Origin of the sequence: Blautia sp. TM10-2 (genome assembly GCF_003480845.1) — a bacterium.
Classification (GTDB): Bacteria; Bacillota; Clostridia; order Lachnospirales; family Lachnospiraceae; genus Fusicatenibacter; species Fusicatenibacter saccharivorans.
On sequence record NZ_QUJZ01000003.1, the window covers coordinates 5,539 to 63,209 of the forward strand.

Consider the following 57,671-nt stretch of genomic DNA (forward strand, 5'->3'; position numbering starts at 1 on the left):
TGGTTGGAGGCTCCTGTGTGAACAGGAGTCTTTTTTTCGTTTTCCTGGCGGATGATTTCTTTTTCTGGTTGGGTATAGTATAATGAGCAGAGAACATAGGAAAAACAGAGTTTTTGCTGCAGAAAGGGGATAGTTTTTGTGAAGTTGTTTCATTTATCGGATCTTCACATTGGAAAACGCGTGCATGAGTTTTCCATGATCGAGGACCAGAAATATATGTTGACACAGATCCTGCAGGCGGTTATGCGGGAAAAACCGGATGGAGTTCTGATTTCCGGAGATGTATATGACCGGACGATTCCAACGGCGGAGGCAGTGCAGGTGTTGGATGCCTTTTTAACCAGCCTTTCGGAGCAGGAAGTTCCGGTTTTTATCATCAGCGGCAATCATGACTCGGCGGAGCGGCTGGCATTTGGGTCGAATCTGATGGGGAAGAGCGGAATCTATTTGTCGAAGGTATATGATGGAAGAATAGAAAAGTTCGCGTTACAGGATGCATATGGAACGGTGTGGATTCATCTTCTTCCGTTTCTGCGCCCGTCAACCGTACGCCATGCCCTGCCGGAACGCGCGGAGGAGATTCAGTCCACGGCAGATGGCGTGAGGGCGGCACTGGAGCAGACCCAAATAGATCCAGGAGAGCGGAATATCCTTTTAGCGCATCAGTTTGTGACAGGCGCGCTGCGGTGCGAGGCAGAGGAACTGCAGGTAGGTGATGTGGATCAGATTCCGGTGGAGCTTTTTGATGCGTTTGATTACGTGGCGCTCGGCCATATCCATAGTCCGCAGAAGGTTGGCCGCGAGACCGTGCGCTACTGTGGTTCACCACTCAAATATTCGTTTTCCGAGGCTGGACAGGAGAAGTCGATTACCATTGTAGAGCTGAAAGAAAAAGGAACTGTCGAACTTCGCACGATTCCATTGAAACCGCTCCACGATCTTCGAAAAATCCGTGGAACGTATCTGGAAGTGACAGCAAAAACGTTCTATGAAAACAGCGACCGTACGGATTATCTGATGGTAACCCTGACGGATGAGGAGGATGTTCCGGACGGCATGGCGAAGCTTCGGACGATTTATCCCAATTTGATGCGTTTGGAATATGACAATAAAAGAACGCGTTCCAATGCGGAGGTAACGGCGGCGGAACGTATCGAGGAAAAATCGGAACTGGAGCTGTTTCAGGAATTTTATGAACTGCAGAATAACCAGAGCATGACGGAACAGCAGAAAGCATTTGTGAAAGCATTGCTTAGGGGGATAAAAAGATGAAGCCAAAGAAATTGATTATCAGTGCATTCGGACCATATGCGGACCGGACAGAACTGGATTTTACAAAACTGGGCAGCGGCGGCCTGTATCTGATTACAGGTGATACCGGTGCAGGAAAAACAACAATTTTTGATGCGATTACCTTTGCGCTCTACGGCGAGGCAAGCGGTGAAATCCGGACGGGGGAGATGTTCCGCAGCAAGTATGCCGCGCCGGAAGTGCGCACTTTTGTGGAGCTTACCTTTGCGCATCAGGGAAAAGATTATATGGTAAAGCGGAATCCGGAGTATGATCGGCCGAAGGAGCGCGGTCAGGGAATGACGAGAGAAAGAGCAAATGCAGAACTGATTTTTCCGGATGGGAGACAGCCGGTGACGAAAAGTACGGAAGTGACAAAAACTGTAACGGAACTTCTCGGACTGGATCAGAAGCAGTTTCGACAGATTGCCATGATCGCGCAGGGGGATTTCCAGAAACTTCTCCTGGCAGAAACGGCAGATCGAAGTGAAATTTTCCGGAAAATGTTTCATACGGAAATTTATCAGGAGCTGCAGAATCGTCTGCGGGATGCCGCGAAAGAGCGAAGCAATACGTATAGTGAAAAGCGGAGGAGTATTCTCCAGTATCTCGACAATATCGTCTGCCCGGAGGATGCGGTGTTCAAAGAGGAATTTGCGCAGTTGAAAAAGGCAAATTTCGACGGTCAGGTGATGCGGGGGATGGAACTGCTGGCACGTTGCATCGAGATGGATCAGAAAAGACTTTCGGATCTTGAGCAGGAGCGGAAAGCGGTGGAAACAGAGATGGAGCAGAAAACCCAGCTGCTCGGCAAGGTAAAAGAGAGCCAGAAGCGGCGGGAGGAAAAAGCACAGAAGGAAAAGAAACTGGCGGGACTGGTTCCAGAGGAAGCGGAAAAACAGCAGAAAAGCGAACGGGCAGAACGGGAGGCTTCCATCTGCAAAGAACTGGAGGAGCAGATCCGCGCAGAACAGGAAAGCCTGGAACTGCTGAAGAAGATGAAGCAGGAACAGGCAGAGCTTTTGGAAAAGCAGAAAGAACTGCAGACGGCAGCGGAAGAGAAGGACAGACTGAAAGCAGAGCAGGAACAGGCAAAAGCGCAGCTGCTTGAGAAAAGAAAACGGGAAGAAGATCTTTCCGGCGTGGATGCGGTTTTGGCGAGGGTACAGCAGAACGAAACGCGGGCGCAGGAGCAGATCATGGCAATCCGGGGATGCCGCGAAAAAGTTCAGGAGTCCGAGAAGAAGACGGGGCTTCTGGCAGCAGAACTGGAAGGCCTGACACAGCAGGACACCGAGCTGGCATCCCGGATGGAAGCAACGACGGTATTTCTGAAAGAAAGACAGGATGCTGCATTTGCGGAGGAAGAATATCGCCGGGCGCGGACCGAATTTTCGCAGCTGCTGCGAAAATGGACGGCAGCGCAGAAGGAATGGAAAGAAAAGCAGGAAGCGTATCGAAAAAGTCTGGAAATCAGAAATGATGTGCGGGAAACGTGTCAGGAACTGGAACAGCTGTTTCTGGATGCGCAGGCGGGAATCCTGGCAGAAAATCTGACAGAGGGAATCCCATGTCCGGTCTGCGGATCCGTGCATCATCCAGTGCTGGCGAGAAAGGCGGAACATGTGCCGGATAAAGAAACACTGGATCAGCAAAAAGAAAAACTGCAGAAGCAGAACGAAGTGACTGCGGCATTAAGCGAAGCGGCAGGAAACTGTAAAAGACAGGCTGAAACGGCAAGGGAAGAGCTGACGCAGCGGATTGCCCGGGGAACCGCTGCTCCGGCAGAAACAGCAGATCAGGAATGCAAAAAAGAGCAGGAACGTCTGACACAGCTTTCGGAAGAGCAGTTTGCACAGGCTGCGGATGAAACAGAAAAGCAGCTTGCGGCAGAAGAAAAGCGTCAGAAAACACGACGGGAAGAATATGCGGCATATGAGAAACGTCAGCAGCAGGAACAGAAGCAGCGGGAAAAACTGAAACAGGTGATGGCAGAAAAACAGGCAGAGCTTGGACGGCTGGGCGGAGAAAAGCAGACACTTCTGGATCAGCTGAAACAGAAAATGGAAGACGCACAAAAAGCGATCTGTGAGGAAGTGGACATGGAAGAACAGCCAGCTGCTGTGGCAGCAGCTTACTGTGAAAAGCGTCTGGAAGAGAAAAAGAACAGAATCATTCTCTATAAGGAACGAATGCTGGAAAGACAGAGCGAATGGAAAGCTCTGAAACAGATGATTCCAGCAGAAACTGAGCGGGCAGAGCAGCGGGAAAAAGCAATCCATGCGAAGGAACTGCTGGAGGCGAAAGGAAAAGAGGCGGAAAAAGCGCTGCTGGAAAAGATCGGAGAAAAAAAAGAAAAGCTGGAAGGAAAAGACGAAACACAGCTCCGAACAAATATTTCCGTATGGAGTGCAAAAAAAGAGCAGCTGGAACAGGCGCAGAAGAAAGCAAAAGAAGCATATGAAACAGTGAAAGAACGGCTTACCGAAGTGCGCGCGGCACTAGAGACGATCCGCTCTCTGGAAGAAAATGAGGAGACAGATCGGACACTTCCTTCCGAAACAGAGCTGCAGGAAAAAATAGCGGAGCTGACAGAACAGAAACAGCAGCTGGAACAGAAATACAACGAACAGTATCATGCGGCAAATACAAACCGTAAGACGTACGAAAATGTACAGAATCAGCAGAACCAGATGCAGGCATTGGAGGAAGAATACAAATGGGTGCGGGCGCTTTCGGATACGGCGTGCGGCGGCATGAGTCAGAAATTGAAAATCGAACTGGAAACGTACGTTCAAATGACGTATTTCGACCAGATTCTGCGAAAAGCCAACCTGCGTTTCATGACGATGAGTGATGGTCAGTATGAATTGAAGCGTCAGGAAGCCTCAGGAAAAAATCTGAAGGTCAAAACTGGTCTGGATCTGAATGTCATTGATCATTATAATGGAACGGAGCGCAGCGTGCGTACCCTCTCCGGCGGCGAAGCATTTCAGGCCTCCCTCTCTCTGGCCCTTGGCCTTTCCGATGAGATTCAGTCGCACGCAGGCGGAATCCAGCTCGATGCGATGTTTGTGGACGAGGGGTTTGGCTCTCTTGACGAGGAATCCCTGAATCAGGCTGTGAAAGCACTGGAGGGACTGGCCGGTGGAAACTGTATGGTTGGAATTATCTCCCATGTGCCGGAACTGAAAGAGCGAATTGAGAGAAAGATTGTCGTAATGAAAAGCAGAAGCGGCGACCGCGTAGGAAGCATGGCGGTTATTGAATAAGTGAAAATCCAGGAAATGAGTTTTTAAATTTCTTGTCAGAAGGCGGATGCAATGGTATAATAAGGTTCGTTGAGCCCGAAAGAACGGGCGCAGCACAGTATTTTACCTGACATCGGCCTTTTGTGCCGATTTGCAATAGAATGGAGGAAACCAATGAAAACTTCAGATTTTTACTATGATCTGCCAAAAGAACTGATTGCGCAGGATCCGCTCGAAGATCGCAGCGCCTCCCGCCTGATGCATCTGAATAAAGAAACCGGTGAATATGAGCATGGTCATTTCCGCGATATTCTGAAATATTTAAAACCGGGCGACTGCCTTGTGATCAACGATACCAAAGTAATTCCGGCGCGTCTCTACGGTTCGAAAGTCGGCACCGATGCAGCAATCGAAATCCTTCTGTTAAAAAGAAGAGAAAATGATATCTGGGAGACCCTCGTAAAACCGGGCAAAAAATGTAAGGTCGGCACGGTGATCTCCTTCGGCGACGGCATTCTGACCGGAGAGGTTGTAGATATTGTCGATGAGGGAAACCGTCTGATCCAGTTCCATTACGACGGCATTTTCGAGGAGATCCTCGACCAGCTTGGCGAGATGCCGCTGCCGCCGTATATCACACACAAACTGCAGGACAAGAACCGCTACCAGACGGTATACGCGAAACACGAGGGAAGCGCAGCCGCTCCGACCGCAGGACTGCACTTTACAAAAGAGCTTCTGCAGCAGGTACAGGATGCCGGTGTAAAGATCGCCCATGTAACCCTGCATGTCGGCCTTGGCACCTTCCGTCCGGTGAAAGTGGAGGATGTCACCCAGCATCACATGCACTCTGAGTTCTATGTGGTAGAAGAAGATCAGGCAAAACTGATCAACGATACGAAAGCAGCAGGCGGCCGTGTGATCGCAGTCGGAACAACGAGCTGCCGTACTCTGGAGTCGGCAACCGGCGAGGACGGCATTTTAAAAGCCGGAAGCGGCTGGACCGAGATCTTTATCTATCCGGGTTACCGCTTCAAGATGATCGACGGACTGATCACCAATTTCCATCTGCCGGAGTCCACACTGGTGATGCTGGTATCGGCACTGGCTGGAAAAGAGCATATTATGGCAGCTTATGAAGAGGCTGTAAGAGAAAAATACCGCTTTTTCTCCTTCGGCGATGCCATGATGATTGAATAAAAAATTCGTTTATGACAAAAATACGATGCTGAAAGAAAACGACCATATAGGAACACCCGTGAAGCCCTATATGGTCGTTTTTTTCTCTGCGAATCTTCTAAATCTTTCTTTTTCCCTGCCGAAAAACAGAAGATTTTATTAAGGTTTCTGAAAACGAGCGGAACTGGGTTGTGTCAGGGAATGTTTTTGCGTATACTGATACGTGTTTGAGACAAGGGAGGACGGATTTTGAAGAGAGACGAGAGAAGAAAGTTTCCATACTATGGTATCCTGCCGCTAATTCTGACGCTGACAGCGAATTTTATCGCTTATTTTGGAACGCGGCCGTTCACCAGTTCGTGGAAACATTACAATATAGAAACGGTGCTGGATCAGCAGATCCCGGTGATCCCGTGGACGATCGTGATTTATTTTGGCTGTTATCTGGTCTGGATTGTAAATTATCTGATTGCCGCAAGCAGAGAGAAAGAATTTGTCTGGCGGTTCTTTGCAGCAGATGTTCTGGCGCGGCTTGTCTGTATGGCATTTTATCTGCTGCTGCCGACAACGAACGTAAGGCCGTCGATCCCGGAACAGGGATTCTGGAATCAGATGCTTGCCTTGCTCTACCAGATGGATGCGGCGGACAATTTGTTCCCATCGATTCACTGCCTGAACAGCTGGTTCTGCTATATCGCAGTCCGCGGAAGACGGGAGATTCCGCGCTGGTATCAGCGGTTCTCTTTCTGGGCGGCACTTGCCGTGTTTGTCTCTACGCTGACAACAAAGCAGCATGTGATTGCAGATGTGATTGGCGGAGCGCTTCTGGCAGAAGTGACGTGGCAGATCGCGGGACGCACGCATCTTGGTGCATGGTATGGCATGATATTGGAACGAAGGAGGTGGAAACGCCGTGCAGAGTAAGAAAAAAATGATCGTGAATACTGTTTTTCTCGTTGTGATTTTTGCGTTGACGATATACGGTGTTTTCCACGGCGAAGACCTTGGCGCAATGATGGAAGCAATGCGGCGAGCAGATGTGCGGTGGCTGTTGCCGGGACTGTTCTGTGTCGTGTTTTTTATCTGGGGAGAATCGATCATCATCTGGTACATGATGCATTCCTTCCAGATTCCGGTGAAGAGGCGGACATGTTTTCTGTTTTCTTCCGTCGGATTCTTTTTCAGCTGTATCACACCGTCCGCAAGCGGCGGCCAGCCGATGCAGCTCTACTATATGAAAAAGGAGAAAATATCTCTTCCGGTATCAACGGTAATTCTGATGATCGTCACGATCACTTACAAAGCGGTGCTGGTCGTGGTGGGACTTGGGCTTGTTCTGTTCGGACAGGGCTTCCTGCACCGGTATCTGACGGAAATCCTTCCGGTTTTCTATCTGGGAATCGGTCTGAATGTCTTCTGTGTCACAGCCATGCTCATTCTGGTTTTTCATCCGGCGCTTGCGCGGACAATTCTGGTTTTGGGACTGAAAATCGTGGAAAAACTGCATTTGATGAAACGAAAAGAAAGCCGCCTGAAAAAACTGGAAGCTTCCATGGAAGTCTACCAGAATACGGCAGCGTATCTTGGCACCCACAAAATGGTGCTGGTCAATGTCCTTGCGATTACCTTTGCACAGAGGTTTGCTTTGTTTGCAGCAACATGGTTTGTATACCGCGCCTTCCATTTATCAGGCGTTTCCTTTATTGCCATTGTGCTGCTGCAGGCGGTCATTTCCGTATCGGTTGACATGCTGCCGCTTCCGGGAGGAATGGGAATCAGCGAGACACTGTTCCTGAAAATTTTCCCGCCGGTCTTTGGAAGCACGCTGCTTCTTCCGGCAATGGTGCTTTCCAGAGGGCTCGGCTACTACGGGGAACTGCTGGTGAGTGCAGTCTTTACCATCGTCGCACAGCTTACGATCGGGAATACGAAAAGAGAAAAAAGAGGGGGAACTACATATGATAGGGTTCTATGATTATACCGTAATATTAACATATATCAGCTTTGCATCGTCCATCAGCGGCATTTTTCTTGCAACGCGGGGGCACTTTAACTGGGCGATTTTTTGTCTTGCTTTTTCCGGACTGTGCGATATGTTCGATGGAAAAATTGCGCGGACGAAGAAAAACAGGACAGAAGATGAAAAGCGGTTCGGCATTCAGATCGATTCGCTCTGCGATGTGGTCTGTTTCGGTGTCTTTCCGATCGTGCTCTGCTATGAGCTTGGCATGACACATTTTTACAGCATTCCGATTCTTATTTTCTACGGTCTTGCGGGCGTGATCCGTCTGGGATATTTTAACGTAATGGAAGAGAAGCGTCAGAATGAAACTTCGGAGAACCGGAAATATTACCAGGGACTGCCGATTACCTCGATGTCAGTGGCTCTGCCGCTGCTGTTCGTCTTTGCGCCGCTCTGCCGCGGATACTTTCTAATCTGGCTGCATCTGCTGGTGCTGGCGGTCGGTGTTCTGTTTATCACGGATTTCCGCTTCCGCAAGCCGACGAATAAAGAGCTTGCTGTGCTGGTAGCGGTCGTTGGAGTGGCTGTGCTCCGCGGACTTCTGATCTGGAAGGGAGGAAGAACGATTTGAGACTCTGCGCTTATCCTTACCGAAAACAGGGGAAAAATTATCCAAAGCTTGATCTGATCCGCGAGGAAAATGATCTGCAGGACCGTTTTCTACACATGATGTACAGCCATGCCGCCGGAAGAGCCGCGATGCAGCCGCTGGTTCAGTCATTTGTATCTCGTGCGGCAGGCTGCTTTCTGGACAGCCGCTTATCGGTGCCGCTGGTTGCACTGTTTGTAAAGAAAAATCATATTTCACTGAAGGAATGTACCGCAAAGCAGTTTATCTCGTTCAATGATTTCTTTGTGCGGAAGCTGAAAATGGATGCACGTCCGTTTTCCAATGCGCCGCAGGATTTTATCAGCCCGTGTGATGCGCGGCTTACGGTTTATCCGATTCATGAGAACGGGAAGTTTGAGATCAAGAACACAGAATATACGCTGGAACAGCTTCTGCGCGACAGGAAGCTGGCAAAACGGTATGAGGGCGGAACGTTATTTCTGTTTCGGCTTTCCGTGGACGATTATCACCGGTATCTCTTTGTGGATGACGGCGTCTGTTCGACGGAACGGCGGATTGAGGGTGTGCTCCACACGGTCAATCCGGCGGCGAATGATTTTTGCCCGATCTATAAAGAAAATACGAGAACCTACACGCTGCTGCAGTCCGCAAATTTCGGCACACTGCTGCAGATGGAGGTCGGCGCGATGATGGTCGGAAAGATTGTCAATGAAAATGCCGGAGCGGCGAGACGTGTACAGCGCGGCGAAGAGAAAGGCTATTTTGCCTTCGGTGGTTCGACAGTGATCGTTCTGGCACAGAAGGGAAGCGCAGTGCCGGAAAAACGGATCTGGAATTATTCGCGGCTTGGAATCGAAACGCGGGTACGGCAGGGAGAAACGGTTGGAACGGCCGGAAGAACAGGGTAAAAGCAAAAAAATGGATTGTGAGGAAATGATCTTCACAATCCATTTTTGTTTAAACGTTTTTTATGCCTGCAGCCGTGCCAGATCCTGGTAGAATGTCGGATACGAGATATCCACACAGCCGGCGCGCAGGATTTCCGTCGGTGTCTCTGCGGCAAGCGAAGCGATTGCAAACGACATCGCAATGCGGTGGTCGAGGCGGCTGTCGATTTGGGCGCCGTGGAACGGTTTTCCGCCCTCAATGATCATGCCGTCGTCCGTGCCTTCCAGGGAAACACCCATCGCGGTGAGTTCGTTTACCATGATATCAAGACGGTTCGATTCTTTGACTTTCAGCTCCTCCGCATTCCGGATCACGGTTGTACCGTTCGCTGTGGCGGCAAGAACCGCGATGATCGGGATTTCATCGATCAGGGTCGGGATCAGTTCGCCCTCGATGACAGTGCCGGAAAGAGACGGCGTATAGCGCACGAGAAGGTCTGCAACCGGTTCTCCGCCGGAGTTCTGCTCATTCAGAAGTGTGATGTCAGCACCCATGGCGCGGCAGACGCGGAGCATACCGTCGCGGGTCGGGTTGATGCCGACATTTTTCAGGAGCACCTCAGAGCCTGGAACTATCAGCGCGGCGGCGATGAAGTAGGCGGCGGAGGAAATATCTCCCGGCACACGGACGAGATTTCCATGGAGATCCGGGTCCGGCAGAACCGATGCGGTCAGCCCTTCGGAGGCAACGTCGGCGCCGAAGAATTTCAGCATCAGCTCCGTATGGTTTCTGGAAAGAGCCGGTTCGGTAACGCTTGTTTTTCCGTCAGCATACAGTCCGGCAAGCAGGACACACGATTTGACCTGTGCGGATGCGACCGGCGAAAGATAGGAGATGGCGTGGAGCGGATGGCCGTTGATCGCAAGCGGCGCACAGCCGTTTTCCGGAATACTGCGGATGGAAGCGCTCATCTGGGTCAGCGGATTGATGATGCGTCCCATCGGCCGTTTTTGAATAGAGGCGTCACCGGTCAGTGTACTGGAAAAGTTCTGGCCGGCAAGAATGCCGGAGATCAGGCGTGTCGTTGTTCCGCTGTTTCCGCAGTCGAGAACGGCGGACGGAGCCGAAAGCCCGTGCAGACCTTTTCCATGAACGAGGATGCGCTCCGGCGTGTTCTTGATCTCAATGCCCATACTGCGGAAGCAGGAGATGGTGGAGAGACAGTCGGCACCCTGTAAAAAGTTTGTGACTTCTGTGGTTCCCTCTGAAATGGCACCGAACATGACGGCGCGGTGGGAAATGGATTTATCGCCCGGCACGGAGATTTCTCCGCGCAGAGGACGTACTGCTTTCTGGAACTGCATAACGTAACTTCCTCCTGTCAAGATATACGCGCTTTTAATTGCGGATATGAATGGTATAGCCATGGTCTTTTAAGACCTTCCGGGCAAGAATGCCTGCCTGCTCTTCATAAAATTCAATGCGGAGAGCACCCTCTTCGAACTCGCGGTTATGCGTAATGCCGATATTTTTAATACTGATCTGGTTGATGGCAAGAATTGTTGTAACGGCTGCGATTCCGCCGGCTTCATCGAGCAGGTCGCAGTAAACGACGTATTCTTTCTTTGTCGGTCCATAGGAAGAATCTTCCATGGAATTCCGGTATTCGCGGGAACTCTCAAACATATTGTAGAGCTCGTGGCCTTTTTTGTTGTCAACCAGGTATTTTGCCTGGACGAGAAGGCGGATATAGGAATCCAGCACATTCGAGAGCTGCTTCTGGTTTGAGAGACAGATCTGCTGCCATACCTCCGGGGAGGAGGAAGCGATGCGGGTGATGTCCTTGAAGCCGCCTGCAGCAACGGTTTTCATCTGCTCTTCCGGTGTGTCCAGGGATGCGAGTGCATTGACCAGGGTAGCGGCAACGATATGCGGCAGATGACTGACACCTGCGGTGATGTAGTCGTGCTCTTCGTATGTTAAAACCATCGGGATCGCCTTTAAGGACTGGACAAGATCAACGAAAGCGGAAACTGTCGCGATCTCAACATCTGGTCCGGGTGTAATCATATAGTAAGCATTTTCCAGCAGGTAATCGGTGGCGCTGGAATATCCCGTCTTTTCGGAGCCTGCCATCGGATGGCCGCCGATAAACTGGTGCGTCATGCCGAGGGTCTCAACCGCCTGATGGATTTCTCCTTTTACACTTCCGACGTCTGTGATGATACAGCCCGGTTTTGCGATGCCTTTCACGAACGGAAGATAGGAGATGTTGGTGCTGACAGGAGCACATAAGAAGATATAGTCACAGTCGGCAAAGCGGTCGTCCCGTTCTTCCAGCGCGATATCAATCACGCCTTCCTGAATTGCCTCTTCGATCGTCGCTTTGGTGCGGCAGTAGGCCATCAGTTTATACTCCGGGTGAACCTTTCTGAGGGTTTTTGCAATGGAGCCGCCGATGAGGCCAAGGCCGATAAAGCCGATACAGATTTTTTCGGATGTATCACACATAATTCAAGTAGTCCTTTCTGACAATTTTCGTAGGTAAATCGTATAAAAGACATTGTAAAGCATCTGAAATCAAATGTCAAAGATTTCTTGCTTTAAAGCGACAAAGCATTTTTGAAAGGCAGCAATTTTGCTTGTTTTGCAAAATCCGGCAGATTCCACAGAAAAGCCAGACAGAAAAGCGGAAGAAAGACAGAATAACCAGCTAAAATACATATAAAATTTAAAAATTCAGAAATATATTGTGAAATATGAATAATATACTTGCAAAAAAGCAAAAACTTTAGTAGAATAGTGACTATGATAAGAGGAACGGAAGACGTGAATCTTGATAAAAAGCAGAAAGGCGAATAAGAGCGGCCTTGCAATCTGCAAATTTACTTACATGGGAGGTATTACATATGGACGTTTTTAGAACTGACCGAATCAGAAATGTGGTGCTGCTGGGGCACAGCGGCTCCGGAAAGACAAGTCTGACCGAAGCTATGGCTTATCTTTCCGGTATGACAAACCGTCTCGGAAAAGTGACAGACGGAAATACCGTCAGCGATTTTGACAAAGAAGAAATCAAGCGCAAATGCTCTATTTCCACAACGCTTGTCCCGGTCGTATGGGGAAAAAATAAGATCAATGTTCTGGATACTCCTGGAATGTTTGATTTCGTAGGAGAAGCACAGGAAGCCGCTTCCGCAGCAGATGCCGCTGTAATCGTGGTATCCGGAAAGGCCGGCGTGCAGGTCGGAACCCAGAAAGCATGGGAACTCTGCGAGAAATACAATCTTCCGCGTATGATCTTTGTAACGGAAATGGATCAGGACGATGTCAGCTACCGAGAAGTCGTTGAGCAGCTCACCGAACTGTACGGAAAACGAATCGCACCGCTTCATATGCCTCTGCGTGAAAACGGTAAATTTGTAGGATATATCAATATTGTAAAGAACAAAGGCCGCAGATATATCGAAAAAGATAAAAAAGAAGAATGCCCGATTCCGGATTACTCCGTAGAATATCTGGAGAAGTACCGTGAAACCCTGATGGAATCCGTGGCAGAAACAAGTGAAGAGTTTATGGACCGCTACTTTGGCGGAGAAGAGTTCTCGGTAGCAGAGATTTCCGCAGCGCTTGCCATGAACGTAGGAGACGGCACCATCGTTCCGGTATGCATGGGATCTCCGGTGAACCTGCAGGGCGTATCGAACCTTCTGGATGATATCTGCGGATACTTCCCGGATCCGTCCACCCGTCCGTGTGCCGGCATCAATCTCAATACGAACGAAATTTTCGAGGCAAATTACGACTTTGCGAAACCGAAGAGCGCGACCATTTTCAAGACGATCGTGGATCCGTTCCTTGGAAAATATTCAATGATTAAGGTTTGCTCCGGCGTTATTAAAAGCGATGATGTGCTCTATAATGTAGATCAGGAATCCGAAGAAAAACTGAGCAAGCTGTACGTGCTCGAAGGCTCCAAGCCGATCGAAGTACCGGAGCTTCATGCAGGAGATATCGGTGCCATCGCAAAACTCGGCGATGCAAGAACCGGCGATTCCCTTGCGACAAAGAACAATCAGGTCCGCTACGGAAAACCGGATGTTTCGACTCCGTACACCGCAAAACGATATAAACCGAAGAACAAAGCCGATGTAGATAAGATCTCCCAGGCCTTTGCCAAGATGATGCAGGAAGACCTGACTATGAAGGCAGTCAATGATTCTGCAAACCATCAGACATTGCTGTACGGCATGGGCGACCAGCACATCGATATTATCGTCAGCAAGCTGCTGGAGCGCTACAAAGTAGAAGTAGAGCTGTCCCGTCCGAAGGTAGCCTTCCGCGAGACGATCCGCAAAAATTCGGATGTAGAAGCAAAATACAAAAAACAGTCCGGCGGCCACGGCCAGTACGGTCATGTAAAAATGCGCTTCTCCGCTTCCGGAGATCTCGAGAAACCATACGTTTTCGAGCAGGAAGTTGTCGGCGGCGCCGTTCCGAAGAACTACTTCCCGGCTGTTGAAAAAGGTATCCAGGAAGCCGTACAGAAAGGCCCTCTGGCTGCTTATCCGGTAGTCGGCGTCAAAGCCGTTCTGTATGATGGTTCTTATCATCCGGTAGACTCCTCCGAGATGGCATTCAAGACCGCAGCGATCCAGGCGTTCAAGAAAGGCTTTATGGAAGCATCCCCGGTTCTCCTTGAGCCGATCGTTTCGATGAAGATCACGGTAGACGATAAATACACCGGCGATATCATGGGCGATCTCAACAAACGCCGTGGCCGTGTGCTCGGCATGAACCCGGATCACAAGGGCCATACGATTATCGAGGCTGATGTTCCGGAACTTGAGATCTACGGATACGGCACAACACTCCGCTCCATGACAGGCGGAAGCGGTGATTTCTCCTATGAGTTTGCGAGATATGAGCAGGCTCCGTCCGATATCCAGGCAAAAGAGATTGAGGCAAGAGCTTCGAAGGTTGAAAAAGCAGAAGAATAAAGCTTTATAAAATAGTGTGATAAAACAGAGAAAATCCGGTTTCGGGAGCAGAATTCGCCCGGAAACCGGATTTTTCTGCGGTTTTTGAAGAAAAACGGAGGATATAGGAAAAAATAAATTGTAAAAACAGGGAAAGAGTGATAGAATACAGCTATATGTTCAAATGCGCATGCTGTCCTATGCGGCGGTGTGAGAAAAAAGAACTTTGAACTTGAACATGCAGGAGGTTACCTATGAGTAAAAGATATGAGCCACAGGACATTGAAAAAAAGTGGCAGAAGATCTGGCAGGATGAAAAAGCCTTTGCCGCCACAGATGATTATACAAAACCGAAATACTACGCACTCGTTGAGTTTCCGTATCCGTCAGGACAGGGACTTCACGTAGGCCATCCGCGTCCGTACACTGCACTGGACATCGTAGCCAGAAAGCGCAGAATGCAGGGTTACAACGTTCTGTATCCGATGGGCTGGGATGCATTTGGTCTTCCAACGGAGAACTATGCGATCAAAAACCACATTCATCCGAAGATCGTTACCAAAAACAACGTACATCACTTCAAAGACCAGCTTCAGTCTCTTGGATATTCCTTCGACTGGGACAGAGAGATCAACACGACGGATCCGGAATACTATCACTGGACCCAGTGGATTTTCCTGAAACTTTTCAAAGCCGGACTGGCATATAAAAAAGAAATGCCGATCAACTGGTGTACTTCCTGTAAGGTAGGTCTTGCAAACGAGGAAGTTGTAAACGGCGTGTGCGAGCGCTGCGGAAGCCCGGTTGTCCGCAAAGTAAAGAGCGAGTGGATGCTGAAGATCACCGAGTATGCAGACAAGCTGATCGACGGTCTGGACGGCGTTGACTATATTGAGCGTGTCAAAACTTCCCAGAAAAACTGGATCGGACGTTCCCACGGAGCAGAGGTTGATTTCTCCCTGAAAGATAAACCGGAGAAGCTGACTATCTATACCACACGCCCGGATACCCTGTTCGGTGTTACGTACATGGTACTCTCCCCGGAGCATCCGTACATCGACCAGTACAAAGATGAGATCAAGAACTGGGATGAGGTCTGCGCATACCGTGAGATGGCAGCCAGAAAATCCGATTTCGAGCGTTCCGAGCTTGCAAAAGACAAGACCGGTGTCATGATCGACGGACTTTCCGCAGTCAACCCGGTTAATGGAAAAGAGATCCCGATCTGGATTTCCGATTATGTACTGATGAGCTACGGCACCGGCGCCATCATGGCAGTACCGGCACACGATGAGCGTGACTGGGAGTTCGCAAAGAAATTCAACATGCCGATCATCGAGGTTGTTGCAGGCGGCGACGTACAGAACGAAGTTTACACCGACGTTGCAGAGGGAACTCTTGTCAACTCCGGTTTCCTGAACGGACTTTCCGTTGCGGAAGCAAAAAAGAAAATTCTTGAGTGGCTCGAAGAGAACCACGTTGGAAAAGCAAAAACAAACTATAAGCTGCGTGACTGGGTATTCTCCCGTCAGCGTTACTGGGGTGAGCCGATTCCGATCGTACACTGCGACAAATGCGGTTACGTTCCGGTTCCGGAAGAATCCCTTCCGCTGGAGCTGCCGGATGTAGAGAGCTACATGCCGACCGATAACGGCGAGTCTCCGCTGGCTGCCATGACAGACTGGGTCAACACCACCTGCCCGTGCTGCGGAGGACCTGCAAAACGTGAGACCGATACCATGCCGCAGTGGGCTGGTTCTTCCTGGTATTACATCCGCTATACCGATCCGAAGAACAAAGAGGCTCTGGCAAGCAAAGAAGCTATGAAATACTGGCTGCCGGTTGACTGGTACAACGGAGGAATGGAGCACACCACCCTTCACCTTCTGTATTCCCGTTTCTGGCATAAATTCCTGTACGATCAGGGCGTAGTTACCTGCCCGGAACCGTATCAGAAACGTACTTCCCACGGAATGATCCTCGGCGAGAACGGCGAGAAGATGAGTAAATCCCGTGGAAACGTTGTCAACCCGGATGATATCGTAGCTGAGTTCGGTGCAGATACCCTGCGTACGTACGAGATGTTCATCGGTGCCTTCGACTTAAGTGCATCCTGGTCTCAGGAAGGCGTAAAAGGATGCCGTCGTTTCCTCGAGCGTGTATGGAAACTGCAGGACAGCCTGGTAGACGGAGATTCCTACTCCAAAGAGCTGGAGTCCAAAATGCACCAGACCATCAAGAAAGTATCCAGCGACTATGAGTCCCTGAAATACAACACAGCGATCGCAGCCATGATGACCCTGGTCAACGAGTTCTACAAAGCCGGAAAAGTAACGAGAAAAGAGTTCGAAACCCTTCTGATCCTGCTGAATCCGGTTGCACCGCATATGACCGAGGAACTGTGGGCAGACCTTGGATACGAAGGCCGTCTGTATCAGACCGCATGGCCGGAGTTTGACGAGGAGAAGACGGTAGAGGCAGTAGCCGAGATCGCTGTTCAGATCAACGGTAAAATGCGCGGAACGATCAAAATCGCCAAAGATGCAGATAAAGAGACCGCAATCGCCGCTGCAAAAGAGGCAGTTGCAGACAAACTGACCGGAAACATCGTAAAAGAAATTTACGTACCGGGAAGAATTGTGAATATCGTTCAGAAATAATAATTATGTAAGCTGAAGAAAGGAGGCTGATTCTTGGAAAAAGAGTCAGTCTCCTTTTGCATAAATATTGCTGTTTAGCAAGGAGGGATACAAAATGGATCTTAAAACAATCAGACAGGAAGCGCGTGCCGTCGCAGAGGAGCTGATTACGACGGCGCAGATGAAACCGGGACAGACTCTGGTAGTGGGATGTTCTTCGAGTGAAATTCACAACAGTAAGCTTGGAACGGATTCCAGCCAGGAGATCGGGCAGGCGGTGTTTGAGGCGCTGTATGCGTGTACGAAGGAGCATGGGCTGTATCTGGCGGCGCAGTGCTGTGAGCATCTGAACCGCGCGGTTGTTCTGGAGCGTGCGGCGGCAGAAAAATACGGTTACGAGCCGGTCTGCGCGGTACCGTGGCTGCATGGCGGCGGATCGTTTGCGATGGCGGCATACTATGGATTGGAGGACGCTGTCACCGTAGAGCGTGTGCAGGCGCATGCAGGTATTGATATCGGTGATGTGCTGATCGGCATGCAGCTGAAGGCAGTAGCCGTTCCGGTCCGGGTATCGCAGAAAACGATCGGAGATGCGCACGTTGTCTGCGCGCGGACAAGACCGAAATACATCGGCGGCGAGCGGACGCATTACGCGGAAGATCCGGAGATGAGAAAGTAAGAAACTGTGATTTGTAAATCAAAAAATGCCGTACAGGCGGAGGAAAAATTTCCAACGCTGTACGGCATTTTTGATGGTTGGTTTTACGTTTTATTTCGCTTTTCTCGCTTCCCGTTTTCGCAGGAAGAAAATTTTCTGCTTCCGGTAAAAAGAGGAAATGGAATCCACGAGGATGCTCAAATATCGCAGAACCGGCTCTGTTGCGACAGAGAATACGACCAGCAGCATGATACATTTTCTGGACATATCAGAAATGGCGAACAGTTGGTTCAGATAGGTACTGCAGAAAATGAAGGCAATAATCGAGCCGATCAGGATCGTCCAGCGCATCCAGTTGAGCGGCTTGCTGATCCGGTAGAGAATCATAAAACCGACAATGGCGAGCAGTACGGTGGAAGCGGTCGAAATATCTTCCGAGCCGACCGCAAATTCCTGGCCGAAGACGACGAGTGTTGCGACCATCAAAAAGTCGGTCAGCGCCGCAGGCAGGGCCCGTGTCAGAATGTTCGTGATAAAGTGGCCCGCGATCCGGTTTTTGTTCGGCATCAGCGAGAGCAGGAAGCCTGGAATACCGATCGTAAACATACTGATCAGCGAGATCTGGGACGGCTCCAGCGGATACGTCACCATCGAGATCAGTGAGAAGATGGACAGCAGGAACGAGAAAATGTTCTTTACCAGGAACAGCGTTCCCGAGCGCTGCAGGTTGTTGACAACGCGGCGGCCTTCCAGTACGACAGAAGGCATCTTCGAAAAGTCGTTGTCCAGCAGAACGAGCTGTGCAGCCTGTGCGGCAGCGTCACTTCCGGATGCCATCGCAACGGAGCAGTCGGCATCCTTTAATGCGAGCACATCGTTGACACCATCGCCGGTCATCGCAACGGTCTTGCCGTTTTTCTTTAAAGCCTGGACAAACTGGCGTTTTTGGTCTGGTGTGACACGGCCGAACACGGTGTATTTCAGGATTGCTTCTTCGAGCTCTTCCGGTGTCTTTAGAGTGGAAGCATCAATATAATCCTCTGCGTGTGCAATCCCTGCCTGGCGGGCAACCTCAGATACCGTTACCGGAGTATCACCGGAGATGACCTTGACATGGACACCCTGATCTTCGAAGTAGCGGAACGTTTCCGGTGCTTCTTTTCGGATCGGATTGGAGAGAAGCACGTAGCCAAGCGGCGTGACACGGCCGGAGAGTGCTTTTCCATTCGGTACAGTTTCGGATGTGCCGAAGACGAGGAGACGGAATCCCTTTGAGGTATACGCTTCAATTTCACTCTGATAGCGTGCAAAATCATCGCGGAGAACGAACTCCGGGGCACCGAGCACGTAGGAGACATCCGAAAATGTCACACTGGAATACTTGAATTCCGAGGAGAACGAAGTCATCGAAACGGCAGTTTTGCCGTTGCTGTCTTTAAAATATTCTTTCAGTGCCGCCATAGTAATGTTGTCGTTTGACATGGCAGATGCGAAATCACCGACCGCAAGGGAAAGCTCTTCTTTCTGCAGTGCGGGAGCATTTTTGCCGGATTCTGTATCAGGGACTGAACTGGAGCCGACCAGAATCAGATCATGTACTTTCATATTTGTCTCGGTGATGGTTCCCGTCTTATCGACACAGAGCACGTTGACGCGAGCCAGCGTCTCGATACATTTCATATCATGCACGAGAACCTTCTGCGAAGCCAGCCGCATAACGCTGACGGCAAGGGCAACGCTTGCAAGCAGGTAAAGACCTTCTGGGATCATGCCGAGCACGGCGGCCACCATCGAGGTAATGCTCTCACGGAACGTTTCGTGGGAGACGAAAAACTGCTGGCCGAAGAGCAGAAGACCGATCGGAATGATCAGAATGCCGACAACCTTTACCAGCTTGTTGAGGGAGCGGATCATCTCGGACTGTTCGCCCTCTTTCATGGCCTTTGCCTCGAGGGTCAGACGGGAAATGTAGGAATCTTCACCGACCTGGGTCAGACGGCTCTTGCAGCTTCCGGAGACGATAAAACTTCCGGACATCAGCTCGTCGCCCGGGCGCTTGGTAATCTCATCGGATTCACCGGTAAGCAGCGATTCGTTGACCTGTACCTCACCTTCAAGCACGACGGCATCAGCGCAGATCTGTTTTCCTGCGGTAAATACAACAATATCATCGAGTACGAGATCTTCCGCGGCGAGTGTTACCTCAGCCCCGTCACGGATCGCAGTAGCCTTCGGCGCGTTTAAAACAGACAGCTTTTCCAGCGTCTTTTTCGCCTTGATCTCCTGTACAATACCGATCAGCGTGTTCGCGATGATGACCGGCAGAAACGTAAGATCCCGGAACGAACCGGCAAGGATCAGAAAGATGGCAATAATCAGAAAAATCAGGTTGAAATACGTACAGACATTGCTCTTTACGATCTCGGCCGTTGTCTTGGACGGAGGTTCCACCGCACGGTTGGTCCAGCCGTTCTCGCGGTACTCGGCAACCTGCTCGGCGGAAAGGCCTTCGGAAGGGTCTGCCTCATAACGCGTCGTTGGAACACGGCGGTGAATGATTTCGGGAATTGTTTTGTTCATAACAGTTATATTCCTCTCCGGCCGTCCTGATAAAGAAGAGACAGCCTCACTGTGGTTTGTTTGAAAAAGATCACGTCTGGAATCTTTTTCCATACTAAGAAGTATACCATAGAGCATCGAAAAAGAAATGAAGGAAGTATTAAATTTTACGAAAAAAAGACTTTTCGCAAAGAGGAACAGATAGGAATGTGCGAAAAGTCTTTTGTATTCTGAATTTAGTCCTGTACTTCCTGAAGATTGCGGATGTTCGGCTCCGCCATCATGGAGTAATTGGTGTAATAAACAACGAAGCCCGGTTTGCTTCCGTTTGGTTTGCGCAGGTTTTTCTTTAAGGTGTAGTCGATTTCCACCTTCGGTGCCTGTCTGCCTTTCGAGTAATAGGCGGCGAGAGCAGCGGCCTCTTCGTAGACGGAATCCGGCAGCTCTTTACCGTTCGTCTTTACGATGACATGGCTGCCCGGCTGGCCTTTCGCGTGGAACCACCAGTCGTTGCCGGAGGCGAATTTAAACGAAAGTTCCTCGTTCTGGAAGTTGTTCTTGCCGACATAAATGTCAAAGCCCTCGGAAGAGCGGTAGTGGAACGGATGGGAGGTGATTTTCTGCTTTTTCCCTGTCGGTCCCTTGCGGCGGATGTAGCCGTACTCGATCAGCTCTTCTTTTAACTGCACCAGATCCGCCTCATCGAGCGCAATATCAAGCGCCGTGCTGATGGATTCGAGATGGTCGATTTCCTCTTTCGTCTCGACAAGAAGTTCCTCGAGTGCCTCACGGGTCCGCTTCAGCTTTCCGTAGCGGTCGAAGTATTTTTTTGCATTTTCGCCGGCAGAGAGCGTTCCGTCGAGTGGAATCGTGATTTCCTCGCCGTTATAGTAATTGACGGCGTTCAGCGAAGTATCGCCCGGCTGGCAGCTGTAGCCGTACGTATTTAAAAGCTCACCGTAAATCCGGTATTTTTCCCGCTTGTCGGTGTCTTTTAACTGTTTCTGCTGCAGGTCGTATTTTTTGACATTCCGTTCGAGTGCGGTATTGACGACACGGCGCAGATCGGAAGATTTCTGACGGATGCGGGTGATGCGGTTTTTCATGGCATAGTATGTTTCCAGTACACCGGAGATCGAATCGTATGTTTCCTCCCGCAAATCCTGATACTGCGTCAGTTTCAGTGCGGAAAATTCTTTCGGCTCATCGCCCTGGTATACGATGTTCGGCGTAAATGCGCCGTTTTTGATATCCTCAATCAGATAAGAGAAGGTGCGGAACAGATGAAGCTTCGCATTTTCTTCGAGTGCATTGACCGCAAATCCGCCGTCGATGCCGGCGCGGCAGCAGACTTCCTCCGCCATCAGCGGGCTGAAGCCGGTAAGGGAAGTGTAGATTGCCTTTGCGGCAGCCATCGGTTTCGTGCAGACGAAATCGAAAAATTCTTCTTCTGTGATCGTGAGCGGATCTTTCTTATCCTGCGTGTGCGGAATGAACCAGGTGCGGCCCGGAAGAACCTCACGGACAGAACTCATGTTGGCGGAAATATGTTTGATACTGTCAAGGATCGTATTGTCCTCCTGACAGAAGATCAGGTTGCTGTGTTTTCCCATGATCTCCACAATCAGCTTCTTGCGGCAGATATCGCCGAGTTCGTTCAAATGCTCGAGCTCAAAAATAAGAATACGCTCGAGTCCCGGCTGGGTAACGGAGAGAATGCGGGCGCTGCCGATGTGTTTGCGGAGCAGCATACAGAAATTCGGTGCGGTCATCGGGCCGGGCTTATTGTTGTCCGTCAGGTAGATCAGCGGAAGCGAAGCACTTGCCGAGAGGAGAAGACGGTAAACGGTACGGTTGTTTTTTATTGTAATCATCAGCTCGTCGTTTTCCGGCTGTGCGATCTTGTTGATCTTTCCGCCGACGATGGTCTGATTCAGTTCCTGTGCAATATTTGCAATGGTAATTCCATCAAAAGCCATAGAAAATATCTCCTTTGTTTGAAATTCTGGTATTTTCATTATAATACAGAAAAAAAGATTTGACTAGGCTTTCTGAATGAATTATAATAAATCTGTATGGGTAGATGTATTTTCTGAAAAAGACTTCAGAAGGTACAGGAAAGGACGGATTGTGGCAAAACTGATCAACATCGGATTCGGCAATGTCGTAAATTCGGATAAAATAATAGCAGTGGTGAGTCCCGAGGCGGCACCCGTCAAGCGTATGGTGCAGCGTGCAAAGGAAAGCAACCGCATCATCGATGCGACGCAGGGAAGACGCACGAAAGCAGTGCTCATCACCGGAGAAGAATTTATCATCCTTTCGGCTTTGCAGCCGGAAACGATCAGCCGCAGATTCAACGGCGGCTGGGAAACAGAAAAAGAGCGAGGGGAATCTGAAAATGAGTAGAGGAATACTTACTGTAGTATCCGGTTTTTCCGGAGCAGGAAAAGGAACACTGATGAAACGCCTGATGGAGGAGTACGACAACTATGCGCTGTCCATCTCCGTCACCACAAGAGACCCGCGTCCGGGCGAGGAAGACGGCGTATCGTACTTTTTCCGTACAGAAGAAGAGTTTGACCGCATGGTAGAAGAGGATGCCTTCCTCGAGTATGCGCGTTACGTAAAACATTCCTACGGAACGCCGAAGGCATACGTAGAGGAGCAGCTGGATGCCGGAAAAGATGTTCTGCTTGAGATTGAAATCCAGGGAGCACTTCAGGTCAAGGAAAAACGTCCGGACACCCTTCTTGTGTTCATCACACCGCCGACCGCCGAGGAGCTGGAACGACGCCTCCGGGGACGCGGAACGGAAACAGAAGAAGTCATCAAAGGCAGAATGGAGCGTGCAAAAGAGGAAGCACAGGGCATGGACCAGTACGATTATGTCCTGATCAACGACGACCTCGAAACCTGCGTAAAACAGATGCATGAGACCATTCAGAGCCAGCATTTCATGAGCAGCAACCAGAAAGACTTTATCGAACAGATGAAAAAAAGTCTGGAAAAATAGAAAGGAGCATTTATTATGATTCATCCATCTTATCAGGAACTGATTGCAACTATTAACGAGGGCCAGGATCTGGACGAGGCACCGGTTGTCAGCAGCCGTTACTCTCTGGTACTTGCAACAAGCAAACGTGCAAGACAGATCATCGGCGGAGCTGAACCGCTTGTAAAAGTGAAAAAAGGCATGAAACCGCTTTCCATCGCCGTAGAGGAGATGTACAAAGGAGAGGTTACAATCCTTCCGGAATCTGAAGTTGAAGCGGAAGAGGAAACAAAAGAGGAGCCAGTAATTGAATAATATGAAAATTCTGTTTATTTCCCTTGGATGCGATAAAAACCTGGTAGATTCCGAGCATATGCTGGGTCTTCTGGTAGAGCATGGCTTCGAGATCACCGATTCCGAGGAAGATGCAGAGGTTATCGTGATAAACACATGCTGCTTTATCCACGACGCCAAAGAAGAAAGCATTCAAAATATTCTTGAAATGGCGAAGTACCGTACAGCGGGAAGCTGTAAGGTTCTTCTGGTAACGGGCTGTATGGCAGAGCGCTACCGCGATGAAATCATTGAGGAGATTCCGGAGGTTGACGCCGTACTTGGAACGAACAGCTATGACAAAATCCTGGATGCCATTCAGGATGTCCTCGGCGGCGACCGCTTCCAGGAGTATGCCGATCTGAAAGGACTGCCGAAAATTGACGCACAGCGCGTTGTAACGACAGGCGGCCATTACGAATATCTGAAAATTGCAGAGGGCTGTGACAAGCACTGTACCTACTGCATCATTCCGAAGCTGCGCGGACCGTACCGCTCCGTTCCGATGGAGGAACTGATAGCAGAAGCGAAGACGATGGCAGAACAGGGTGTCAAAGAGCTCGTTCTCGTTGCGCAGGAGACAACCATTTATGGTATCGATCTGTACGGAAAGCCGTCTCTCCACCTTCTGTTAAAAGAGCTCTGCAAAATTCAGGAGCTCTACTGGATTCGGATTCTGTACTGCTATCCGGAGGACATCTATCCGGAACTCGTTCAGACGATGAAGGAAGAGCCGAAAGTCTGTCACTACCTGGATCTGCCGATTCAGCATGCCAACGATGAGATCCTGCGCCGCATGGGTCGCAGAACATCCAAACAGGAGCTGATCGACAAAATTGATTTCCTGAGAAGCGAGATGCCGGATATCACACTGCGCACCACGCTGATCACAGGATTCCCGGGAGAGACAAAAGAGCAGCACAAAGAACTCCTCGAGTTTATCAACGACATGGAGTTCGACCGTCTCGGCGTATTCACCTACTCTCCGGAGGAGGGAACACCGGCTGCTGCGATGGAGCATCAGATCGACGAGGAGGTAAAACTGGACCGTCAGGCAGAACTGATGGAGCTGCAGCAGGATATCTCTGCAGAACTCGGCGAGCGCAGGATCGGCCAGGAGCTTCTTGTTATGATCGAGGGCAAAGTGGCGGATGAGGATGCCTATGTGGGCAGAAGCCAGGCGGACGCACCGGGTGTAGACGGCTATGTATTTGTCAATACACCGGAAACACTCGTATCCGGCGACTTCGTAAGAGTGAAAATTACCGGTGCTCTGGAATATGATCTGATAGGAGAGATAAGCCAATGAATTTACCAAACAAATTAACGATTCTGCGGGTAATTATGATTCCGTTTTTCGTGTTCTTCCTGCTGTCTGGCGTGGGCGGAAGCGCGTCCAAATGGATTGCACTGGTAATCTTTGCCGCTGCCAGCATCACGGATACTCTGGACGGCTACATTGCAAGACGTGACAATCTGATTACCGATTTCGGAAAGTTTATGGATCCGCTGGCAGATAAGCTGCTGGTATGCTCTGCACTGATCTGCTTTGTAGAGCTGGACAAGCTTCCGGCGTGGATGGTTATTATTATCATCGCAAGAGAATTTATCATCAGCGGTTTCCGCCTGGTTGCTTCGGACAATGGAATTGTCATCGCAGCAAGCTGGTGGGGAAAATCGAAAACAATCAGCCAGATGATTATGATCATTCTTCTGATCGCCGACATTCCGGCACTTTCCGTGCTGAATACCGTGCTGATCTGGGTTGCATTGATTCTGACCGTTGTTTCTCTGATTGATTACCTGGTAAAAAATAAAAACGTGCTTTCCATGCAGAACTAGGCAGGAAAAAGCACAGAATAAAAACGCTGACCGGTTTGGGATTCCAGACCGGCAGCGTTTTTTGGTTTGTAGTTTTTCAGCGTTTTTTCCCGGAAGCAGCGGAGCGGAAGAGGCGTACCATCTGGTCAATTTTTGCCGCTTCCTGTTTGGATTTTCCGGCTTTGATGGCAGAGATGATCAGGTCCGCCTCGGAGGCGGAAAACTGTGCGCCGCCCTGATTTCCCTGCATCAGGGAGAGAAGAAACGGCATCATTTCCGCCTGGGATTTTCCGCGGCTCTGAGAGGCCATCTGCTGCAGTGCCTGAAGCCGGGCGAAGTCAATTCCGGAAAGAGAGGGGTCCTGCGACCAGTCGTTTTGCTTATCATCTGAACTCATAGCAGATCCTCCTCATTTCCGGGATTTATATTCTGAAGCATCTGGACCATCTGCATGGTCTGAAACATCTGGGAGAGAAGATCCCGCTGCGGACCGGCGGCAAAACGGGAAATATCCTGCAGCATCTCAAGCGGAGAGACGTGCGGGGCATCAACAGACATCATGGAAAGGTCGGCCGGACGGGAAAAAAGCTGAATGGTCCGCTGGAGCTCGAGCCATTTGCTCAAAATCGCAAGGGAGGGCTGCAGGCCGAAGGAGGCGTAGGGAATGGCAGCCTTCAGCATCTGAAGCTGATCCTGTGCGATCATCTGGTCCAGCGGTGTCATCTGTTCCACATTTTGTTCCTGTTCCTGATTCAAATTAAGATCCTTCCTGGCAGCATTCCTGCATTTGTCTTTTTATTTCTCTTTATCTTATGTTCCAGGCCGGAAAAAATGACAGAAGGCGGGAAAAAACATATGATAAGAGGAAGAAAGAAAAAGGAGACCGCCGGAAAATGGATGGAAAAGAAACAGCAAAAAGAAAACAGGTACTCGAAGGGAATGCCTTTTATGAAATAGATCTGGAATGTATGAGAAAAAAAGAAAAAAGAGAAGAGATGGAAAAGCGGGAAAGAGAAGCACGGAAACCGAAACGGTTTCGCTGAAAGAGAATTCTGGTGAAAAAAAGCCCCGGGGCGGTTGATCCGCACCCGGGGCTTTTTCTGCCCGAACATCTGGGAGGACTGAAAAAAGGTCAGCAGCCGCATCCACAGTTATTGCTGTTGCCGCATCCACAGCCGTTGTTGTTCCATCCGCCGCAGCAGAACAGAAGAATCAGAACGAGCCAGCAGTCGGAATTGCAGCCATTGTTGTTGTTTCCGCATCCACATCCGCCGCAGCAGGAGAGGAGAAGCAGAATCCAGATAATACTGCAGCCATTGTTTCCGAACAGGTTGTTGTTGGAAACACCGCATCCATTATCGCAGCCACAGCCGTTGTCACATCCGCATCCACAGTTTGTAGCAGCTAAATCACTCATGTTTGTTCCTCCAAAGGAATCATTTTGCTTACAATTCATGATATGAAAAACTGCCGGGCGGGGTTACTCTTAAAGAGAAAAATTCAAAGACCCTACAGACTGCGTCCCTGAAAATCAAAAAGCTCTTTCACCGGAATGTCAAGTGCATCAGCGATATCGAACAGAAGATTCAACGAAATAGAGGTTTTTGTATTTGGCGCTTCGATGTTGCTCATATGGGTACGACTGATATGTACCGCCTCGGCAAGTTCGGCCTGCGTCATTCCTTTTGCTCTTCGGTAGTAGGCAATCGTAAGTCCAAGAAGGCGAAGATCGTTCAAGCGTTCGTAATTCATAGTCAGGAATCCCCCTTTTAGTTTTATAAATATAATGATAATACGTAATGATACAACGGAAAACAATCAAAAACAAGGCACTTGCACATTAAAAGTTTGCATCAACAAACGGATATACCATAGAAGCAAACCTGTGAGCGGGAAAATCAGTTTGTCATAAGGCTTGTGAAGCTTTGATATAACTGTAATCGGCCATATCCCCATTCTCTGCTCGGATACGTAATAGTATCAGTTCGGTCTGCACCGCGGATCAGGTAGTTTTTTACCTCCTGTGCCGTGAAATAGCGGGCGGGAGTGCGCTGGATGCCCCATTGCAGAAAAAGAGCAGCGGCGCCGGATGTAATGGCGGCGGACGCACTCGAACCGCTGAAGCTTACATAGGAGCCGGCCGGTCCCGGTCCGGTAACGGAGACGCCGGGAGCGGCAAAGTCGGGCTTGATTTCACCAAGCCGGGTAAAGCCGCGGCCGGATTCCGGGGAAAAACTGTTGTTTGCTGCCTGATACGTGGAGGGAGAAAGAACAGGAACCGTGGCAGAAGGTGTCGTCAGTGTCGTGTACGGATCCGGTTCCAGAAATGTCACATCGGAGGTGGAAAATCCGGTGATCGGGAGCCAGATGTGGAAATCCGGCGGCGATGGAAAAGCGCGGTAAACCTGAAGCGTCCAGATACCGGGGGTCGGATCCAGCATGCGGATCAGAATGAGCTGGCTGCCGGTCGTGGCCTGGACCACTTCGTAGTTGACGTAGATCACGGTGCGCTCCAGAACGAAGGTGATCCGCTGTTCCTGATTCAAAGAGACGGGAATCCGCGGAATCGTCTCGCCGCCGGGAGAGCGGAAACCGACAGAAAAAAGCTGTGGAGCCTGTCCCCAGAGTTCCAGGGTGAAACCGCGGTTTCCTTCAGAAACGAGAAACTCTACATTTTTCGGGGTGTAAGTTTCGGATACAGAGCCATAATAATGGTGTGCTGCATTTCCTTCGTTGCCGGTCGCGCAGACGGGGATCACACCAGGCGTGTTGCCGTAGCGCGCCAAGGTCAGAGAAACGGGGAGCGTGCCGGAGTGGCTGCCCTGATTCGTCCCGAGTGCCAGACAGAGGACGAGCGGTTTTCCTTCCGCAGCTGCGGTTTCATTCAGAAAGTGCATGGCGGAGAGCAGGTCATCTTCCTCGAAGACGGGAGCATTGGAGGACACAAGATAAAAATCTTTCAGATTCTGTTTGGCGGGTTTTAATTTAACAACGGCAAAATCTGCCTCCGGTGCGGCGCCGAGAAATCCGGCGGAGGCATCCGGAGTACCGCCGGCCACGCCTGCGACATACGTGCCGTGCCCGTCGGGATCGGTGACGGGAACAAGGGAGAGTGGATTGCCGCTTTCAAGTGCCGCGTCGAGATTGGACTTGGTATAGAGACTGCCGTAAGGAAACTGCGCCGGCGGCGTTCCCGTCCGGTCCGTCTGATCCCAGACGGCGAGAATCCGGCTCTGTCCGTTGGCATGCAGAAATGCGGGGTGGCGGTAATCAATGCCGGTGTCCAGAAAACCGAAGATTACATTTTTGCCTGTATATCCGCCACCGTAGAGATTCTGCGTCTGGACAATCCCGGAGACTTCCAGTGAGAGCGTGGAGAGCGGCGTAAAAAGTTTTGGAAGCCCGGTAAAGGGAACTGCGCCGAAGAGATTTTCCGGCAGCAGACTCCGCTCGAGAAAGAGAACGGAATACTGTGGGTTCAGCGTAAGAAGAGCACTTGACTCCGGAAACAGCATCTGGTACCGCTCGGACTGTGCCACGTAATTCTGGATCAGAATGTTGATGTAATCGTTGGAATAAATGATGTCTGTAAGATCCATAAAGAGATCCTTTGTTTTTGATGCTATTGTATGCAAACATTACGTCAAAGTATGCATGAAACAAAAAAGCCCCCCTTACCTGACGCAGTGTCTGCGCGGTAAAGGGGACGAAATAGAATCAGCTTTCGAGAAGAGCGCTGATATCCTGTTTCGGTACTTCCATTGGGTAATGGCTGTCGAAGCATGCACGGCAGATCGGCAGATCGCCGACCATGTTCTGGAGTTCATCGATCGGCATGTAGCCAAGAGAGTCGGCTCCGATCTGCTGACGGATCTCCTCCGTGGAGTGAGAGCTTGCGATCAGCTGTTTGTTCGAAGGAACATCGGTGCCGAAATAGCACGGATACAGGAACGGCGGAGAGCTGATACGGACATGGACTTCGGTCGCGCCGGCTTTGCGAAGCATCGTGATCAGGTTGGAAATCGTTGTTCCACGGACAATGGAGTCGTCGACGAGCACGATCCGTTTTCCTTTTACAACAGATTCGAGAACGCTCAGCTTGATTTTGACGCTGGATTCCCGTTCCTTCTGGGTCGGCTTGATGAAGGTACGGCCGACATAGCTGTTTTTGTGGAACGCAAGACCGAACGGGATGCCGGATTCTTCGGAATAGCCCTTTGCGGAGGCAAGTCCGGAGTCCGGGACACCACAGACGAGGTCTGCATCAACCGGGTAGGTCTTTGCGAGAGTTGCACCGCCGCGGATTCTGGCTTCGTAGACACTGATATTGTCTATTTTGCTGTCGAGGCGGGCAAAATAAATATATTCAAAAATACAATGCGCTTTTTTTACGTCAACCGGCATAAATTCGGATTTCAGATTTCCGGTTTTGTCAAACGTTACAATTTCTCCCGGAGCGACATCGCGGACGAATTCGGCGCCGATCGAAGTGAGGGCGCAGCTTTCCGAGGCGAGAACCCAGGCGTTGTCCCGCTTTCCGATGCAGAGCGGTTTTAAGCCATATGGGTCGCGCACGCCGATGAGTTTTCTCGGGCTCATGATGACAAGGGCATAGGCGCCGCGGATTTCTTTTACCGTGCGTAGAATCGCTTCTTCTACCGTTTTGGAATGAACGCGTTCCCGCGCAATACCGTAGGCGATGATTTCAGAGTCAATCGAAGTGTGAAAAATTGCGCCGGTGTTTTCCATCTGCTCGCGCAGTTCCATAGCGTTGACCAGATTTCCGTTGTGCGCAAGGGCGAGGGAGCCTTTCAGATAATTCAGAACGAGCGGCTGTGCATTCTCTACGGTAGTGGAACCGGTGGTAGAGTACCGGACATGGCCGATGCCGATATTGCCGGACAGCTCTTCTAATTTGGATTCTTTGAAAACTTCGTTGACAAGGCCAAGGCCTTTGTAGGATTTCACATGGCCCTTTGGACCGCTGGTGTCAGAGACGGCAATTCCGCAGGACTCCTGTCCTCTGTGCTGCAGGGCGGAAAGGCCATAGTAGATCGAAGGACTGACGTCGGCACCATCCAGATCGTAAATGCCGAAAACACCACATTCCTCCCGGAGACCGGTATCATAACAATTGTTTGACGATGGCTGCATAGGTATTCTCCTTTTTTCAGTTGTAGACCTGCATGTTTTAAAAACATTGATTATCATACTCATTTTTGCGGATGATGTCAAGAAAATCGTGATATGTATAAAATATGGTGCAGAAATTTAGGATTTCGTGGAAAATGTCGAAAATAATAAAAAATAGTAAAAAAAAGTTGCAGGAAATTCGAGATGTGTTATAATCGTTTTTGATTTTGAATGAAAGCCCCGGACAGCAGCTATGGATGAGCCATGCTTGCATGAGCGAATTCATAGATATTGGCCGGGCAAGACGACATGAGTAAGTAGGGCGATAGCCCGGATTACGAATGTTGTCAGCAGTTACGGGAGCGACGCAGGCGCGGAGTAACTGGCTTTCATCATAGAGATGTCGCCGGCAGGCGACATTTCCTTTTAGAGAAACTTGTGACGGAAAAGAAAATATCAGAAGAGAAAAGCAGGAGGAAATCAATATGGCAGTAAAATATGTCTTTGTGACAGGCGGAGTAGTCTCTGGCCTTGGAAAGGGAATCACGGCGGCGTCCCTTGGACGGCTTTTAAAAGCCCGAGGATACAAAGTGACGATGCAGAAATTTGACCCGTACATCAACGTTGACCCGGGTACGATGAACCCGATTCAGCACGGCGAGGTTTTCGTTACCGATGACGGCACAGAGACAGACCTCGATCTCGGCCACTACGAGCGTTTCATCGACGAGAGCCTGGATAAAAATTCCAACGTGACGACCGGAAAAGTATACTGGTCTGTTCTGCAGAAAGAACGCCACGGTGATTTCGGCGGAGGCACCGTACAGGTCATTCCGCACATTACAAACGAAATCAAGAGCCGTTTCTACCGCGGAAAAGAAGTAGACGAGGAGCGTATTGCCATCATTGAGGTCGGCGGAACCGTCGGCGATATCGAGAGCCAGCCGTTTTTGGAGGCAATCCGCCAGTTCCAGCATGACGTCGGACACGAGAACGCCATTCTGATCCACGTTACCCTGATTCCATATCTGAAAGCTTCCGGTGAAATGAAAACAAAACCGACGCAGGCGAGCGTAAAAGAGCTGCAGGGAATCGGTATTCAGCCGGATGTCATCGTATGTCGGTCCGAGCATCCGCTGACCACTGAGATCAAAGATAAAATTGCTCTGTTCTGCAACGTTCCGTCAAGCCATGTTCTGCAGAACCTGGACGTGGAGTATCTGTATGAAGCTCCGCTTGCCATGGAGAAAGAGAACCTGGCGCAGGTTGTCTGCGAGAGCCTTCACCTTCCATGCCCGGAACCGGATCTGTCCGACTGGACCCATATGGTAGAAGCACTCCGCCATCCGAACAAAGAGGTGACGATTGCGCTCGTCGGAAAGTATATCCAGCTGCATGATGCATACCTGAGCGTTGTTGAGGCATTAAAACACGGCGGAATTGCAAGCCATGCAAACGTACACCTGAAATGGGTGGATTCCGAGCTGGTAACCGAGGAGAACGTGGCAGAGTATCTGAGCGATGTGGACGGTGTTCTGGTACCGGGCGGATTCGGAAACCGCGGTATCGAAGGCATGATCACAGCGATTCGATATGCAAGAGAGAACAAGATTCCGTTCCTCGGCCTCTGCCTCGGCATGCAGCTGACGATTGTTGAATATGCAAGAAACGTTCTCGGTTACCACGACGCACACAGCATCGAGATGAACCCGAACACCATGCACCCGGTGATCGCACTGATGCCGGATCAGGATGGAATCGAGGATATCGGCGGTACGTTACGTCTCGGCGCATATCCATGCGTCCTGGCAGACGGATCGAAGGCACAGGAGCTGTACGGTGAGAAAGAGATTTCCGAGCGTCACCGCCACCGCTATGAAGTAAACAACGATTTCCGGAAAGCACTGACCGAAAACGGCATGGTTCTCTCCGGTGTTTCTCCGGACGGAAGAATCGTTGAGATGGTAGAACTTTCAGATCATCCGTTCTACATCGCAACGCAGGCACATCCGGAGTTCAAATCCCGTCCGAACCGTCCGCATCCGCTGTTCCGCGGCCTGATTGCAGCAGCAGCCGAGTACCATGCAGCGAAATAATGGATCGAAAGTGTAGAAAATTATGTAAAATGCAGCAATAACCTAAGAAAGTAAAGAAAAATTGTAAAAAATTATATAAAAATTAAATTTGCTCTTTACAGGATGAAAAAAATAGAGTATAGTAAGGGCAATCCAAAAAGAACGGCGGGGAATGAAATGTTCCCCTCCATTCTTTTCTGGAAAACAAAAGAGAACCGAAAATAAGAAAAGGTAAAGGAAGGGAAGCCGTATGACACAGAGTAAAGAGCGTGTCATGGGAGAAGAAGGGCTGTACCGTTCTTCCTTTGAACACGACAACTGCGGTATCGGAGCAGTCGTGAACATCAAAGGTGAAAAATCCCATGCGACCGTAGAAAACGCATTAAAAATCGTAGAAAATCTTGAACATAGAGCCGGCAAAGACGCCGAGGGTAAAACAGGAGACGGAGTAGGAATCTTGTTGCAGATATCGCACAAATTCTTTTCCAAAGCCTGTTTGACCCTCGGTTTTTCATTAGGCGGAGAACGGGAATACGGCGTCGGCGTATTCTTCTTCCCACAAAATGAGCTGAAACGGAACCAGGCAAAAAAGATGTTTGAGATCATCGTGGAAAAAGAGGGACTGGAACTCCTTGGATGGAGAACCGTGCCGACCGTTCCGGAAGTTCTCGGCCATAAGGCAAGAGAGTGTATGCCTTACATCATGCAGGCATTCATCAAAAAACCGGAGGATGTGGAAAAGGGAATCGCTTTCGACCGTCGTCTGTACGTCGTACGCCGTGTTTTCGAACAGAGCAACGACAACACCTATGTGCCATCCCTTTCCAGCCGTACCATCGTATACAAAGGTATGTTCCTCGTAGGACAGCTCCGCACTTTCTTCCGTGATCTGCAGGATACAGATTATGAATCTGCCATCGCCATGGTGCATTCACGGTTCAGTACAAACACCAACCCGAGCTGGGAAAGAGCACATCCGAACCGTTTCATCGTACACAACGGTGAGATCAACACCATCCGCGGAAATGCTGACAAGATGCTGGCCCGTGAGGAGACGATGTCTTCCCCGATGCTGCAGGATGAACTTCATAAAGTGCTGCCGGTTGTCAACACACAGGGTTCTGACTCCGCGATGCTCGACAATACACTCGAGTTCCTGACCATGAGCGGTATGGATCTTCCGCTGGCTGTCATGATCACGATCCCGGAGCCATGGGCAAACAACGATACGATTTCCCAGGAGAAACGTGATTTCTATCAGTATTATGCAACGATGATGGAGCCGTGGGACGGACCGGCATCGATCCTGTTCTCCGACGGAGATGTGATGGGAGCAGTGCTTGACCGCAACGGTCTTCGTCCTTCCCGTTACTACATCACTAACGATGGATTTCTGATCCTCTCCTCTGAGGTCGGTGTTCTGGAAGTTCCGGAAGAAAAAATCGTCTTAAAAGAGCGTCTCCATCCGGGCAAGATGCTTCTCGTCAACACCGTACAGGGAAAAGTCTTAAACGATGAGGAAGTCAAAGAATATTACGCAAAGAAACAGCCGTACGGCGAATGGCTCGACAGTTATCTGGTACAGTTAAAGGATATCAAAATCCCGAATCTGCCGGTCGAAGAGTACACGAAAGAAGAGCGGATGCGCCTGCAGAAAGCGTTCGGCTACACCTACGAGGAGTACCGTTCCTCCATCGGAAAGATGGCATTAAACGGTGTCGAGGCAACCGCTTCGATGGGTATCGATACCCCGCTTGCCGTTCTCTCCCATGAGCATCAGCCGCTGTTCAACTATTTCAAACAGCTCTTCGCACAGGTAACGAACCCGCCGATCGACTGCATCCGTGAGGAGATCGTAACTTCCACAAGCGTTTACGTCGGACGTGACGGAAACCTGCTTGAGGAGGAGCCGAAGAACTGCCAGGTATTAAAGATCAACAATCCGATCCTGACCAATACCGATATGCTGAAGATCAAGAACATGAAAGTCGAAGGCTTCAAGGCAGTGACCGTTCCGATCACCTACTACAAGAGCGCACCGCTTGACCGTGCGATGGACCGCCTTTTCGTCGAGGTTGACCGTGCACACCGGGCAGGAGCCAACATCCTGATTCTCTCTGACCGCGGTGTCGATGAGAACCATGTGGCGATTCCATCCCTCCTGGCTGTATCTGCGGTTCATCAGCATCTGGTAAAAACGAAAAAGAGAACTTCTCTTGCGATTATTCTGGAGTCCGGCGAGCCGCGCGAGGTGCACCATTTCGCAACACTGCTCGGCTACGGTGCCTGCGCAATCAACCCGTATCTGGCACTCGACACGATCCATGAGCTGATCGAAGAGGGTATGATCAAGAAAGATTACTACGCAGCCGTTGAAGATTACAACCACGCAGTCATCTCTGGTATCGTAAAAATCGCAGCGAAGATGGGTATCTCCACGATCCAGTCGTATCAGGGTTCCCAGATCTTCGAGGCCATCGGTATCTCAGCAGATGTCATCGACAAATACTTCACCGGTACGGTCAGCCGTGTCGGCGGTATTACCTTGGAAGACATTGCAAAAGATGTCGATGAGCGTCATTCCCAGGCATTCGATCCGCTGGAGCTGTCTACCGATCTGACACTGGACAGTATCGGCCGTCATAAATCGAGAAGCCAGGGCGAGGAGCACCGCTACAATCCGCGCACCATTCATACACTGCAGGAGTCCACAAGACGCGGCGACTACAAGATGTTCAAAGAGTACACAGCAATGGTCGACAGCGAGGAGAGCGGCTATCTGCGGAGCCTGATGGACTTCGATTATCCGGAGCAGGGCGTTCCGCTCGAAGAAGTTGAGAGCGTAGATTCTATCGTAAAACGATTCAAAACAGGTGCGATGTCCTACGGTTCTATTTCCCAGGAGGCACATGAGACACTGGCAATTGCCATGAACCGTCTGCATGGAAAATCCAACACTGGTGAGGGCGGTGAGAGTGATGACCGTCTCGAATCCCCGGAGAGATGCTCCGCGATCAAACAGGTAGCATCGGGAAGATTCGGCGTTACCAGCAAATACCTTGTCAGTGCAAAAGAGATCCAGATCAAGATGGCCCAGGGTGCAAAACCGGGCGAGGGCGGCCACTTACCGGCCGGAAAGGTTTACCCGTGGATTGCAAAAACACGTCACTCCACACCGGGTGTATCCCTGATTTCCCCGCCGCCGCACCACGACATCTACTCCATCGAGGACCTTGCACAGCTGATTTATGACCTGAAAAACTCGAATGTGAATGCAAGAATCTCCGTTAAACTGGTATCCGAAGCAGGTGTTGGTACTGTCGCAGCAGGTGTTGCAAAAGCCGGAGCACAGGTTATCCTGATTTCCGGATATGATGGAGGAACGGGAGCAGCACCGAGAAGTTCCATCCACAATGCAGGACTTCCATGGGAGTTAGGCCTTGCCGAGACCCATCAGACGCTGATCAAAAACGGCCTCCGCAACCGTGTCATGATCGAGACTGATGGTAAGCTGATGAGCGGCCGTGACGTTGTGATTGCAGCACTCCTTGGCGCCGAGGAATTCGGTTTTGCGACCGCACCGCTTGTAACGATGGGATGCGTTATGATGCGTGTCTGCAACCTCGATACCTGCCCGATGGGTATTGCAACCCAGAACCCGGAGCTGCGCAAACGTTTCCGCGGCAAACCGGAGTACGTCATCAACTTCATGCACTTCATCGCAGAAGAGATGCGGGAATACATGGCAAAACTTGGCTTCCGCACCGTTGACGAGATGGTCGGCCGTTCCGACCTCTTAAAGAGAAATGATAAAGTGACGAACGAGCACGCAGACCGCGTAGACTTAAGCCAGATCCTGAACAATCCGTTTGCAAAAGCAGGCGAGAAGGTAACGTTCGATCCGAAAGATGTTTACGACTTCAAACTTGGCGCAACCCTGGATGAGAAGGTACTCTTAAAGAAATTCGGTCCGGCAATGGATAAGAAAGAGAAGAAGACCGTCAAAGTCGAGATCACCAACACCGATCGTACCGTGGGAACGATTCTTGGTGCCGAGATCACCAGAAAATTCGGCACCTCTCTGGAGCCGGATACGTACACCGTACAGTGCAAGGGTGCCGGCGGACAGAGCTTCGGAGCATTTATTCCAAAAGGACTGACCCTGGAACTTGAGGGCGATTCGAACGATTACTTCGGAAAAGGCCTCTCCGGCGGAAAACTGGTTGTCTACCCGCCGAAAGCAAGAAAGTATAAACCGGAAGAAAACATCATCGTCGGAAACGTTGCCCTCTACGGCGCAACGAGCGGTGAGGCGTACATCAACGGTATCGCAGGAGAGCGTTTCTGTGTCAGAAACTCCGGTGCTTACGCCGTTGTCGAGGGTGTCGGTGAGCATGGATGCGAGTATATGACCGGCGGCCGTGTCGTTGTCCTCGGCGCAACCGGAAAGAACTTTGCAGCCGGCATGAGCGGCGGTATCGCTTATGTCCTGGATGAAAAGAGCAACCTGTACCGCAATTTGAACAAGGAAATGATTTCGATTGAACTGGTAGAAAGCAAATACGATATTGCAGAGCTGAAAAACATGATTGAAAAACACGTCGCACACACCGGCTCTGAAAAAGGTAAAGAAATTCTCACACACTTTGACGAATATCTGCCGAAATTCAAGAAGATCATTCCGAATGACTATAAGCGCATGATGATGCTGAGTGCCCAGATGGAAGACAAGGGCCTTAGCAGCGAACAGGCACAGATTGAAGCATTTTACGAAAGCATGCGTAAGTAGGAGGAAGAAGAATTATGGGTAAGCCAACTGGATTTATGGAATATCAGCGCAAGACGGGAAACACCGTTGCCCCGCTTGAGCGTATCAAAAACTTTAAGGAATTTCATCTGCAGCTCCCGAAAAAGGAACAGCAGATGCAGGCTGCCCGCTGTATGGCATGCGGTGTACCGTTCTGCCAGGCGGGAACCATGATTGCGGGAATGGCCTCCGGCTGTCCGCTGCAGAACCTCGTTCCGGAGTGGAATGACCTTGTGTATCTTGGAAACTATGAGCAGGCATACCGCCGCCTCACCAAGACAAACTGTTTTCCGGAATTTACCTCCCGTGTCTGCCCGGCACTCTGCGAAGCAGCCTGTACATGCAACGTAAACGGAGACCCGGTCTGCACGAAGGAAAATGAACGCGCGATCATCGAAAACGCATGGGCAACCGGCCTGATTACGCCGCAGCCGCCGAAAGTGCGCACCGGAAAACGCGTTGCCGTTGTAGGAAGCGGTCCTTCCGGCCTTGCAGCAGCGATGCAGCTCAACCGCCGCGGCCATTCTGTTACGGTCTTTGAACGCCGCGACCGCGTGGGCGGACTTTTACGCTACGGTATTCCGAACATGAAACTCGATAAGAGCGTCATCGACCGCCGTGTGGATCTGATGAAGGCCGAGGGCATCGAGTTTGTGACGAATGCTGATATCGGAAAAGATGTAAAAGCTGACAAACTCTTAAAAGAATTTGACCGTGTCCTGCTCTGCTGCGGTGCGGCAAATCCAAGAGATATCAAGGCAGAGGGAAGAGATGCAAAGGGCATCTACTTTGCTGTCGATTTCCTGACTTCCGTAACGAAGAGTCTTCTGGATTCCAATTTTGAGGATCATGCCTACATCGATGCCAAGGGCAAACACGTTGTTGTCATCGGAGGCGGCGACACCGGTAATGACTGTGTCGGAACTTCCATCCGTCTCGGTGCCAAATCTGTGACACAGCTTGAGATGATGCCGAAAGCACCGGATCAGCGTGCCGAGAACAATCCGTGGCCGGAGTGGCCGAAGATCTGCAAGACGGATTACGGCCAGGAAGAGGCAATCGCCGTATTCGGCCATGATCCGCGGATTTACCAGACAACCGTAACGGAATTTATCAAAAACAAAAAAGGTGAAGTCTGCCAGATCAAGACCGTAAAACTGACACCGAAAAAAGATGAGAAATCCGGCCGCATGATGATGGTTCCGGTTGAGGGAACCGAAGAGATTCTCCCGGCAGATCTCGTTCTTATTGCAGCAGGCTTTTTAGGATCCCAGAAATATGTGACCGATGCATTTAAAGTGGAAGTCAACCAGCGCACCAACGTGAAGACAGATGACGGAAAATACCAGACAACAAAAGAAAATGTCTTCACCGCAGGCGATATGCACCGCGGCCAGTCCCTGGTCGTATGGGCGATCCGCGAGGGACGCGAGGCAGCAAAGGCAGTCGATGAATCCCTGATGGGATACACGAATCTCTAAGTTTTTCTTGACAAAACACGCGAAAAACTGCTATAATATGCCCAAAACAAGGGTGTTTTTACGCAAGGTGTCTTTCTGCCCTGCCGCGTGAAAACACCCTTTTCGTTTAGAATCGTCTTTGATAAAGGAGAGAATCGATATGGCAAAGTATACGAAGGAAGCGATCCTTCAGATGGCGGAGGAAGAAGATGTTGAATTTATCCGCCTGCAGTTTACCGATATGTTTGGAATGATGAAAAATATGGCCATCACCGCCGGACAGCTGGAAAAAGCCCTGAATAATCAGTGCGTTTTCGATGGCTCTTCGTTCGAAGGATTTGTCACCATCGAGGAAGCAGACATGTTTCTGCACCCGGATCTCGACACCTTTGCAATACTTCCGTGGCGTCCGCAGCAAGGAAAGGTTGCAAGATTGATCTGTGATGTGTATGATAGAGAGGGGAATCTTTATGCAAAGAGTTCCCGAACCATCCTTCAGAAGGTAATTTCCGAAGCGAAAGCGATGGGTTATGAGTTTGAAATCTCACCGGAGTGTGAATTTTTCCTGTTCCACACCGATGAGGACGGCGGAGCAACGAGTGTAACGCACGACAAAGGCGGTTATCTGGATCTTGGACCGCTGGACCTGGGAGAAAACGCGCGGCGCGATATGGTGCTGACTCTCGAAGAAATGGGAATCGACGTTGAGTCTTCCTTCCACGAGGTAGCGGCAGGCCAGCACGAACTGGATTTCTGTCCGGCTGCAGCACTTCGGACGGCAGATCAGCTGATGACTGCCAAATTTGCTATCCGTACGATTGCAAAACGTCATGGTCTTCACGCAACCTTTATGCCAAAACCAAAAACCGGAGTTCACGGATCGGGTCTTCATCTTTCCTTCTCCCTGTTTCAGGAGGGAAAAGATGTGTTTGCCGACAAATCCGATGAATACGGGCTCAGCAAAGAGGCATATTACTTTATGGGCGGACTGATGAAACACATCAGCGGAATCGCAGCGATTACCAATCCGCTTGTAAACTCCTACAAACGTCTGACACCGGGATACGGTGCACCGATCTACGTGGCATGGTCTGCAAAGAACAGAAGCCCGCTGATCCGCATTCCGCTGACGGGAGACGGTATCATGGCCATTGAGCTTCGATGCCCGGATTCGGCAGCCAATCCGTACCTGGCACTTGCTGTCTGCATGGCAGCAGGACTTGACGGTATCAAACAGAAAATCGTTCCGCCGTCCCCGGTGGACCGCAATATTTCCGATCTGACAGAAGAAGAACGAAACGCGATGCAGATCACCCTTCTCCCGGGAAGCCTTGGAGAAGCGGTCGCAGAGTTAAAGAAAGACGATTTTCTGTGTCAGGTACTCGGCCAGGAATTTGTGAATGGATATATCAATGCCAAAGAAGAAGAGTGGCATGAGTATCTCCGTCAGGTATCCGACTGGGAGACCGAGAAATATCTGTACCGTATTTAGACGACGAAGGGGCCTGAAAATGCATGAGCAGCATAGTGATAGTACTTCCCAAAATAGAAGATGGAAAGCGCATCCGGGATATTCTGGCAAAAAGAGGATATGAAATCGATGCTGTCTGTTCGACAGCGGCAGCGGCGCTCGGAGAGATGAACAACTTAAACGGCGGTATCGTCATCTGCGGCTACAAGCTCCCGGATATGTTTTTTACGGATCTGAATGAGTGTATGCCGTCCGGCTTCCAGATGCTTCTGATTGCATCGAGCCGCGCATTAAGTGCGGTGGAGGGAACCGGAATCATGGCGGTTACGATGCCGCTTTCCGTGTACGAGCTGGTTAATACACTGGAGATGATGCTGCAGAGTGCGGCACGGCGCAGAAAGAAAGAGCGGGCAAAGCCCAAGGTGCGCAGCGCCGAGGAACAGCACATCATCGATCGTGCAAAAAGCCTTCTGATCGAACGAAATCACATGACCGAGTCGGAGGCCCATCGCTACATGCAGAAATGCAGCATGGACAGCGGCACCAATCTGGTTGAAACGGCACAGATGGTGCTGACGCTTTTGACAGAGTAAGAAAAAGTGAAAAGGAGCGACATAATAATGTTCAAAATCAATGACAATTATCTGAAATTGCCGGGAAGCTATCTGTTTTCCACCATTGCAAAAAAAGTTGCAGCTTACACCGAGGCAAATCCGGACGCGAAAATCATCCGTCTTGGAATCGGCGACGTAACCCAGCCGATCGCACCGGCGATCATTGAAAAGCTGCACGGAGCAGTGGATGAGATGGGACACGCAGAGACCTTCCACGGATATGCACCAGATCTTGGATATGCTTTCCTTCGCGATACCATCGCAAAAAATGATTATCAGGACAGAGGATGCGATATCTCATCTGATGAAATTTTTGTATCGGACGGCGCAAAATGCGACTGTAGCAACATTCAGGAGATCTTCAGCCTGGACAACAAGATCGCTGTATGCGACCCGGTTTATCCGGTTTATGTAGACTCCAACGTAATGGCAGGCCGTGCCGGTGACTACGACGCAGCAACCGAGCGTTTCACGAATGTGATTTACATGCCGTGTACCGCAGAAAACAACTTCACCCCGGAGCTCCCGAAAGAAACCCCGGATCTGATTTATCTGTGCTTCCCGAACAATCCGACCGGCGCTATGGTTTCCAAAGCCGAGCTGCAGAAATGGGTTGATTATGCAAATAAAGTAGGAGCCATCATCCTGTATGATGCTGCATACGAGGCATATATCTCAGAAAAAGACATTCCGCATTCCATCTATGAGTGCGAGGGTGCAAGAACATGTGCCATCGAAATGCGCAGCTTCTCCAAGAACGCAGGCTTTACCGGTATGCGTCTTGGATTCACCGTTATCCCGAAAGACATCAAATCCGGCGATGTGACTCTGCACAGCCTGTGGGCACGCCGTCACGGAACGAAATACAACGGAGCTCCGTACATCATCCAGAGAGCCGGCGAGGCTGTTTACTCTCCGGAAGGAAAAGCACAGTTAAAAGAGCAGGTTGCTTACTACATGAAGAACGCAAAAGTCATCTACGACGGATTAAAAGGCGCAGGCTACACCGTATCCGGCGGCGTCAACGCTCCGTATATCTGGCTGAAAACACCGGGAAATATGACTTCCTGGGAGTTCTTTGATCACCTGCTTGCAGACGCAAACGTAGTCGGAACACCAGGATCAGGCTTCGGCCCGAGCGGAGAAGGCTACTTCCGTCTGACTGCATTCGGTACGTATGAGAATACAGTGGAGGCAGTGGAGAGAATCAAAAAACTGTAAATTGTGTGCGAAATACCAATAAAACGGAATTTCTGCGCAATTTTATAAACACGCGAAAAAATAATTTTGTATAGATAAAATTCATGAAAAATGCATTAGAATTTATATGAAATCCGTAAAAATTAGGTGTTTACAAATGCAAAACTGCTGTGCTATAATGCACAGTATGAAAAAGGCAGTGAAGGAAACTCCGTATGCGGAATCTGACAGGAAGCCGATGTCACCGACTGAGAGCATCAGCATGGAGGAAACATACAATGGGGAACATTCCGGAGCCGGTCTGCTGAACATGAGATCCGAACAGGAAATCAAGTAGGCAGATCCGTGATACGCGTTAAGTATAAATGAGTGGGCGTTTTCCCTCGGAAAACCGGAGAGAAAAACGCAATGCGGGTGGTACCGCGGGAACATAAAATATCCCGTCCCGGAACAGTAGTTAAAAAACTGTTCCGGGACTTTTTTATTTGAAAAAGCAATCCGGGACAGGCGAGAAAGAGAGGAGAACAAGACATGGAATTTATGACAGGCGTAAAGAAAAAAGAAGACATCTCCGTAAAAACTCTGCTGGAGATACCGGAAGGCACAGAAGTAAAACTCGAAGGAGCCGTACACATCATCCGTGACATGGGCGAGGTTGCCTTTGTCATCTTAAGAAAGAGCGAGGGACTCGTTCAGTGTGTGTACGAAGAAGGAAGTGTTGACTTCCCGCTGAAAGATCTGAAAGAGGAATCGGCAGTTGCCGTAACCGGAACGGTCAAAAAAGAGGACCGCGCACCGGGCGGCGTCGAAGTCAGGCTGCAGACCATCACCGTTCTTTCCGAGCCGACCGAGCCAATGCCGCTCGCAGTCAACAAATGGAAAATGAACACCTCCCTTGAAGCAATGCTGAACATGCGGCCGATCGCTCTTCGAAACGTCAGAGAGCGTGCAAAATTCCGCATCCAGGAAGGCGTGGTACGGGCGTTCCGTGATTTCCTTCATTCCCAGGGATTCACCGAAATCCATACACCGAAGATCGGCGCGAAAGGCGCTGAAGGCGGCGCAAACATCTTCAAGTTGGAATATTTCCACCGCCCGGCTGTCCTGGCACAGAGCCCGCAGTTCTACAAACAGATGCTTGTCGGCGTGTTTGACCGTGTCTTTGAAGTCGGACCGGTTTTCCGTGCAGAGAAACACAACACGAAACGTCATCTGAACGAGTATACCAGCCTTGACTTTGAGATGGGCTACATCGAGGATTACACCGACATCATGGCAATGGAAACCGGATTTTTACAGTACATGGTGGAGCTTCTTAAAGAGGATTACGCAAAAGAGCTGGAGATCCTGAAAGTTATGCTTCCAAAGACAGAAGAAATCCCAACTGTACCGTTCACGAAAGCGAAAGAGCTGGTAGCCGAGAAATACAACCGAAAGATCCGCAACCCGTTCGACCTTGAGCCAGAGGAGGAGCTTCTGATCGGCCAGTATTTCAAAGAGGAGTACGATGCAGACTTCGTATTCGTCACCGAATATCCGTCGAAAAAGAGACCGTTCTATGCGATGGACGACCCGGAGGATAAGAGATACACAAAGAGCTTCGACCTGCTGTTCCACGGTCTGGAGATTACAACCGGAGGCCAGCGTATCCACGATTACAAGATGCTCTCTGAAAAGATCGCAGCCCGCGGCATGACAGAAGAGGGCATGGAGCAGTATTTAAGTGCTTTCAAACACGGTATGCCGCCGCACGGAGGTCTTGGCATCGGTCTGGAGCGTCTAACCATGAAGCTGATCGGTGAGGACAACGTCCGCGAGACAACGCTGTTCCCGCGTGATCTTACAAGACTGGAGCCGTAAGCGGATCCTGCTGGAAAATGAAAAAGGAGAATGAGTGAAATGGCAAATGTGATTTCAGATGAAACGATGGAATATGTCGGCATCCTGGCAAAGCTGGAATTAAAGGATGAGGAAAAAGAATCCGCACGGCAGGATATGCAGAAGATGCTGGATTATGTAGATAAATTAAACGAGCTCGACACCAGCAAGGTCGAGCCGATGACCCACATTTTCGAGATGGGAAATGTATTCCGCGAGGATGAAGTAACCAATGGCGACGACCGCGATGCAATGCTTACCAATGCACCGGAAGTCAAAGAGGGCCAGTACAAGGTTCCGAAAACGGTAGAATAGCAGGAGGAGATTGATATGGAAATCAAAGATATGACAGCAGTACAGCTTTCTGCCGCAATCAAAGAAGGAAAGATCACTGTAGCGGACGCTGTAGAAGCGTCTCTTGCGGCAGTCAAAGCATCGGAAGAATCAATTCACGCATTCCTTCTTGTGGATGAAAAGGGTGCAAGAGCACGCGCGGCAGAAGTGCAGAAGAAAATTGACGCAGGAGAGCTCACCGGTCCGCTGGCCGGCGTTCCGATTGCGGTCAAGGACAACATCTGTACGAAAGGTCTTGCGACGACGTGTGCGTCAAAGATCCTGCAGAACTTTGTTCCGACGTACGATGCAGAGGTTATCACACGGCTCGAAGAGGCGGGAGCCGTTATCATCGGAAAGACAAACATGGATGAGTTTGCGATGGGAAGTACGACAGAGACTTCCGCGTACGGCGTGACGAAAAATCCATGGAACACCGAACACGTTCCAGGCGGTTCCTCCGGCGGTTCCTGCGCAGCCGTTGCAGCAGGAGAAGTACCGATGGCACTTGGCTCCGATACCGGCGGATCGATCCGTCAGCCGAGTTCCTTCTGCGGCGTAACCGGCATGAAACCGACGTACGGCACCGTTTCCCGTTACGGACTGATCGCTTATGGTTCCTCCCTTGACCAGATCGGACCGGTCGCAAAGGATGTGACAGACTGTGCAGCACTGCTGCAGACGGTCGCTTCGTATGATGCAAAAGATGCGACATCGATGAAACGCGACGATTACGATTTCATGAGCGCTTTAAAAGAAGATGTCTCCGATCTGAAAATCGGTATTCCGAACAGCTGCTTCGGCGAAGGCCTGGATCCGCAGGTGAAGGAATCCATTTTAAAAGCTGCCGATGTCCTGAAGGCACGCGGAGCAGAAGTAGAGTATTTCGATCTCGACCTCATTGATTATGCCATTCCGGCTTACTACGTTATTGCATCCGCTGAGGCAAGCTCCAACCTGGAACGCTTCGACGGCGTGAAATACGGCTTCCGTGCCAAAGAGTACGAAGGACTCCACGATATGTATAAGAAGAGCCGTTCTGAGGGCTTCGGTCCGGAGGTGAAACGACGGATTATGCTGGGAAGCTTCGTCTTAAGCTCCGGTTACTACGATGCGTATTATCTGAAAGCACTGCGCACGAAAGCCCTGATTAAAAAAGAGTTTGACCGCGCATTTGAAAAATACGATATGATTTTAAGCCCGGCAGCACCATCGACCGCACCGCGTCTTGGCGATTCGCTTTCGGATCCTTTACAGATGTATCTGGGCGACATTTACACCGTATCGGTCAACCTCGCCGGCCTTCCGGGCATCACCGTTCCGTGCGGCATGGATGACAAGGGGCTTCCGATCGGCATGCAGCTTATCGGAGACTGTTTCTCAGAGAAAAAACTGTTCCGTGCAGCATACACCTATGAGCAGGCACGCGGTGCATTCGGGCAGCCAGAAAAATGGTAAGGAGGAAGCAAAACAATGTCAAAACAGTATGAAACCGTCATCGGACTTGAAGTACATGTGGAGCTTGCGACGAGAACAAAAATTTTTTGCGGCTGCTCTACCGCATTCGGCGGTGCGCCGAACACCCACACCTGCCCGGTCTGCACCGGTATGCCGGGATCCCTTCCGGTATTAAATAAGAAGGTTGTCGATTACGCCCTGCGCGTCGGACTGGCTGCAAACTGCAAAATCAACCAGCTCTGCAAATTCGACCGGAAGAACTATTTCTACCCGGACAACCCGCAGAACTATCAGATTTCCCAGCTGTATCTGCCGATCTGCCACGATGGATATGTCGAGATTGACACCGCAGCGGGAAAGAAGAAAATCGGCATTCATGAGATCCACATGGAGGAGGATGCCGGAAAGCTGATCCACGATGAGTGGGAGGATTGCTCACTCGTCGACTACAACCGAAGCGGCGTTCCGCTGATCGAGATTGTATCCGAGCCGGATATGCGCTCTGCGGAAGAGGTTATCGCTTATCTGGAAAAACTGCGTATGATGATTCAGTATCTCGGCGCATCCGACTGCAAACTGCAGGAGGGCTCGATGCGTGCCGATGTCAACCTTTCGGTCCGTGAGGTTGGAAGTGAGAAATTCGGAACACGTACCGAAATGAAGAACCTGAACTCCTTTAAGGCAATCGGAAGAGCGATCGAGGGAGAGCGTGCAAGACAGATCGAGCTGATCGAGGAAGGAAAAGCCGTTGTCCAGGAGACCCGCCGCTGGGACGACAACAAAGAGTATTCCTACGCGATGCGTTCGAAAGAGGATGCGAAGGATTACCGCTACTTCCCGGACCCGGATCTGCCGCCGGTGCACATTTCCGACGAGTGGATCGACCGCATTGTGAAATCCATGCCGGAATTCCAGCCGGAAAAACAGGCACGCTACGTGGAGCAGTACGGACTGCCGCAGTACGATGCGGGCATTCTGACCGGTTCCAAGAAGCTGTCCGATCTCTTTGAGGAGACGACGGCGCTCTGCGGCAAACCGAAAAAAGTGGCAAACTGGCTGATGGGCGAGACCTTACGTCTCTTAAAGGAGAACGGCCAGGAGCCGGAGGATCTGCAGTTTTCACCAAAGCATCTGGCATCCCTGATCGAACTGGCAGAAGCCGGATCGGTCAATAACCAGGTGGCAAAAGAGGTATTTGAGCAGATCTTTGCAGAGGATGTCGATCCGGAAGCATACGTCGAGGAGCACGGACTGAAAACCGTAAACGACACCGGCCTTCTGGAAGAAACCACGAGAAAAGTTCTGGAAAACAACCCTGGCCCGGTAGAGCAGTACAAATCCGGAAAGACAAAAGTCCTCGGATTTCTGGTCGGCCAGGTCATGAAAGAAATGAAAGGTAAAGCCAACCCGGCAGCAGCAGGAGAGCTGCTGCAGAAGCTGCTGTCTGAATAAAGAAAACAAAATTGCACGAATGGAGGCCTGGAAATGGTCTCCATTTTTCTGCCCGAAAAATCAAAGAAAATGCATAATCTGCCTCCTTTTGGGAAATTCTTTATAAAGAAACCGGAAGAGATAAAAAGACGATACAAAATCCGGAAAAAGGAGGTTTCTTTACATGAAAGGACTGGATTACACCGCACTCACCGTTGCAATCATCGGAGCCGTCAACTGGGGCTTGATCGGATTCTTCCGTCTCGACCTCGTCGCCCTGATCTTCGGAAACATGACGTGGCTGAGCCGCATCATCTACGCGGTTGTCGGCATCTGCGGCCTCTACCTGATCTCCGTCTACGGAAGAATTTCCGACCACGTACTGGGACAGGCGTAAGAACAGGAACCCTCTCATATACGCAGAGAAAGGCGGTATGAGAGGGTTTTCTTTTGCTGTTTTAGGAAGGACAAAACAAATATTGCGGCCCTCTGTATGGTTTTGAGCAGGGATATGGATCAGAAAAAGAAAAAATACCGGATGCTTCTGATGCAGCTTTCCTGTGCCGTTCTTCTGGCGAGTGATGCCGCAGCGTGGGCATTCCGCGGAGGTCCGGGGAGTCTGGAAAGAGGTATTGTGTATGTGAGTAACTATCTGGTTTGAATGTGATAGATCTTGCTGAATGGATTGCCCTTGCAGCAATTTTTATATTAATGTGCAGACGCAGAAATATCATATTGTAAAGACAACATCGCAGAGTGCAGCCCAAATGGGGGAATATGAGATCATAGACGATTTTGGCGGGCATGCGAAGTGCATGGCAGAGAAAATGTGCATGGAATCACAACTGGAAGAAACTGCTGCATTTATCGATCTCAATACGCTGGAAGAGCGGCTCGCCGGAAAAAACAGTATCATACACGAATTTATCGATAAAAAAACAGGCTGGTGCCGGAGCAGATTCATTCCTGTTGATTACGATGAAAATGGAAGGCTTCTGCATGTGCTGTTTTGTATTGAGTGTATCGAAGAAGAGAAAAAACGTGAGAACCGCTTGATTTATCTGGCACAGACGGATCTTATGACGGGATTGTATAACCGTGGAAGCGGGGAAAGACAGATTTCCCATCTGCTGCAGGAAAAAACAGGAGGTCTGCTTTGCCTGATTGATTGTGACAAATTCAAAACAATCAACGATACGTATGGACACTCGACAGGGGATAAGGTTATTATCGCCGTTGCAGAGACGATGCAGAAATCCTGCCGGGACAAGGACGTAGTTCTGCGCCTCGGGGGTGACGAGTTTGCAGTCTTTATGCCGGAAATGCGGGAGAAAGCGGCGGCAGAGAGATTTTTCGAAAGACTTTTTTACAACATCAGCCAGATTACGATTGCGGAAATGAAGGGGAAGCAGATAGAAATCAGCCTGGGTGCCTGTTTCTGCGAGGCATCGGAAGAAGTTTCTTTTGACCAGCTGTACAGAAAGGCGGACCGGGCAATGTATCAGAGTAAAAAGAAACAGGGATACAGTGCCTCCATTTATGAAGAATGGATGAAAAGCAATTAGAACAGGACAAGGCAGGAGAGATACCAGATGAACATCATTTGTGTAGACGACGAACAAATACAGAGGGACTGGAAGGGATGGAAGCCTTAAAGCTCTTCGGGAGCAGTGTGGAAGCCTAGGAATGGGCAAAGGAGCATCCGGTGCCGGGAAATTTGCGAGAAACATCAAAACGGAAGCAGAGTTTCCGAACTCTCAGAGGAATATGCTTTATCGGAAAAGAGCATTCAGCGGATCCTGCGCTGCACAGCAGCAGACGGAAAAAATACGGACTGAATACAAAAACGGAAAGACAGCCATGGAAGAACCCCCGGGCTGTCTTTTGTATTTCTGTTGCTTTTTTTCCGTTTTTCCTTGCATTTCAGAAAGATGCTGTTATAATAAGGGAAAGTGAATAAATATACATTACATGAGGAGAGAAGGAGATTATTATGAAAATGAATTTTGCAAAAAAAGCAACAGCACTTGCAATGTCCGTTTTGTTTGCTGTTTCGATGGCAGGCTGCGGAAGTTCTGCATCTACCGCAAAGAAAGTAGAAGTAACATCCGTAGAGGATCTGGCAGATCTGAAGATTGGTGTACAGACCGGAACAACAGGTGATTCTCAGGCGAGCGATGCCGTTAATGCAGATTCCCAGATGCAGCGTTACAACAAAGGCGCCGATGCTATTCAGGCACTGAAAAACGGAAAGATTGACTGTGTTGTCATCGATTCCCTGCCGGCAGAAAAATTCGTTGCAGCAAACGATGATCTGAAAATTGTAGAAGGCATTTTTGATACCGAAGAGTACGCGATGTGCTTCAAAAAAGGAAATGAGTTAAGAGACGAGTTCAACACTGCATTGGCAGAGCTGAAAGAGGACGGAACTCTTGATGAGATCATGAGCAACTACATTGGTGATGAAGTCGGCCAGCATCCGTATGAGTCCCCGGCAGACGTGGACCGTTCCAACGGAACGCTTACCATGGCAACCAACGCTGAGTTCGAGCCGTGGGAGTACAAAGAGGGAAATGATATCGTTGGTATCGATGCCGACATTTCCAAGGCAATCTGCGACAAGCTTGGTTATGAGCTGAAAATCGAGGATATGTCATTTGAAACCATCCTTGCATCTGTCAACAGTGGAAAAGCAGACTTCGGCGCAGCCGGAATGACCGTTACTCCAGAACGGGAAGAAAGCGTTGATTTCACGGATACTTATGCAGATGCAACACAGGTTGTCATCGTCAGAAAGTAATAACATAGTGATAAGGACTGCGAGAGTACGAAGTACGGGGCAATCTGGAATCAGGGGATAGAAACGAGCGGCTGTCCGCCAGACAAAAGGCGCGGCCGTTCGTTTTTCGATTGCGCTGTAAGGAAACTGCCGGTTGCAGATCCCGCAGTTAAAAACACAAAGGAGAGATGTGTCATATGGAAAATTTACATCATCAGTTCAACCGCTACTTTGTAGACAATGGTGCTACAGAATGGTGGCTGACCGGTCTGAAGACGACACTGCTTGTCACGGTGCTTGCGCTGTGCATCGGTGTTGTGCTCGGACTTCTTATCGCACTGATCCGCTCGACACACGAGCAGACCGGTAAATTAAAACTTCTGAACATCGTTGCGCGCGTCTATCTGACGATCATCCGCGGAACGCCGTCCATGATTCAGATCCTGTTTTTCTATTCGGTTATTTTTGCAACCGTAAACCTGAACAATATCGTGATCGGCGGAATCGCATTTGGTATCAATTCCGGTGCATACGTTGCTGAGATTTTCCGTTCCGGAATTATGTCTGTGGACAAAGGACAGACGGAAGCAGGACGAAGCCTTGGCTTAAATTCTGCACAGACCATGCGTCTCATCATCATTCCGCAGGCGTTTAAAAATGTTCTTCCGGCGCTGATTAATGAGATGATCGTGCTGTTAAAAGAGACTGCCATCATCGGCTATATCGGAACCATTGATATTACAAAGGCAGCGACCCTGGTACAGAGCCGTACGTACGATGCACTGGTTCCGCTTCTTTCCGCAGCGATTTTTTATCTGATTCTTGTTATGATTCTGACCTATTTCATGGGAAAACTGGAAAGGAGACTGCGTAAGAGTGACCACTAATGAAAAAGTATTAATCAAAGTTGAAAATCTGCAGAAGAGCTTCGAGGATAATAAGGTTCTGGACGGGATCAGTACAGAGATCCATCAGGGAGAGGTTGTCGCTGTCATCGGTCCTTCCGGTTCCGGAAAATCGACCTTTCTGCGTTCCTTAAACCGTCTGGAAATTCCAACCGGCGGAAAAATTTATTTCGAGGGCGTTGACATCACGGCGCCGGAAACCGATATCGACCATGTACGACAGAGAATTGGAATGGTATTTCAGCAGTTCAACCTGTTTCCGCATAAAACCGTCAAGGAAAATATCATGCTCGCCCCGGTGACATTAAAGCTGATGACACCGGAAGAAGCAGCGAAAAAAGCGTTGGAGCTCTTAAACCGCGTTGGACTGCCGGATAAAGCAGATGCTTACCCGGGAAGCCTTTCCGGCGGTCAGAAACAGCGAATCGCCATTGCACGCGCCCTTGCGATGAACCCGGATGTCATGCTGTTTGACGAGCCGACCTCCGCACTCGACCCGGAAATGGTAGGGGAGGTTCTTGAAATTATGAAGGAACTTGCTGAATCAGGCATGACGATGGTTGTCGTAACACATGAAATGGGTTTTGCAAGAGAAGTGGCAACCCGCGTGGTCTTTATCAACGAGGGAAATATTCAGGAGGAGAATACGCCGCAGGAGTTCTTCGCAAATCCGCAGCATCCCCGGCTCAAAGAGTTTTTATCGAAAGTATTATAATAAAAAACGCTGTTCTGTATCATCAAAACACAGAACAGCGTTTTTGCATCTTATTTGGAAATCGCGCGGGTGGCTTCTTTCAGCCACTCTTTTTCGTCTCCTTCCAGATAAGGAGAAATCTTTTCATATACTTCTTTGTGGTAGTTGTTCAGCAGTTCCACATCTTTTTCGGTCATATACTGTGTGTCAATACCGTCAAGATCGATCGGAACCATGGTAACGAACTCAAAGCACATGAACTGGCCGTACATGTTCTTTTCTGCTTTGCGGCAGAGCATCAGATTCTCAGTACGGATGCCGTGGCTTCCTTCGATATAGATACCCGGTTCATCGGAAGTAAGCATGCCCTCCTCAAGAACGGCGTTTTCCATCCGCTCCGGAACCATTTTCCAGCGGAAACCGTTTGGACGCTCATGTACATTTAAGAGATAACCGACACCGTGGCCGGTTCCGTGATTGAAGTCAAGACCTCTCTCCCAGAATGCCTGTCTTGCAAGGTAATCAAGGTTGATACCGATGCAGCCGTGGAGGAATTTTGCATTTCCAAGACGAAGGGTTCCCATCGCAGTGATGGTGAAATGTTCTTTTTCTTCCTCGGTCAGCGGTCCAACTACGATTGTTCTGGTAATATCGGTCGTTCCCTCATAATACTGTCCGCCGGAGTCCACCAGGTACATGCCTTTTGGCTGCAGAACAGAGAAATTGTCTTTCGTTGCCTGATAATGGCACATAGCAGCATTCGGGCCGTAAGCAGAAATCGTTCCGAAGCTTGGCTCAATAAAGCCTTCCTGCTCCTTCCGGAAGGATTCCAGTTTTTCAGCAACGGAAACCTCATCCATTGGGATTTTACCGATATTCTTCTTTAACCAGTATACGAAACGGGTAACGGCAACGCCGTCTTTGATGTGGGCTTTTCGGATGTTTTCCATCTCAACCGGTGTTTTGACTGCTTTTAAAGAAGAAGCCGGGTTCATGACATTGACAATCGTATTGCTGCCCATGACACTCTGGCAGATCGTGTAGTTGACTTTGGCTTTCTCCAGAAGAATAGTTTTTCCTGTGATGCCGGAAACAAAATCATAAACAGCATTGTATGGATGAAGGGAAATGCCAAGATCAGCAAGATACTGTTTTACTTTCTCATTTAAGGTTTCTTCCTGAATGAACAGATGACTCTCGGTTTCTGTCAGTACGAGATAGGAGAGGACAACCGGGTTGCATGGAATATCGTTTCCACGGATATTCAGCATCCAGGCGATATCATCCAGTGCAGTCAGAATATGCACTTCGGCACCGTTCTCTTTCATCTTTTCGCGTACTTTTGCAAGACGCTCCGCAGCGGATTCACCGGTATATTTTGCATCAAGGATCCACACGGGTTCTGCGGAAAGTGCCGGGCGGTCCGACCAGATCTCACCGATCAGGTCGCTTCGATAGGAAAGAAAACGCTCCGGAAGTGTTTTCTCCAGTGCTTCGCCGAGCATTTCATTGACAACGCGGCCGTCAAAACCAATGGTCATGCCCTCTTTTGTATTTGCCGCCAGGTATTCCTCTACCGTCGGAACGCCTTCCTGGCCCATTTTCATTAAGGTAACGCCGGTTCCGGCAAGTTCTTTGGCTGCCTGTACGAAGTAGCGGCCATCGGTCCAGAGGCACGCTTCGTCCTGCGTAATCACAGCAGTTCCGGCAGAACCGGTAAAACCGGTAATATACGTTCTTGCTTTAAAGTAAGTTCCTACATATTCGGATTCATGATAATCGGCGGTCGGAACCAGATAAGCGTCCACGCCGTATGCTCTCATTTTTTCGCGGAGAGCAGCTAATCTTTCTGATATCATAGTTTTTTCCTCATCTTTCTTTTCGAAAAATAATGTCGGCATTTTTAAATGGGATGCCAACGTTTTTATTCTATCACATTTTCCAAATCTGTCAAAGTGATGATTGAGAATTTGTCTCACTGTTTTCCTGTTTTTGCGAAAATTTTTGTGCATTTGGAGATTTTTCCTATTTTTCAAGAGCTTTTTTGTACCATTTTCTGCACAAAAGAAGTAAGATAGGAAGAAAGAAAAAGCGTGGCGAAACTACGCGAAGAAGCAGAAACTATGTAAGAAAGGGGGACATACTGTAATGCATACAATATGTCTGAAAGACAACTGGACCTTAACGGTCCTTGGAAAAAATGTTTACGATATTCCGGAGACTCCAATTGAGACAAAGGTTCCGTCTACCGTTTACGGCACACTTCTGGAAAAAGGTCTGATCCCGGATCCGTTTTATCGTGACAATGAACTCGACGCACTGAAACTGATGGAGAACGATTTCGCATACGAGACAGAAATCGTGATCGGAGAGGAAGACAGAAAAGCGGACCGCCTGTTTTTACATTTCGACGGAATTGATACGATCGCGGATGTTTATCTGAACGGAGAGAAAATCGGCTCCGCAGACAACATGAACCGTGTCTGGGAGTACGATATTACCGATCTTGTTGCAGGTGATGCAGCCGATACCGTATATCAGGTAAAAGTGATTCTGCATTCCCCGACCAAATTCATTGCGGAAGAAGATACAAAATGCCCGGTTGGCGGATCCTCCGATGCAATGCCGGGATTCCCGCATATCCGTAAAGCAGCGTGCATGTACGGCTGGGACTGGGGCCCGCGTCTTCCAGATGCAGGACTGTTCCGTGAAGCTTCCGTTCTTGCAGTAAAAACAGCCCGTCTGGCGCAGGTATTTGTAGGACAGGAGCATCACGTAACCGGAAAAACGGTTCACGGAAACGTTGTTGATTCTGTTCGCCTGACGGCAGATGCTGAGATCGAGTGGATGCCGGGAGTTACCGACGGAAATGTAAAAATTGTCATGACGGTTACTTCTCCGGATGGAAAAACCGTTCTGACCGCAGAAAGCGGCAGCATCGATCCGCTGACCCATTCAGCACCGGCAAAGAATCTGACTGGTCTTACGTGTGAGCTTCGCAGCAACCATGTACAGGCTTCTCTTACCGTAGAAAATCCGGAGCTGTGGTGGCCGAACGGTTACGGCGCACAGGCACTGTATCAGGTAAAGGTAGCGCTTGTTGCAGGGGATACCCTGGATACCTGGGAGAAAAAAATGGGTCTTCGCACCATCACGGTCAATACCGATCCGATGGAAGATGAAGTTTATGATGAGCACATGACCGGACAGGCGCCAGATTACGACGACGGCGACAACATGGTTATGACAAACGGTGAGAAGAAAGTAATTATCACCGATAAAGCAGCAAAGACGGTAAAAGGCCGCAACTTTGCATATGAAATCAACGGACTGCAGATTTTCGCGATGGGCGCGGATTACATTCCGGAGGATAATATTTTAACCCGCCAGACGAGAGAACGTACCGATCTGCTGTTAAAATCCGCACAGGAAGCAAACTTCAATTCCCTGCGTATATGGGGCGGCGGATACTTCCTCGATGACTTCTTCTATGATGTCTGCGATGAGAGAGGACTTCTGATCTGGCATGACTTCATGTTTGCCTGCGCTTCCTATGAGCTGTCAGATCGTTTTGAGGAGAATATCTCCACAGAAATCCGTCAGAATGTACGCAGACTTCGTTCTCATGCAAGCATCGCTCTGTGGTGCGGAAACAATGAGATGGAGACACAGTACGAAATGATGGCATGGCCGAAATCCAAGAAACAGTATTACGATTATATCCATCTGTATGAGTACATCATTCCGAAAATCGTCAAAGAAGAGGATCCGGAGAAATTCTACTGGCCATCCTCCCCGTCTTCAGGCGGAAATTACGAAAACAGCAATGCGGAAAACGTCGGCGATACCCATTACTGGGGCGTATGGCACGGAAGCGAGCCGTTTACCGCTTATCGTTCCCACCATTACCGTTTCCTGTCCGAGTTCGGCTTCCAGTCCTTCCCGTCCCTGCAGACCGTAAAACGATTTACGGAAGACGGCGACCGCAACATCTTCTCACGCGTTATGGAAATGCACCAGAGAAATACGGCTGCCAACGGAAAGATCCTGAACTATATCTCACAGACCTACCTGTACCCGAAGAACTTCGATGAGCTTCTTTACTGCTCACAGCTTCTTCAGGCAGATGCCATCCGCTACGGCGTAGAGCATTTCCGCCGCTTCCGCGGTACCTGCATGGGTGCTGTTGTATGGCAGCTGAACGATATCTGGCCGGTGGCATCCTGGGCAAGCGTCGATTACTACGGAAACTGGAAAGCCCTGCAGTACGCAGAGAAGAAGATGTTTGCACCGGTTCTGCTTTCCTGCGAGGAGCATGGAGAGATTGACCAGAAACCGTTTGTCAACACATTGCCGCATCCGATCGATGTCAGTGCAGATCTTCACGTTGCGAATGAAACGGGTGAGCCGATTGTTGGAACCGTAAAATGGTCTCTGCGCCGTCCGGATTCTTCCGTAGTCAAAGAGGGAATCTTCGAGGTCAACGCACCGGCCTACGGCGGACAGTGGATGCCGCATCTTGATTTCAACGGTCAGGATCCGCTGGAAGTTCATCTGACGTATGAGCTGGTTGTCGATGGAAACGTCGTATCTTCCGGATCGACGCTGTTCTGTGCACCGAAGCATTACCATTTCGCAGATCCGAAACTTTCTGTATCAGTAGACGGCGATACCGTAACCGTAACGGCAGAGAACTTCGCAAAATCTGTCAGCGTAGAGACCGAAAACGGTGTGCTTCGCCTGGACGATAACTTCGTTGATATGGAAGCAGGAACAAAGACCTTCCGTATTCTGCCGACCGCAGACTTCACCGCCAAGGGAACCGGCGTATCGGGCGCATACCGCGTACGAAGCGTATACGAGACAGCAGAACGATAAGGCATGGAAAAGGGCACGCAAAATGAATGCGTGCCCTTTTCTGCAAAATAACGTTATTTATTTTTTTCTGCCTGGATTTTTCTGGCCTGTTTCGGTGTGATTCCTTTTATTTTTTTATAACACCGGATGAAATAGCTGCAGTCCGGATAGCCGACTTCTCTGGAAATAAAAGAAACATCGTGACTGGAAAAAAGCAGCATGTTTTCTGCCGCATTGATTCGGGTTGCCGTAATATATTCTTTGCAGGTCATATTGTAGCGGCGGTAAAAATTCATGGAAAATGTGGAGTGCGACATGTTGCACATGGCGGCAAGTTTCTCTACGGTCAGTTCTTCAAAATAATGGGAATCAATGTATTCGGAAATCAGGTCAAAACTGATTTCGTAGGAAGGATGCACGCCGGGAGACGGAAAAGAAGTCCCGCTTTTTTGCCAGTTCCGTACAAAACGGCTGATGATTTTCCGAAGATCCGCTGTAAGAATCATGGAATAGCCAAGCTCTTTATCCCGGTATTCCTTAAGAATATCCGAAAAAAGAGGAAAAAGGTCCATTTTCCGTACCTGCTCCGGAGAAAAAATACAGGGGCAGCGGAACGTGTGGAGGCCGTGCAGAATCGAACGCAGATCCAGCTCATCCGTCTTGCAGGTGGGCAGAAGATTGGGGTCAAATTTAATCACATCATACTGCACCGGAACAGACCCCTTTGCAAGCGCGATGGAATGAACGCATTTGGGCGGAAAAAGGATCACAGATCCTTCCGTTCCGATGGATGTCACATTATCAAGGGAAACCTCAATTTCTCCTTTCAGAACGTAGAGAAGTTCTACATAATAGTGCCAGTGAGCAGGAATCGGAAGGGAGTCCCGCGTGCTGTCAAAAAGAAAAGCCTCATAAGGAGAGGCGATGGGGTCGATATATTCATATAAGTTATTCATAGATGTCTCACTTTTCGTTCGTAGTGGATGTTCCATACTGACTGTGGATGGAAACAAACTTCTTTTAGTATATAGTGATTTTATATGATTTGCAAGAAGGAATGAAGAAAGGAAAGGTTACAAGATTATCATCATGCAAAAAACAACAAATGATATGACGCAGGGCAACAGCATGAAGCTGATTTTTCAGTTTTTCCTGCCGATTCTGATCGGAAATCTTTTTCAGCAGCTTTACAGCTTTGTGGATTCCATGGTCGTTGGAAAGGGGATCGGAGATGTGGCCCTGGCAGCGGTTGGAAATACCAGTTCGGTACATTTTTTGATTCTCGGCTTTGCCATGGGGCTTACCGGAGGACTTGGGATCTGTATTTCCCACTCCTTTGGAGCGAATGATATCGAAAAACTGCGGAAAGAAATTGCGATGTCGGTTTATA

At 49.7% G+C, this 57,671-nt stretch carries 47 protein-coding genes (1 of these 47 running past the window's edge); 35 read left to right on the forward strand and 12 right to left on the reverse strand.

From position 1 onward, the window contains the following. The first annotated feature begins 138 nt into the window (after positions 1-138). The 7 genes from DXD92_RS03480 (at position 139) to DXD92_RS03510 (ending at position 9,222) form a co-directional block, all read left to right on the forward strand. Complete coding sequence (locus tag DXD92_RS03480) at positions 139-1,272, forward strand: exonuclease SbcCD subunit D (protein ID WP_118594503.1); 1,134 nt, start codon at positions 139-141, stop codon at positions 1,270-1,272. Next, positions 1,269-4,562: an AAA family ATPase gene (locus DXD92_RS03485; RefSeq protein ID WP_118594502.1), complete on the forward strand. Its 3,294-nt coding sequence runs from the start codon at positions 1,269-1,271 to the stop codon at positions 4,560-4,562. Before DXD92_RS03480 ends, DXD92_RS03485 begins: the two co-directional genes overlap by 4 nt. Positions 4,563-4,715: 153 nt before the next feature. Beyond that, the gene (gene queA, locus DXD92_RS03490; RefSeq protein ID WP_118594501.1) at positions 4,716-5,741 is read left to right on the forward strand and encodes a tRNA preQ1(34) S-adenosylmethionine ribosyltransferase-isomerase QueA; all 1,026 of its coding nucleotides are present in this window, start codon (positions 4,716-4,718) and stop codon (positions 5,739-5,741) included. A gap of 228 nt (positions 5,742-5,969) precedes the next feature. Next, positions 5,970-6,644, forward strand: coding sequence for a phosphatase PAP2 family protein (locus DXD92_RS03495; protein WP_022461411.1), 675 nt, complete (start codon positions 5,970-5,972; stop codon positions 6,642-6,644). Then, positions 6,634-7,695: a lysylphosphatidylglycerol synthase transmembrane domain-containing protein gene (locus DXD92_RS03500; protein ID WP_118594500.1), complete on the forward strand. Its 1,062-nt coding sequence runs from the start codon at positions 6,634-6,636 to the stop codon at positions 7,693-7,695. The genes DXD92_RS03495 and DXD92_RS03500 overlap by 11 nt, the downstream gene beginning before the upstream one ends. Beyond that, entirely contained in the window at positions 7,679-8,314 is a 636-nt protein-coding gene (locus DXD92_RS03505) for a CDP-alcohol phosphatidyltransferase family protein (RefSeq protein WP_022461413.1), read from the forward strand. The genes DXD92_RS03500 and DXD92_RS03505 overlap by 17 nt, the downstream gene beginning before the upstream one ends. Then, entirely contained in the window at positions 8,311-9,222 is a 912-nt protein-coding gene (locus DXD92_RS03510; protein WP_243037593.1) for a phosphatidylserine decarboxylase, read from the forward strand. Before DXD92_RS03505 ends, DXD92_RS03510 begins: the two co-directional genes overlap by 4 nt. Positions 9,223-9,282: 60 nt before the next feature. Here the strand turns inward: DXD92_RS03510 and aroA are convergent, their stop codons facing one another. Together aroA and DXD92_RS03520 are read right to left on the reverse strand one after the other, a co-directional pair. Next, positions 9,283-10,566 (reverse strand): 3-phosphoshikimate 1-carboxyvinyltransferase, encoded by a 1,284-nt coding sequence (gene aroA / locus DXD92_RS03515; protein ID WP_118594499.1) that lies wholly within the window; start codon positions 10,564-10,566, stop codon positions 9,283-9,285. Positions 10,567-10,600: 34 nt separating this feature from the next. Then, positions 10,601-11,713: a prephenate dehydrogenase gene (locus DXD92_RS03520; RefSeq protein ID WP_055265977.1), complete on the reverse strand. Its 1,113-nt coding sequence runs from the start codon at positions 11,711-11,713 to the stop codon at positions 10,601-10,603. Between the two features lie 398 nt (positions 11,714-12,111). Between DXD92_RS03520 and DXD92_RS03525 the strand changes: the two genes are divergently transcribed. From DXD92_RS03525 to DXD92_RS03535, 3 genes are all read left to right on the forward strand, one after another. Further along, on the forward strand, positions 12,112-14,202 hold the full coding sequence (locus DXD92_RS03525; protein ID WP_022461417.1) for an elongation factor G: 2,091 nt from the start codon (positions 12,112-12,114) through the stop codon (positions 14,200-14,202). Positions 14,203-14,435: 233 nt separating this feature from the next. After that, the gene (gene leuS, locus DXD92_RS03530) at positions 14,436-16,841 is read left to right on the forward strand and encodes a leucine--tRNA ligase (protein WP_022461418.1); all 2,406 of its coding nucleotides are present in this window, start codon (positions 14,436-14,438) and stop codon (positions 16,839-16,841) included. Between the two features lie 94 nt (positions 16,842-16,935). Continuing rightward, a complete protein-coding gene (locus DXD92_RS03535) occupies positions 16,936-17,499 on the forward strand; it encodes a TIGR01440 family protein (protein WP_117761562.1) in 564 nt (187 codons plus the stop codon). 90 nt (positions 17,500-17,589) lie between these two features. Here the strand turns inward: DXD92_RS03535 and DXD92_RS03540 are convergent, their stop codons facing one another. Then, entirely contained in the window at positions 17,590-20,058 is a 2,469-nt protein-coding gene (locus DXD92_RS03540) for a cation-translocating P-type ATPase (RefSeq protein ID WP_118594498.1), read from the reverse strand. A gap of 215 nt (positions 20,059-20,273) precedes the next feature. Then, positions 20,274-22,016: an Rqc2 family fibronectin-binding protein gene (locus tag DXD92_RS03545; RefSeq protein ID WP_117761560.1), complete on the reverse strand. Its 1,743-nt coding sequence runs from the start codon at positions 22,014-22,016 to the stop codon at positions 20,274-20,276. Positions 22,017-22,167: 151 nt separating this feature from the next. Between DXD92_RS03545 and DXD92_RS03550 the strand changes: the two genes are divergently transcribed. From DXD92_RS03550 to pgsA, 5 genes are read left to right on the forward strand one after another with little or no spacing between them, the layout of a single operon-like run. Then, a complete protein-coding gene (locus DXD92_RS03550; RefSeq protein ID WP_055218332.1) occupies positions 22,168-22,446 on the forward strand; it encodes a DUF370 domain-containing protein in 279 nt (92 codons plus the stop codon). Continuing rightward, positions 22,439-23,053, forward strand: coding sequence for a guanylate kinase (gene gmk / locus DXD92_RS03555; RefSeq protein WP_022461423.1), 615 nt, complete (start codon positions 22,439-22,441; stop codon positions 23,051-23,053). The genes DXD92_RS03550 and gmk overlap by 8 nt, the downstream gene beginning before the upstream one ends. Before the next feature lie 15 nt (positions 23,054-23,068). Then, complete coding sequence (gene rpoZ / locus DXD92_RS03560) at positions 23,069-23,347, forward strand: DNA-directed RNA polymerase subunit omega (RefSeq protein ID WP_022461424.1); 279 nt, start codon at positions 23,069-23,071, stop codon at positions 23,345-23,347. A 1-nt stretch (position 23,348) separates the two neighbouring features. Then, complete coding sequence (gene rimO / locus DXD92_RS03565; RefSeq protein ID WP_055217739.1) at positions 23,349-24,674, forward strand: 30S ribosomal protein S12 methylthiotransferase RimO; 1,326 nt, start codon at positions 23,349-23,351, stop codon at positions 24,672-24,674. Further along, the gene (gene pgsA / locus DXD92_RS03570; RefSeq protein WP_055228244.1) at positions 24,671-25,207 is read left to right on the forward strand and encodes a CDP-diacylglycerol--glycerol-3-phosphate 3-phosphatidyltransferase; all 537 of its coding nucleotides are present in this window, start codon (positions 24,671-24,673) and stop codon (positions 25,205-25,207) included. Before rimO ends, pgsA begins: the two co-directional genes overlap by 4 nt. A gap of 76 nt (positions 25,208-25,283) precedes the next feature. On the opposite strand, the gene DXD92_RS03575 is transcribed toward pgsA, so the two are convergent. Together DXD92_RS03575 and DXD92_RS03580 are read right to left on the reverse strand one after the other, a co-directional pair. Next, on the reverse strand, positions 25,284-25,583 hold the full coding sequence (locus tag DXD92_RS03575; RefSeq protein ID WP_022461427.1) for a hypothetical protein: 300 nt from the start codon (positions 25,581-25,583) through the stop codon (positions 25,284-25,286). Further along, complete coding sequence (locus tag DXD92_RS03580; protein WP_055217741.1) at positions 25,580-25,942, reverse strand: hypothetical protein; 363 nt, start codon at positions 25,940-25,942, stop codon at positions 25,580-25,582. The genes DXD92_RS03575 and DXD92_RS03580 overlap by 4 nt, the downstream gene beginning before the upstream one ends. Positions 25,943-26,079: 137 nt before the next feature. Here DXD92_RS03580 and DXD92_RS18680 point away from each other — a divergent pair, with 137 nt between their 5' ends. Continuing rightward, positions 26,080-26,229 (forward strand): hypothetical protein, encoded by a 150-nt coding sequence (locus DXD92_RS18680; protein WP_172680771.1) that lies wholly within the window; start codon positions 26,080-26,082, stop codon positions 26,227-26,229. An 89-nt stretch (positions 26,230-26,318) separates the two neighbouring features. Here DXD92_RS18680 and DXD92_RS03590 read toward each other — a convergent pair whose 3' ends face one another. The 4 genes from DXD92_RS03590 to purF form a co-directional block, all read right to left on the reverse strand. After that, positions 26,319-26,603, reverse strand: a complete 285-nt coding sequence (locus DXD92_RS03590; protein ID WP_055228247.1) for a hypothetical protein — start codon at positions 26,601-26,603, stop codon at positions 26,319-26,321. Positions 26,604-26,695: 92 nt separating this feature from the next. Further along, positions 26,696-26,938 (reverse strand): helix-turn-helix transcriptional regulator, encoded by a 243-nt coding sequence (locus DXD92_RS03595; protein WP_118640093.1) that lies wholly within the window; start codon positions 26,936-26,938, stop codon positions 26,696-26,698. A gap of 146 nt (positions 26,939-27,084) precedes the next feature. Then, positions 27,085-28,785, reverse strand: a complete 1,701-nt coding sequence (locus DXD92_RS03600; protein ID WP_118640094.1) for a S8 family peptidase — start codon at positions 28,783-28,785, stop codon at positions 27,085-27,087. 118 nt (positions 28,786-28,903) lie between these two features. Beyond that, positions 28,904-30,340 (reverse strand): amidophosphoribosyltransferase, encoded by a 1,437-nt coding sequence (gene purF / locus DXD92_RS03605; RefSeq protein ID WP_118640095.1) that lies wholly within the window; start codon positions 30,338-30,340, stop codon positions 28,904-28,906. Between the two features lie 464 nt (positions 30,341-30,804). On the opposite strand from purF, the gene DXD92_RS03610 reads away from it, so the two are divergent. From DXD92_RS03610 to DXD92_RS03685, 17 genes are all read left to right on the forward strand, one after another. Beyond that, positions 30,805-32,415, forward strand: a complete 1,611-nt coding sequence (locus tag DXD92_RS03610; protein ID WP_022462358.1) for a CTP synthase — start codon at positions 30,805-30,807, stop codon at positions 32,413-32,415. 229 nt (positions 32,416-32,644) lie between these two features. Further along, complete coding sequence (gene gltB / locus DXD92_RS03615) at positions 32,645-37,183, forward strand: glutamate synthase large subunit (RefSeq protein WP_118594494.1); 4,539 nt, start codon at positions 32,645-32,647, stop codon at positions 37,181-37,183. A 14-nt stretch (positions 37,184-37,197) separates the two neighbouring features. Continuing rightward, a complete protein-coding gene (locus DXD92_RS03620) occupies positions 37,198-38,682 on the forward strand; it encodes a glutamate synthase subunit beta (RefSeq protein ID WP_022462356.1) in 1,485 nt (494 codons plus the stop codon). 139 nt (positions 38,683-38,821) lie between these two features. Beyond that, complete coding sequence (gene glnA / locus DXD92_RS03625; RefSeq protein ID WP_117510183.1) at positions 38,822-40,153, forward strand: type I glutamate--ammonia ligase; 1,332 nt, start codon at positions 38,822-38,824, stop codon at positions 40,151-40,153. A 23-nt stretch (positions 40,154-40,176) separates the two neighbouring features. Then, a complete protein-coding gene (locus DXD92_RS03630; protein ID WP_022462354.1) occupies positions 40,177-40,725 on the forward strand; it encodes an ANTAR domain-containing response regulator in 549 nt (182 codons plus the stop codon). A 27-nt stretch (positions 40,726-40,752) separates the two neighbouring features. Beyond that, the gene (locus DXD92_RS03635) at positions 40,753-41,967 is read left to right on the forward strand and encodes an LL-diaminopimelate aminotransferase (protein WP_022462353.1); all 1,215 of its coding nucleotides are present in this window, start codon (positions 40,753-40,755) and stop codon (positions 41,965-41,967) included. 166 nt (positions 41,968-42,133) lie between these two features. Next, complete coding sequence (locus DXD92_RS18450; protein WP_158555021.1) at positions 42,134-42,283, forward strand: hypothetical protein; 150 nt, start codon at positions 42,134-42,136, stop codon at positions 42,281-42,283. A 194-nt stretch (positions 42,284-42,477) separates the two neighbouring features. After that, entirely contained in the window at positions 42,478-43,806 is a 1,329-nt protein-coding gene (aspS, locus tag DXD92_RS03640; protein ID WP_118594493.1) for an aspartate--tRNA(Asn) ligase, read from the forward strand. Positions 43,807-43,845: 39 nt separating this feature from the next. After that, complete coding sequence (gatC, locus tag DXD92_RS03645; RefSeq protein WP_055228254.1) at positions 43,846-44,139, forward strand: Asp-tRNA(Asn)/Glu-tRNA(Gln) amidotransferase subunit GatC; 294 nt, start codon at positions 43,846-43,848, stop codon at positions 44,137-44,139. A gap of 15 nt (positions 44,140-44,154) precedes the next feature. Further along, a complete protein-coding gene (gene gatA, locus DXD92_RS03650; protein ID WP_117805348.1) occupies positions 44,155-45,615 on the forward strand; it encodes an Asp-tRNA(Asn)/Glu-tRNA(Gln) amidotransferase subunit GatA in 1,461 nt (486 codons plus the stop codon). A gap of 15 nt (positions 45,616-45,630) precedes the next feature. Then, on the forward strand, positions 45,631-47,067 hold the full coding sequence (gene gatB / locus DXD92_RS03655) for an Asp-tRNA(Asn)/Glu-tRNA(Gln) amidotransferase subunit GatB (RefSeq protein ID WP_055228256.1): 1,437 nt from the start codon (positions 45,631-45,633) through the stop codon (positions 47,065-47,067). A gap of 163 nt (positions 47,068-47,230) precedes the next feature. Continuing rightward, positions 47,231-47,443: a DUF378 domain-containing protein gene (locus tag DXD92_RS03660; RefSeq protein WP_055228257.1), complete on the forward strand. Its 213-nt coding sequence runs from the start codon at positions 47,231-47,233 to the stop codon at positions 47,441-47,443. A 114-nt stretch (positions 47,444-47,557) separates the two neighbouring features. Next, complete coding sequence (locus tag DXD92_RS18455; RefSeq protein WP_158578723.1) at positions 47,558-47,707, forward strand: hypothetical protein; 150 nt, start codon at positions 47,558-47,560, stop codon at positions 47,705-47,707. A 106-nt stretch (positions 47,708-47,813) separates the two neighbouring features. Further along, positions 47,814-48,611 (forward strand): GGDEF domain-containing protein, encoded by a 798-nt coding sequence (locus tag DXD92_RS03665; RefSeq protein ID WP_243037557.1) that lies wholly within the window; start codon positions 47,814-47,816, stop codon positions 48,609-48,611. Between the two features lie 434 nt (positions 48,612-49,045). Then, a complete protein-coding gene (locus tag DXD92_RS03675; RefSeq protein WP_330411495.1) occupies positions 49,046-49,846 on the forward strand; it encodes a transporter substrate-binding domain-containing protein in 801 nt (266 codons plus the stop codon). Between the two features lie 176 nt (positions 49,847-50,022). Continuing rightward, complete coding sequence (locus tag DXD92_RS03680; protein ID WP_117762276.1) at positions 50,023-50,712, forward strand: amino acid ABC transporter permease; 690 nt, start codon at positions 50,023-50,025, stop codon at positions 50,710-50,712. Next, positions 50,702-51,445, forward strand: a complete 744-nt coding sequence (locus DXD92_RS03685) for an amino acid ABC transporter ATP-binding protein (RefSeq protein WP_118640096.1) — start codon at positions 50,702-50,704, stop codon at positions 51,443-51,445. The genes DXD92_RS03680 and DXD92_RS03685 overlap by 11 nt, the downstream gene beginning before the upstream one ends. A 50-nt stretch (positions 51,446-51,495) precedes the next feature. Here DXD92_RS03685 and DXD92_RS03690 read toward each other — a convergent pair whose 3' ends face one another. Continuing rightward, positions 51,496-53,283: an aminopeptidase P family protein gene (locus tag DXD92_RS03690; RefSeq protein ID WP_118640194.1), complete on the reverse strand. Its 1,788-nt coding sequence runs from the start codon at positions 53,281-53,283 to the stop codon at positions 51,496-51,498. Between the two features lie 289 nt (positions 53,284-53,572). On the opposite strand from DXD92_RS03690, the gene DXD92_RS03695 reads away from it, so the two are divergent. Continuing rightward, the gene (locus DXD92_RS03695) at positions 53,573-56,302 is read left to right on the forward strand and encodes a beta-mannosidase (protein ID WP_118640097.1); all 2,730 of its coding nucleotides are present in this window, start codon (positions 53,573-53,575) and stop codon (positions 56,300-56,302) included. A gap of 53 nt (positions 56,303-56,355) precedes the next feature. Here the strand turns inward: DXD92_RS03695 and DXD92_RS03700 are convergent, their stop codons facing one another. Beyond that, positions 56,356-57,237: an AraC family transcriptional regulator gene (locus tag DXD92_RS03700; protein ID WP_158581757.1), complete on the reverse strand. Its 882-nt coding sequence runs from the start codon at positions 57,235-57,237 to the stop codon at positions 56,356-56,358. 133 nt (positions 57,238-57,370) lie between these two features. Between DXD92_RS03700 and DXD92_RS03705 the strand changes: the two genes are divergently transcribed. After that, on the forward strand, positions 57,371-57,671 hold the beginning of the coding sequence (locus tag DXD92_RS03705) for an MATE family efflux transporter (RefSeq protein WP_117802303.1). It continues 1,049 nt past the right edge of the window; the window shows 301 of its 1,350 coding nt (coding positions 1-301); the start codon lies at positions 57,371-57,373; its stop codon lies off the right edge, out of view.

Bases quoted from the DNA above. Each gene is read 5' to 3' on its own strand.
- DXD92_RS03575 (WP_022461427.1), bottom strand. From the start codon at position 25,583: ATGAGTTCAGATGATAAGCAAAACGACTGGTCGCAGGACCCCTCTCTT.
- DXD92_RS03540 (WP_118594498.1), bottom strand. From the start codon at position 20,058: ATGAACAAAACAATTCCCGAAATCATTCACCGCCGTGTTCCAACGACG.
- DXD92_RS03520 (WP_055265977.1), bottom strand. From the start codon at position 11,713: ATGTGTGATACATCCGAAAAAATCTGTATCGGCTTTATCGGCCTTGGC.
- pgsA (WP_055228244.1), top strand. From the start codon at position 24,671: ATGAATTTACCAAACAAATTAACGATTCTGCGGGTAATTATGATTCCG.
- DXD92_RS03700 (WP_158581757.1), bottom strand. From the start codon at position 57,237: ATGAATAACTTATATGAATATATCGACCCCATCGCCTCTCCTTATGAG.
- DXD92_RS18455 (WP_158578723.1), top strand. From the start codon at position 47,558: ATGGATCAGAAAAAGAAAAAATACCGGATGCTTCTGATGCAGCTTTCC.
- gltB (WP_118594494.1), top strand. From the start codon at position 32,645: ATGACACAGAGTAAAGAGCGTGTCATGGGAGAAGAAGGGCTGTACCGT.
- DXD92_RS03610 (WP_022462358.1), top strand. From the start codon at position 30,805: ATGGCAGTAAAATATGTCTTTGTGACAGGCGGAGTAGTCTCTGGCCTT.
- DXD92_RS18680 (WP_172680771.1), top strand. From the start codon at position 26,080: ATGGATGGAAAAGAAACAGCAAAAAGAAAACAGGTACTCGAAGGGAAT.
- gatA (WP_117805348.1), top strand. From the start codon at position 44,155: ATGGAAATCAAAGATATGACAGCAGTACAGCTTTCTGCCGCAATCAAA.
- aspS (WP_118594493.1), top strand. From the start codon at position 42,478: ATGGAATTTATGACAGGCGTAAAGAAAAAAGAAGACATCTCCGTAAAA.
- DXD92_RS03600 (WP_118640094.1), bottom strand. From the start codon at position 28,785: ATGGATCTTACAGACATCATTTATTCCAACGATTACATCAACATTCTG.
- DXD92_RS18450 (WP_158555021.1), top strand. From the start codon at position 42,134: ATGAAAAAGGCAGTGAAGGAAACTCCGTATGCGGAATCTGACAGGAAG.
- purF (WP_118640095.1), bottom strand. From the start codon at position 30,340: ATGCAGCCATCGTCAAACAATTGTTATGATACCGGTCTCCGGGAGGAA.
- DXD92_RS03545 (WP_117761560.1), bottom strand. From the start codon at position 22,016: ATGGCTTTTGATGGAATTACCATTGCAAATATTGCACAGGAACTGAAT.
- rimO (WP_055217739.1), top strand. From the start codon at position 23,349: ATGAAAATTCTGTTTATTTCCCTTGGATGCGATAAAAACCTGGTAGAT.
- DXD92_RS03620 (WP_022462356.1), top strand. From the start codon at position 37,198: ATGGGTAAGCCAACTGGATTTATGGAATATCAGCGCAAGACGGGAAAC.
- leuS (WP_022461418.1), top strand. From the start codon at position 14,436: ATGAGTAAAAGATATGAGCCACAGGACATTGAAAAAAAGTGGCAGAAG.
- queA (WP_118594501.1), top strand. From the start codon at position 4,716: ATGAAAACTTCAGATTTTTACTATGATCTGCCAAAAGAACTGATTGCG.
- DXD92_RS03690 (WP_118640194.1), bottom strand. From the start codon at position 53,283: ATGATATCAGAAAGATTAGCTGCTCTCCGCGAAAAAATGAGAGCATAC.
- DXD92_RS03590 (WP_055228247.1), bottom strand. From the start codon at position 26,603: ATGAGTGATTTAGCTGCTACAAACTGTGGATGCGGATGTGACAACGGC.
- DXD92_RS03505 (WP_022461413.1), top strand. From the start codon at position 7,679: ATGATAGGGTTCTATGATTATACCGTAATATTAACATATATCAGCTTT.
- gmk (WP_022461423.1), top strand. From the start codon at position 22,439: ATGAGTAGAGGAATACTTACTGTAGTATCCGGTTTTTCCGGAGCAGGA.
- DXD92_RS03485 (WP_118594502.1), top strand. From the start codon at position 1,269: ATGAAGCCAAAGAAATTGATTATCAGTGCATTCGGACCATATGCGGAC.
- DXD92_RS03525 (WP_022461417.1), top strand. From the start codon at position 12,112: ATGGACGTTTTTAGAACTGACCGAATCAGAAATGTGGTGCTGCTGGGG.
- gatB (WP_055228256.1), top strand. From the start codon at position 45,631: ATGTCAAAACAGTATGAAACCGTCATCGGACTTGAAGTACATGTGGAG.
- DXD92_RS03595 (WP_118640093.1), bottom strand. From the start codon at position 26,938: ATGAATTACGAACGCTTGAACGATCTTCGCCTTCTTGGACTTACGATT.
- DXD92_RS03680 (WP_117762276.1), top strand. From the start codon at position 50,023: ATGGAAAATTTACATCATCAGTTCAACCGCTACTTTGTAGACAATGGT.
- rpoZ (WP_022461424.1), top strand. From the start codon at position 23,069: ATGATTCATCCATCTTATCAGGAACTGATTGCAACTATTAACGAGGGC.
- DXD92_RS03695 (WP_118640097.1), top strand. From the start codon at position 53,573: ATGCATACAATATGTCTGAAAGACAACTGGACCTTAACGGTCCTTGGA.
- DXD92_RS03630 (WP_022462354.1), top strand. From the start codon at position 40,177: ATGAGCAGCATAGTGATAGTACTTCCCAAAATAGAAGATGGAAAGCGC.
- gatC (WP_055228254.1), top strand. From the start codon at position 43,846: ATGGCAAATGTGATTTCAGATGAAACGATGGAATATGTCGGCATCCTG.
- DXD92_RS03660 (WP_055228257.1), top strand. From the start codon at position 47,231: ATGAAAGGACTGGATTACACCGCACTCACCGTTGCAATCATCGGAGCC.
- glnA (WP_117510183.1), top strand. From the start codon at position 38,822: ATGGCAAAGTATACGAAGGAAGCGATCCTTCAGATGGCGGAGGAAGAA.
- DXD92_RS03675 (WP_330411495.1), top strand. From the start codon at position 49,046: ATGAATTTTGCAAAAAAAGCAACAGCACTTGCAATGTCCGTTTTGTTT.
- DXD92_RS03665 (WP_243037557.1), top strand. From the start codon at position 47,814: ATGGGGGAATATGAGATCATAGACGATTTTGGCGGGCATGCGAAGTGC.
- aroA (WP_118594499.1), bottom strand. From the start codon at position 10,566: ATGCAGTTCCAGAAAGCAGTACGTCCTCTGCGCGGAGAAATCTCCGTG.
- DXD92_RS03635 (WP_022462353.1), top strand. From the start codon at position 40,753: ATGTTCAAAATCAATGACAATTATCTGAAATTGCCGGGAAGCTATCTG.
- DXD92_RS03535 (WP_117761562.1), top strand. From the start codon at position 16,936: ATGGATCTTAAAACAATCAGACAGGAAGCGCGTGCCGTCGCAGAGGAG.